Genomic DNA, 57,671 nt, shown 5'->3' with positions numbered 1-57,671 from the left:
TTCGCAAGCTACGCTCGCGGCCGTCCTTTAACCGAATGGTAGGCACTGACTGCTTATGGCCGTTTTCTGACCTTCGCTTAGTGGGTGAGCTGCCAGGATTTTCCTAGACGATGAGTGAGTAATTGTATGGTCAACAAATAGTAATAGCGCGTCGATTCAGTGCGCTGGTTTAGATGGTGATTCAAAAACCATGCAAGGTGTTTTCTCTGCCAAGTCCATGGATTGTCGCATTGCCAGCGCTCAGCGATCGCTGTTTGGATAGTCTTCGCCTGACGCAGGTGGCGTTGGCGTGTGGTGTGTGATCCGGTCAAGACGCCCGCCAGGAACAGCTCCATATCGAATGCCGTGTTCATGCTCGACCACCAATGTAAGTCGATACCACGCCGATACGGCCGTGCCCCAGCTCATAGCTGATTTGTACTCGGGCCTCCTGATCGAGGTGTCGGTTGAGCTGATAGCAATGGCCACCGTTGATAGGCGCGGGATGATGGGTGATTTGCTCGTAACGTTCGCATGCATAGGCTGCCCGCAATTCATGGAAGCCTTTGAGGTTGTTCTTATGGAGGATGTCCCGTGCGGGGCCGACGATTCCCTGCAAGAAATCGAGGTAGCGTTCGTTCGGTGCAAGCAGGTTGCGGCTATCGTCGGGCGAGACCTTTTCGGCAAACTTCAGTGCGTCCCGAATATGATCATCCTCCCTGATCCAGCGAGGTGCTGACGCGCCTGAACGGCCACCTTTGGTACCGTCCTGGATGTTGATCTTGCCGTATTGTTCGGCCTCATGCTTCAAGCGCGGAAGGTCGGCCAAAATCGCCTCGCGTAAGCGCATGCCTGTGGCTCGTGCCAGCTGCACGATGGCAGCCGCGCGCGGTAGTTGGTATTCGCAGAGCGCCTCGACGATCCGCTTCACCTGTTCACGATCCTGGCCTTGCGGGGCTGCTGTGCGGACGGTTTTGCGCTGCAGTCCTAAAGCCTTGCTCGGACTCGACACCTTCACATACTGATCACCTCGCAGCGCGGCCATGGTCCGATTCGCACTGGATAATCGGTTTTGTGCAGTCGCGATAGCGAGCTCACCTTGTTCAACTTGCTGGCGCAGATACCCGGCGTAGTCCAGCAAGGTCTGCCGATCAATTTGTCGCGCATCGTTAAACCCTGGTCCATCCTCCGACCGACACCAGCGTACAAACGCCTGCCAGCGATCACTGTGCGCCTTTACCGTGCCGTAATGCCCACCGCCGAACATGTCTTTCAACGCCTGCGGCCCGGCGTAGCTCAATTGCCGGCCATAGCCAAAATTGCGCTCGTCCCGTTTACCGACCAACGCCATGATCAAACTCCTCTCGAAGTCAAAACGTTGAAGCTTTTCCCCACGTCATCCCGCCAAGAATGTTGAGTGTTATCAGGGATCAAGGCCCCTGCGACCTGTGAGGGTTGTCCACTAACGCGGGACTGGCGGCTCTTTACGACCGGGAGCTTGGGCATCTCATGATCTGGCCTCCTGAACACCGTTACCGGTGGGCGGGTGGAGGCTGCACTGGCTGACGAGACCAGTGCCGCGAGATCCTGAGTCAGGTGAAGGCAGTGAAGCGATGACCGGGGCATGCCTGACTGTCAGTCAGGTGCAGTCAATCCCGTGGGCTGCAGCACCATCATCTGCATCGCTGTTGCTGGTGACTTCGGTGTTTGTCATGCCGATTGTCACGTGGGGAAATGCCGCAATGCCTTGTACGAGTTGGGTTGCAGTAGCGGTAGGAGCGCCCGTCTCTTTCCGGGAGAAAGAGACGGGCGCAGGTTGGCGCAATGAAATGGCCAAGCGGATAGGTTGCTGCAGGGCAGCTATGAAAGGGAATGAGTTGCCGCAGTGGGCACGCTGGTAAAAGTAGGCATCCATCACATCCCTGTGACCGTGCGAACCGCCGGACGCTAATCGCACTTTGGGAGAACCACCACGGTGTGGCGTAGCCTTAAAGGTTCTGGCTACCTGGGTTGCTGTCAACGACAGCGCTCTGCCCGATCTTTTCTACGCCTGTCGATAATTCAGGTCAAGGCTCGAATTTTTCGGAGTTCTGCGGCGGTGGATGAAATTATCCACCGGTGGAAATCAGTGGTTTTCCACAGATAGCTGTATGGGCTTTAGGTTTTTTAAGTGAGGTCCATCCAAGCAGGGCGGCTTTGCAGCCCTGCTTGGATGGACCCGCGTGGAAGGCTGGGCTGTGATATCTCACCGACTTACCAGTGTTGGAATGCGCCTCGGTAGTTTTGCAAGGCGATGATGTTGTCGTCGACCGGGTCGAATTGGTTAGGCGTCACGTGATCACTGAGTCGCCGTTGAGTCTGTCTCGATAGGCAACTTTTGGAGGTGATCATCTTTGTGTGCATGGGATGCTGTTAGAGGCGGTGCAGGAGGGCGTGCGAGGAACTGATTAACGCGAGTATCAAATTGATCGCGAAGGTTGGCTGTAATGCCTTCTTTGAGGGCGTCGAGATAGTCTGCATACCACTGCATCATGATCCGACGTTGCGGCAGGTATAGGGCTTGATTGTACTCGCCAGAGATGCCGCCCTCGACGTGAGCCAGCTGGCTTTCGACATGGTCCTTCAGCCAGCCATGTTCGCGCAGCAGCGTGCTTGCGGTATGACGAGTGCCATGGCTGACGAGTCGTCCTTTATAGCCGATCTTGGCGAACACCAGGTTGATCGTGTTTTCACTGATGACTGGCTGCTTTTCACCATTGCCTGGGAATAGATACCGACTGCGGCCAGTGCTTTGGTTCAGTTTGGTAAGCATGGCGATCAATTGATGAGGTAGAGGGCTGACGTAGTCTCTGCGCATCTTCATGCGGGCGGCCGGGATGGTCCATATCCCTTCCTCAAAATCGATTTCCTCCCATTTTGCGTAGCGAACCATGCCAGGGCGGCTCGCCGTCAGAATTGTCATCCATGATGCAATCCTCGCTGGTAGCCGGCTGGTGGTCTTGCTTAAGGCCCGGAGAAACTCAGGTAGTTCGTGTTCGTGCAGATGTGGGTAGTGTTGAGTGGGCGGTGGGGCTATCGCAATGGCATGGAGTTCGGAGGCTGGATTGTGTTCGCACAGGCCGCGTGCAATCGCTTGACTGAAAATCTGTTTCAGCCAGGTCCGGGTCTTGTCCGCAACATTGAAGGCGCCTCGTTTTTCGATGCAGGCCTGCAGTTTTGCGCAGTCGCTTCGCGTGATGAGCTCCAGTTGCTTCTCGCCGAGAGCGGGCAGTAGGTCCTTATCGAGATAGTCGCGGATCTTCTTCAGCGTCGCGCTGCTGCGGCCGGAGTCCGATTTGAATTGGTACCAGTACTCCGCGGCTCGCCTGAAGGTGTTGAGCCCGGCCTCCTGCTGTCGCAGTTTGTCATCGCGGCGTTTGGCGCCGGGGTTGGTGCCTTGCTTGAGTAGGTTGCGGCATTCTGCAGCTCGTTCACGGGCTTCCTGTAAGGAGATATGCGGATACACGCCCAGTGACATGCGCGCCGCCCGCCCCTGATAGGTGTACCGGAAGTGCCAATACTTGCTGCCGTTGGGTTTCACCAGCAAGGCAAGACCCGAACTATCACTCAACGTGAACGGTCTGTCGGCAGGCTTGGACGCTTTGATTTGCAAGACGGTCAATGGCATCGCTGTACACCTCCGGTTCTCGAACTGGAATATGTACAGAAAATGTACCAAAAAGAGGCTGGCTTGCAAGAGAAGGGGGTGGAACCCCAGAGACCAAAAAGCCCGCAGTTAGCGGGCTCTAGGGGTGTTACGTAGACGGTGGTAGTCGTCTATGTACTGCAAATGGTGCCCCGAGGGAGACTCGAACTCCCACTCCTTTCGAAAACGGATTTTGAATCCGCCGCGTCTACCAATTCCGCCATCAGGGCTCAATGGCGGCGAAGTATAGAGATGAGATTACCGTTGGTCAATCACGTTTCATGGTCTATTTTCACTATTTCCGCTAGACTTCCCGGCCCTGCTAGACGAACCCCATCATGCGCGTTGCTGACTTTACTTTTGAACTCCCTGATTCGCTGATCGCTCGCCACCCGTTGGCCGAGCGTCGCGCCAGTCGACTGCTGACCCTGGACGGGGTCAGCGGCGCCCTCGCACACCTTCAATTCACTGATTTGCTTGAGCATTTGCGCCCAGGCGATTTGATGGTGTTCAACAATACCCGTGTGATTCCTGCACGGCTGTTTGGCCAGAAAGCATCCGGCGGCAAGCTGGAAATTCTGGTGGAACGGGTTCTGGACACCCATCGCGTGCTTGCCCATGTGCGCTCCAGTAAGTCACCGAAGCCGGGTTCGAACATCGTCATTAATGGCGGTGGTGAAGCCGAGATGGTGGCGCGTCATGACGCGTTGTTCGAGCTCAAGTTCGCCGAGGAAGTATTGCCGTTGCTGGAGCGCGTAGGCCATATGCCATTGCCTCCTTATATCGACCGTCCTGACGAAGACTCGGACCGTGAGCGCTATCAGACGGTTTACTCCCGCCACCTCGGGGCGGTTGCCGCTCCGACTGCCGGCCTGCATTTCGACCAGCCGCTGCTGGATGCGATTGCCGCCAAGGGCGTCGAGACCGCCTATGTGACCCTGCACGTGGGGGCCGGCACGTTTCAGCCGGTGCGTGTGGAGAACATCGAAGATCACCACATGCACAGCGAATGGCTCGAGGTCAGCCAGGCGGTTGTGGATGCGGTCGCTGCCTGCAAGGCACGTAATGGACGGGTGGTAGCCGTTGGCACCACCAGCGTGCGCTCCCTGGAAAGTGCTGCGCGCGATGGCGTGCTAAAACCGTTCAGTGGCGACACCGATATCTTTATTTTCCCCGGCCGGCCATTCCATGTGGTCGATTGCCTTGTGACCAACTTCCATCTGCCGGAATCCACGCTATTGATGCTGGTGTCGGCATTTGCCGGTTATCCGCAAACCATGGCCGCCTACCAGGCCGCCATCGATAACGGGTACCGTTTTTTTAGCTACGGTGATGCGATGTTTATCACCCGTAACCCGGCGCCACGCGGCCCAGAGGAACAACTATGAGTCGTATGTCGTTTGAATTGCTCGCAACTGATGGCAAAGCCCGTCGAGGTCGCCTGACCTTCCCGCGCGGCACTGTAGAGACCCCGGCGTTCATGCCGGTCGGTACCTACGGCACCGTAAAAGGCATGCTGCCGCGCGACATCGTCGCCACCGGCGCCGAAATTATCCTCGGCAATACCTTCCACCTGTGGCTGCGCCCGGGCACGGAAGTGATCAAGAAGCACGGCGACTTGCACGACTTCATGAAATGGCAGGGCCCGATCCTCACCGATTCCGGCGGCTTCCAGGTGTTCAGCCTGGGCGCCATGCGCAAGATCAAGGAGGAGGGCGTGACCTTCGCCTCGCCGGTAGATGGCGCCAAAGTATTCATGGGGCCGGAAGAGTCGATGCAAGTGCAACGGGACCTGGGTTCCGACATTGTGATGATCTTTGACGAATGCACGCCGTACCCGGCTGACGAGGACGTGGCGCGGATTTCCATGGAGTTGTCGCTGCGTTGGGCCCAGCGTTCGAAGAATGCACACGGCGACAACACTGCTGCATTGTTCGGTATCGTCCAGGGCGGTATGCACGAAAGCCTGCGCAAGCGCTCGCTCGAAGGCCTCGACAAGATAGGCTTTGATGGCTTGGCCATCGGCGGCTTGTCGGTCGGTGAGCCCAAGCACGAAATGATCAAGGTGTTGGATTACCTGCCGGGCCTGATGCCGGCTGACAAACCTCGTTACCTTATGGGCGTTGGCAAACCTGAAGATCTCGTAGAGGGTGTGCGCCGCGGTGTGGACATGTTCGATTGCGTGATGCCAACCCGTAATGCCCGCAATGGGCATCTGTTCATCGATACAGGCGTGCTGAAGATCCGTAACGCGTTCCATCGCCATGATGACTCGCCGCTGGATCCGACCTGTGATTGCTATACCTGCCAGAACTTCTCACGTGCTTATCTGCACCATCTGGACAAGTGCGGAGAAATGCTGGGTAGCATGTTGAATACCATCCACAATTTGCGTCACTACCAAGTCCTGATGGCTGGTTTGCGCGAGGCTATTCAACAGGGTACATTGGCCGCCTTCGTCGATGCCTTCTATGCCAAGCGCGGGCTTCCTGTGCCGCCCTTGGACTGAGTTTTCCGACCCTAAGATTCACTATTTGCAACTGGAGTGCTAAATGAGCTTTTTTATCTCTAACGCCATGGCCGACGCCGCTGCGCCTGCTGCTGCCGGCCCTATGGGCGGTGGTTTCGAGTGGATTTTCCTGGTCGGCTTCCTGGTCATCTTCTACCTGATGATCTGGCGCCCACAGGCCAAGCGTGCCAAAGAGCAGAAGAACCTGCTGGGCAGCCTGCAGAAAGGTGACGAAGTTGTGACCACTGGCGGCATCGCCGGCAAGATCACCAAGGTTTCCGACGCTTTCGTTGTACTGGAAGTCTCCGACACCGTAGAAATGAAGTTCCAGAAGGGCGCCATCGCCGCCACGCTGCCAAAAGGCACGCTCAAAGCGATCTAAGTAACAACCTTTACCAATCGACGGGGCGCGCAAGGCGCCCCGCGTTATAAGCGGGCGGCGTGATGCTGAACAAATACCCTCTGTGGAAATACGTACTGATCCTGGCGGTGCTGGCGATCGGTTTTATTTATTCCGCTCCCAATCTTTATCCTGATGACCCGGCTATCCAGATCACTGGAGCCAGCACTTCCCTGCAGGTCACTCAGGCTGACTTGGAACGCGCGAGCAAGGCTCTGACCGACGCGGGTATCCAGGTTAAAGCGGCAACATTGGCAGCTGGTGCGAAGGGCGGCTTGCTGCGCTTGACCAAGCAAGAAGACCAATTGCCGGCAAAAGATGTCGTGCGCAAGGCCATGGGCGACGACTACGTCGTAGCGCTGAACCTTGCACAGACCACGCCACAATGGCTGCGCAGCATTGGCGCGCACCCGATGAAGCTGGGCCTGGACTTGTCCGGTGGTGTGCACTTCCTGCTGGAAGTCGACATGGACAAAGCGCTCGACGCACGTCTGAAGGTCTATGAAGGCGATGTGAAGAGCCTGCTGCGCAAAGAGAAGTTGCGCTATCGCAGCCTGCCGCAGCTCAACGGCGCCATCCAGTTGGGCTTCTCCGACGAAGCTTCCCGCGAACAGGCCCGTACGCTGATCCGCAAGAACTTCAATGATTTCGATATCGTACCGGCTGACCTCAATGGTCAGCCTGTACTGCGCCTGGCAATGAGCCCGGTCAAGATCGCGGAAATCCGCGAATACTCCATCAAGCAGAACTTGACCACGGTGCGTAACCGCGTCAACGAGCTGGGTGTAGCCGAGCCTATCGTGCAGCGCCAGGGCGCCAACCGCATTGTGGTTGAGCTGCCGGGTGTGCAGGACACTGCTGAAGCCAAGCGTATCCTGGGTAAGACCGCCAACCTGGAGTTCCGCCTCGCGGCCGAGCCGGGTGCTTCCCGCGCGACGTCCGAGGAGTTCGAATTCCGTGAAGGCAACCGTCCTCCAGCGCTGATCGAGCGCGGTTTGATCATCACGGGCGACCAGGTCACCGACGCCAAAGCTGGTTTCGGCGAGCACGGTACCCCTGAAGTGAACATCCGCCTGGATGGTCATGGCGGCGAACTGATGAGCCGCGCCACGCGCAGCAATGTCGGTCGCAGCATGGCGGTGATCTTCATCGAGCAACGCCCGGTGACCACCTACACCAAGCAGGTCGTCAACGGCGTCGAGAAAGACGTTCCGGTGCAGACTTTCAAGGAAGAGAAGAAGATCATCAGCCTGGCGACCATCCAGTCGCCACTGGGGGCCCAATTCCGTATCACTGGCCTGAACGGTCAGGGTGAATCCTCGGAGCTGGCCCTGCTGCTGCGTGCCGGTGGCCTGGCTGCTCCGATGTACTTCGCTGAAGAGCGCACCATTGGCCCGAGCCTGGGTGCGGACAACATCACCAAGGGCGTGGACGCTGCGCTGTGGGGCATGCTGTTCGTGTCGCTGTTTATCATCGCCATCTACCGTTTCTTCGGCGTCATCGCCACCGTGGCCCTGGCGGGCAACATGGTGATGCTGCTGGCGCTGATGTCGTTGCTGGGCGCTACGCTGACCTTGCCAGGTATCGCCGGTATCGTACTCACCATGGGTATGGCGGTAGACGCCAACGTCCTGATCTTCTCGCGGATTCGTGAAGAGATCGCCGCCGGCATGACCGTGCAGCGTGCAATCAACGAAGGCTTCGGCCGGGCATTTACCGCGATTCTCGACTCCAACCTGACCACTCTGTTGGTCGGCGGGATTCTCTTTGCCATGGGCACCGGCCCGGTCAAAGGTTTTGCGGTGACCATGTCCCTCGGTATCTTTACCTCGATGTTCACGGCCATCATGGTGACCCGCGCAATGGTCAACCTGATCTTTGGCGGGCGTGACTTCAAGAAGTTGTGGATTTAAGGGGCTGCCATGTTACGTACAATCAACTTCATGGGCGTTCGCAACATTGCGTTCGGCGCCACAGTGCTCCTTACCGTTCTGGCGTTGTTCAGCTGGTTCCATAAGGGCCTGAACTACGGTCTGGACTTCACCGGCGGTACGCTCATCGAGCTGACCTACGAGAAGCCGGCCGACGTTACCCTGGTGCGCAACGAACTGGTCAAGGCTGGTTACCACGAAGCTGTGGTGCAGAGCTTCGGCGCGACCACCGACTTGTTGGTGCGTATGCCTGGCGAAGACCCGCAGCTGGGTCACCAGGTGGCCGAGGCCTTGCAGAAGGTCGGCGGTGAAAACCCGGCGTCGGTCAAGCGCGTCGAGTTCGTCGGCCCGCAAGTCGGTGAAGAGCTGCGCGACCAGGGCGGCCTCGGCATGCTGATGGCGCTGGTCGGCATCATGATCTACCTGGCATTCCGGTTTCAGTGGAAGTTCGGTGTCGGCGCCATTGTGTCGCTGATCCATGACGTGATCGTGACCGTGGGCATCCTGGCCTACTTTCAGATCACCTTCGACCTGACCGTACTGGCGGCCGTACTGGCCATCATTGGTTACTCCCTCAACGACACCATCGTGGTGTTCGACCGGGTTCGCGAAAACTTCCGTGTACTGCGCAAGGCGACGTTGATCGAGAACATCAACATCTCCACCACCCAGACCCTGTTGCGGACCATGGCGACGTCGATCTCCACCCTGCTGGCGATTGCCGCACTGATGATCTTCGGCGGCGACAACCTGTGGGGCTTCTCCTTGGCGCTGTTCATCGGCGTACTGGCGGGTACCTACTCGTCGATCTACATCGCGAACGTGGTGCTGATCTGGTTGAACCTCAACAGCGAAGACTTGATCCCTCCGGCCGCTACTGACAAGGAGGTCGACGACCGCCCTTGATGGGCGCTTGTTGATACGCTGTTACAAAGAAGGCGCGAGTATTGAACTCGCGCCTTTTTTTTTGCTCCAAGGCTGGGTATAGCGCGGATCTTTCGATCCGTTTGTGATGGTCAGGAGGTTCAACGTGAACAAGTCGTTACTGGTTGGTGCGGTATTGGGTGCTGTCGGTGTGACTGCCGGGGGTGCTGTTGCCACCTACAGCCTGGTAAAAAGCGGCCCTGAGTATGCGCAAGTGCTGGCAGTGCAGCCGGTAAAAACCCAGATCAAAACCCCTCGCGAGGTCTGTAAGGATGTCACGGTAACCCGGCAGCGTCCGGTGCAGGACCAGCATCAAATCGCCGGTACCGTCGTCGGCGCGCTGGCCGGTGGCCTACTGGGTAACCAGATTGGTGGCGGTAACGGTAAGAAGCTGGCGACCGTGGCCGGTGCAGTCGGTGGTGGTTACGCCGGTAACAAGGTTCAGGAAGGCATGCAGAACCGCGATACCTACACCACCACGCAAACTCGCTGTAATACCGTGAACGACATCAGTGACAAGGTTGTTGGCTACGACGTGCGTTACACCCTGGATGGCAAGGAAGGTTCGGTGCGTATGGATCGTGATCCGGGCGGCCAGATTCCGGTCGACAAGGAAGGGCGTCTGATCCTGGGTCAGAACCAACAGTAATCCTGGGCCTGGCGCGGATTCAAAGGTCTGTGCGGTCCAGAATGTGGGAGGGGGCTTGCTCCCGATAGCAGGGTGTCAGTCACCGGATTTTTGGCTGATTCACCGCTATCGGGAGTAAGCCTCCTCACACATTTGATTTTGGAAGCAGCCGGTATTTAGTTTCTTGCTAAACCCCAGGCATAAAAAAAGCACCCCGAGGGGTGCTTTTTTGTGCGCGTTCGCTTAGCGCTTCAGCGAAGCCGGCAGGTGCGGCTGAATCGCTGTCAGCACTGCCTTGAAGCATTTGGTGTTGCCGGCAACCACGTGGCCTTTTTCCAGGAAGTCGTGGCCGCCTGTGAAGTCGCTCACCAGGCCGCCAGCTTCTTGGATCAGTAGGGCGCCTGCAGCCATGTCCCATTCGGACAGGCCTGACTCCCAGAACGCATCAAAACGACCGGCAGCAACATAAGCCAGGTCCAGGCTGGCAGCGCCGGCGCGACGGATGCCGGCGGTCTGGCCAACCAGGGCGCGGAACATGCCCAGGTAGTTCTCCAGGTTATCCATCTGGTCGTCACGGAACGGGAAGCCGGTACCCAGCAGCGCGCCGTCCAGGCTGGTACGACCGCTGACGCGCAGGCGGCGACCATTCAGTTGGGCGCCACGGCCACGGCTGGCGGTGAATTCTTCCTGGCGAACCGGGTCGAGGACAACGGCGTGCTCCAGGCGGCCACGGTATTTGCAGGCAATGCTCACCGCAAAGTGTGGAATGCCGCGCAGGAAGTTGGTGGTGCCGTCCAGTGGGTCGATGATCCACAGGTAGTCTTCGCCTTCGCCGCTGCCTTTGTGCAGGCCGGTTTCTTCACCGAGTATGCCGTGGGTAGGGTAGGCCTTGCGCAGCGCATCGATGATTTTCTGCTCGGCGGCGCGATCCACCTCGGACACATAATCCTTGGCGTCTTTTTCGTCGACCTTGATGGTATCCAGGCGCTCGATGGAGCGGAAGATCAATTCACTGGCGCTGCGGGCGGCGCGCAGCGCGATATTCAGCATGGGCTGCATGGATGTGTCACCTAAGGTTGTTAAAGAAAGCCGAGCATTCTAGCAGAAACTTTCTTCAGGTGAAGGACGACGTTAGCTTTCATGGCATAACCTCAGGCTGTTCTGTAAGATTTGCTCCCCTTTCCCGTGTCCGAGAGCGCCTCCCTTGCTGCAAAACATTCGTGTCGTCTTGGTCAATACCAGTCATCCCGGCAATATCGGTGGGGTGGCGCGAGCCATGAAAAACATGGGCCTGACGCGCCTGGTGTTGGTCGAGCCGCGTGTGTTCCCGCACCATGAAGCTGATGCTCGTGCTTCCGGCGCCAATGACCTGCTTGAAAAAGCCCAGGTCGTCGCCACCTTGGAGGATGCCTTGGTCGGTTGCAACCTGGTGCTTGGTACCAGTGCGCGTGATCGGCGCATCCCCTGGCCGCTCTTGGATCCGCGTGAGTGCGGAACCAAAGTGGTGGAAGAAGCGGCCGGTGGTGCGCAAATCGCCTTGGTTTTCGGTCGTGAAGATTCCGGCCTCACCAACGAAGAGCTGCAGCGATGTCATTACCACGTGCACATTCCATCCGACCCCGAGTTCAGTTCGCTTAACCTCGGGGCTGCGGTACAGGTGTTGACCTACGAAGTGCGCATGGCTTGGCTGGCTGCCGAGGGGCAGCCGAGCAAAGTGGAAAAGGACGAGGTGGCGTCGACCAAAAGTGGCGAGCTGGCCACCATGGACGAACTGGAGCGGTTCTACGAGCACCTGGAGCAAACCCTGGTGGCCATCGAATTCCTCGACCCGGAAAAGCCACGGCATTTGATGGCGCGCCTGCGTCGCCTTTACGGGCGCAGCTCGGTGAGCCGAGCGGAAATGAATATATTGCGTGGCATCCTCACGGAAACCCAGAAAGCGGCCCGTGGCGAGCTTCTTAAGCGGAAGGATTAAAAATGTTCGAGCGTTTGCGAGAAGATATCCAAAGTGTTTTCCACCGTGATCCTGCGGCGCGCAACGCTTTTGAAGTGCTCACCTGCTACCCAGGCATGCATGCCATCTGGATTCATCGCCTGTCCGGTGCCTTGTGGGGGATGGGCTGGAAATGGCTGGCACGTCTGGTGTCGAATTTTGGTCGTTGGATGACTGGGATCGAGATTCATCCGGGAGCCAAGGTTGGGCGCCGCTTCTTCATTGATCATGGCATGGGGATCGTGATTGGCGAGACGGCGGAAATCGGCGATGACGTGACGTTGTACCAGGGCGTGACCCTGGGCGGCACCACTTGGAACAAAGGCAAGCGCCACCCGACTTTGGAAAACGGCGTGGTGGTGGGAGCGGGCGCCAAGGTGCTGGGCCCGTTTACCGTGGGGGCCGGTGCCAAGGTCGGTTCCAATGCTGTCGTCACCAAGGCTGTGCCGCCAGGCGCAACCGTGGTGGGGATTCCGGGTCGCATCATCGTCAAGCCGCAGGTAGGCGATGAGCAAGAAGCCAAGCGCAAGGCGATGGCCGAGAAAATCGGCTTCGACGCCTACGGTGTCAGCGAAGACATGCCCGACCCCGTGGCGCGCGCCATTGGCCAGTTGCTTGACCACCTGCAAGCGGTGGACGGCAAACTGGAGGGTATGTGCGGTGCACTGAAGGAGTTGGGCAGCACTTACTGCGCCAAAGAGTTGCCCGAGCTGCGCGAAGAAGACTTTGCCGAGATCAAGGACGAAGCCGCCACCAAGGCAAGCTGAGGTCTGCGGTGGGAGGGGCTTGCTCCCACCTGTTGATCTCCATGGGGCGCGGAGTTTTTGCTCGGCCCCGTTCTTGCTGTTCGTTCCCACCCCATCCTGCTATGATTCGCGCGCCCTTTTTACGGGTAATCCTGACTAAAGTACTAGGTCTTATAGTTGACTTAAATACTCGGGAATCGCATACTTGCTCCCATTCCGAAACACCTTGGTACTTGTCCATGAGACTGACTACAAAAGGCCGATACGCGGTAACCGCCATGCTTGACCTGGCCTTGCACGCGCAAACTGGGCCGGTGTCCCTGGCCGATATCTCCGAGCGCCAAGGCATTTCCCTGTCCTACCTCGAGCAACTGTTCGCCAAATTGCGCCGTAGCAATCTGGTCTCCAGCGTACGTGGGCCGGGCGGCGGTTATCAGTTGTCCCGTGACATGCAAGGCATCCAGGTAGCCCAGGTGATCGACGCCGTCAACGAATCCGTCGACGCGACCAAATGCCAGGGCCTGGGTGATTGCCACGCTGGCGACACCTGCCTGACGCACCATTTGTGGTGCGACCTGAGCCTGCAGATCCATGAGTTTTTGAGTGGTATCAGCTTGGCTGATCTTGTGACTCGCCGTGAGGTGCAAGAAGTAGCCCAGCGTCAGGACCAGCGCCGTTGCAACACCAAGGCGCCGCGTCTGGACAAGATTGAAGCGTCCGCCGTCGAGTAACAGCCGAAGAGCTAACGGCGCGCCAGCCAGCCTGATTTAGGAGAAAGTCCATGAAATTGCCGATTTACCTTGATTACTCTGCGACTACCCCGGTTGATCCGCGTGTCGCGCAAAAAATGAGCGAGTGCCTGCTGGTTGACGGAAACTTCGGCAACCCAGCCTCCCGTTCCCACGTATTCGGCTGGAAAGCCGAGGAAGCGGTCGAGAACGCTCGTCGCCAGGTCGCTGACCTGGTTGGCGCAGACCCGCGTGAAATCGTCTGGACCTCCGGTGCCACCGAGTCCGACAACCTGGCAATCAAGGGAGCTGCGCATTTCTACGCGACCAAGGGCAAACACCTGATCACCACCAAGATTGAGCACAAGGCTGTCCTCGACACCATGCGCCAACTGGAGCGTGAAGGTTTCGAGGTGACTTACCTTGAGCCAACCACCGACGGTATCGTCACCCCGGCCATGATCGAAGCCGCGCTGCGTGAAGACACCATCCTGGTTTCCGTGATCCACGTTAACAACGAAATCGGCACCATCAACGACATCGCAGCCATCGGCGAACTGACCCGTTCCAAGGGCATTTTGCTGCATGTCGATGCGGCCCAGTCTACCGGCAAGGTCGACATCGACCTGTCCAAGCTGAAAGTCGACCTGATGTCGTTCTCCGCCCACAAGACCTATGGTCCTAAAGGCATCGGCGCCCTCTACGTAAGCCGCAAGCCGCGTGTGCGCATCGAAGCCACCATGCACGGCGGCGGTCACGAGCGCGGCATGCGTTCGGGTACCCTGGCGACCCACCAGATCGTCGGCATGGGCGAAGCCTTCCGTGTAGCCAAGGAAGACATGGCTGCCGAAAACGTGCGCATCAAGGCTTTGAGCGATCGCTTCTACAAGCAGGTCGAAAACCTTGAAGAGCTGTACATCAACGGCAGCATGACCGCCCGTGTGCCGCACAACCTGAATTTGAGCTTCAACTACGTCGAAGGCGAGTCGCTGATCATGGCGCTCAAGGACCTGGCGGTTTCGTCCGGTTCGGCCTGCACTTCGGCGTCCCTCGAGCCTTCGTACGTACTGCGCGCCCTGGGCCGCAACGACGAACTGGCACACAGCTCGATCCGCTTTACGTTCGGCCGCTTCACCACCGAAGAGCAAGTCGACTACGCCGCGCAGAAAGTCTGCGAAGCCGTCAACAAGCTGCGCGTTCTGTCGCCGCTGTGGGACATGTACAAAGACGGTGTCGATATTTCCAAGATCGAGTGGGCGGCACACTAACTATAGAAGCCGCCACCCAAGCTCTGTAGGAACGTGGCGGAAAACGCAGGCGTTTCTATAGGGTTCCAGAGCGGCCCTGATGAGTGAGGATTCAATACCATGGCTTACAGCGAAAAGGTCATCGACCACTACGAAAACCCGCGCAACGTCGGCAAGATGGATGCGCAAGACCCTGATGTCGGCACCGGCATGGTCGGCGCTCCTGCATGCGGCGACGTAATGCGCCTGCAGATCAAGGTCAACGAAGCTGGCGTTATCGAAGACGCCAAGTTCAAGACTTACGGCTGCGGTTCGGCCATCGCCTCCAGCTCGCTGGCCACCGAATGGATGAAAGGCAAGACTCTGGATGAGGCTGTGACGATCAGCAACACCCAACTGGCCGAAGAGCTGGCGTTGCCGCCAGTGAAAATCCACTGCTCCGTACTCGCAGAAGACGCCATCAAGGCGGCCGTTCGCGACTACAAGCAGAAGAAAGGCTTGATCTAAGTATTTGGCGACGAGTAAGGAGTCAACGATGGCTATCAGCATGACAGAAGCGGCTGCGCAGCACATTCGCCGCTCCCTGAATGGGCGCGGTAAAGGTGAGGGGATTCGTCTGGGTGTACGCACCACGGGCTGTTCCGGCCTTGCCTACGTGCTGGAGTTTGTCGACGAGGTGGTTGAGGAAGACCAGGTGTTCGAAAGTCACGGCGAGAAAGTGATCATCGACCCTAAAAGCCTGACCTACCTGGACGGCACCGAACTCGATTTCGTCAAGGAAGGGTTGAACGAAGGCTTCAAGTTCAACAACCCCAACGTGCGCGGTGAATGTGGCTGCGGCGAAAGCTTCAACATCTGAGGCTACTCGTGGGTACTCCTTGTCATTTCGCTTTATTCGAGCTGCAGCCGAGCTTTCGGCTGGACCTTGAGCAGCTTGCCGCGCGCTACCGTGAATTGGCGCGTGGCGTGCATCCGGACCGCTTCGCTGACGCCTCCGAGCGTGAGCAACGCTTGGCGCTGGAGCAATCGGCCAGCCTCAACGAAGCCTATCAGACGCTAAAAAGCCCGCCCAAGCGCGCGCGATATCTGCTTGCGATGAACGGCGGTGAGCTGCCACTCGAAGTCACGGTGCACGACCCGGACTTCCTGATGCAGCAGATGCAGTGGCGCGAAGAACTCGAAGACTTGCAGGACGAGGCTGATATAGCCGGTGTCGCGGTCTTCAAGCGTCGTCTGAAAACGGCCCAGGATGAGCTCAACGAAAGCTTCGCAGCCTGTTGGAATGATGCGGCGCAACGCGAACAGGCCGAACGCCTGATGCGGCGCATGCAATTCCTCGACAAGCTCTCCTACGAAGTGCGCCAGCTAGAAGAGCGCCTCGACGATTAACCCAGTGTGCTGCCCGTGATGCACGCCTGATAGACAGATAAGACCTGATTACCATGGCTCTACTGCAAATCGCCGAACCCGGCCAAAGCCCTCAACCGCACCAGCGTCGTCTGGCGGTGGGGATTGATCTGGGCACCACTAACTCCCTGGTCGCTGCCTTGCGCAGCGGCCTGTCCGAACCACTGCCCGACGCTGATGGCCAGGTGATCCTGCCCTCTGCCGTGCGTTATCACGCCGATCGCACCGAAGTAGGCGAATCGGCCAGGCTGGCGGCGTCCAGTGACCCGTTGAATACCGTGCTGTCGGTTAAACGCTTGATGGGCCGCGGTCTGTCCGACGTCAAGCAGTTGGGCGACCAGCTGCCGTACCGCTTCGTTGGCGGCGAATCCCATATGCCGTTCATCGACACCGTGCAGGGCCCTAAAAGCCCGGTGGAAGTGTCGGCCGATATCCTCAAAGTGTTGCGCCAGCGTGCCGAAACCACTTTGGGCGGCGAACTGGTCGGTGCGGTGATCACGGTTCCGGCCTATTTCGATGACGCACAACGCCAGGCGACCAAGGATGCGGCGAAGCTCGCCGGCCTGAACGTGCTGCGTTTGCTCAACGAGCCGACGGCCGCCGCTGTGGCCTATGGCCTGGACCAGCACGCCGAAGGCCTCGTCGCGATTTACGACCTGGGCGGCGGCACTTTTGATATTTCGATCCTGCGCCTGACCGGCGGTGTGTTTGAAGTGCTGGCTACCGGTGGCGACAGCGCCCTGGGTGGCGATGACTTTGACCATGCCATTGCCGGCTGGATCATCACCAGCGCCGGCTTGTCGGCTGACCTGGACCCTGGCGCGCAGCGTAATCTGCTGCAAACCGCCTGCGCGGCCAAGGAAGCACTGACTGACGCTGATTCTGTTGAAGTTTCCTACGGCAGCTGGTCCGCTCAACTGACTCGCGAAGCTTTTGATGCGTTGATCGAACCGATGGTCGCTCGCAGCCTCAAGGCGTGCCGTCGGGCTGTACGTGATTCCGGTATCGAGCTGGAGGACGTGGCCGCTGTGGTCATGGTCGGCGGTTCGACGCGCGTCCCACGCGTTCGCGAAGCGGTTGCCGAAGCGTTTGGCCGCCAGCCATTGACGGAAATCGACCCGGATCAAGTAGTCGCCATCGGCGCCGCTATCCAGGCCGACACCCTGGCCGGTAATAAACGCGATGGTGGCGAACTGCTGCTGCTCGACGTGATCCCGCTGTCCCTGGGGCTGGAAACCATGGGCGGCCTGATGGAGAAGGTGATTCCACGCAACACCACCATCCCCGTCGCACGCGCCCAGGATTTCACCACGTACAAAGATGGCCAGACGGCCATGATGATTCATGTGCTGCAAGGCGAGCGCGAACTGATCAGCGACTGCCGCTCCCTGGCGCGCTTTGAACTGCGCGGCATCCCGGCGATGGTGGCCGGTGCGGCGAAAATTCGCGTGACCTTCCAGGTCGACGCCGATGGCCTGCTCAGCGTGGCAGCACGTGAATTGGCCTCGGGCGTTGAAGCCAGCATTCAGGTCAAGCCGTCCTACGGCCTCACCGACGGCGAAATCGCCAAGATGCTCAAGGATTCGTTCCAATATGCCGGTGACGACAAGGTCGCCCGCGTGCTGCGCGAGCAGCAAGTCGATGCCCAGCGCCTGCTCGAAGCCGTGCAGGGCGCCCTGGAAGCCGACGGCGAGCGTCTGCTGGATGCTGAAGAGCGCATGGTCATCGACCTGCAGATGCAGGAACTGGCCGAACTGATGAAAGGCAACGATGGTTACGCCATCGAGCAACAGACCAAGCGCCTGTCGCAGGTGACTGATGCCTTTGCCGCCCGCCGCATGGATCAGACGGTGAAAGCCGCACTGGCCGGGCGCAACCTGAATGAAATCGAGGAATAATTAATGCCGCAGGTCATTTTTCTGCCACACGCCGAGCATTGCCCGGACGGTATGGTTGTGGAGGCTGAGACCGGCAAGTCCATCCTCGAAGTTGCCCATGACAACCATATCGAGATCGAAAGCGCCTGCGGCGGTGTCTGCGCCTGCACGACCTGCCACTGCGTAATTCGCGAGGGTTTCAACTCTCTCGAAGAAGCGGACGAGCTGGAAGAGGACTTTCTGGATCGCGCCTGGGGCCTGGAGGCGACTTCTCGCCTAAGCTGTCAGGCAAAGGTCGGCACGGAAGACATCACTGTCGAAATTCCGAAATATTCCCTCAACCATGCGGCCGAAGCGCCGCATTGATTCAAGGAAATGTCATGAGCCTGAAATGGGTTGATGTACAAGAAATCGCTATACAACTTGCGGAAGCTCATCCTGAGGTCAATCCTCTTACCGTGAACTTCGTCAAGTTGCGCGACCTCGTAATGGCACTGCCGGAATTCGACGACATCCCTGACCGGGGTGGCGAAAAGGTCCTGGAGGCGATTCAGGGTCTGTGGATCGAAGAAGCAGACGACTGAGCCGACTTTTTACGCAGTTAGGCAATACCCAATAACCCGCGTATAATTCGCGGGTTTAATTTTTCGTAAATTACCGTTTCTGGAGTTACACCATGGCTGTTCAACGTACTTTCTCCATCATCAAGCCTGACGCTGTTGCAAAAAACGTCATCGGCGAGATCACCACTCGTTTCGAAAAAGCCGGCCTGAAGGTTGTAGCTTCGAAACTCAAGCAACTGTCCAAGGCTGAAGCTGAAGGCTTCTACGCTGAGCACAGCGCTCGTGGCTTCTTCGGCGACCTGGTTGCCTTCATGATCTCTGGCCCTGTTGTTGTTCAGGTTCTGGAAGGCGAAAACGCTATCGCTCTGAACCGTGAGCTGATGGGCGCTACCAACCCTAAAGAAGCGGCTGCCGGCACCATCCGCGCTGACTTCGCTGAGTCCATCGACGCCAACGCTGTTCACGGTTCGGACTCCGAAGCCGCTGCTGCTCGCGAAATCTCGTACTTTTTCGCCGCTACTGAAGTAACCGCTCGCTAAGCATCGGCTTAAAGAGTGAGGGTGAATCCATGACTATATCGACTGTTAAAACCAACCTGCTGGGGCTGACTCAGCCGGAAATGGAGAAATTCTTCGACTCAATCGGGGAGAAGCGTTTCCGTGCCGGTCAGGTAATGAAATGGATTCACCACTTTGGCGTCGACGATTTCGACGCCATGACGAACGTCAGCAAGGCCCTGCGCGACAAGCTCAAGGCCATTGCCGAGGTCCGTGGTCCCGAGGTTGTCAGCGAGGACATCTCCAGCGACGGCACCCGTAAGTGGGTGGTGCGCGTGGCGTCCGGCAGCTGCGTCGAGACCGTGTATATCCCCCAAGGCAAACGCGGTACTTTGTGCGTTTCGTCCCAGGCTGGCTGTGCCCTGGACTGCAGTTTCTGCTCCACCGGCAAGCAAGGCTTCAATAGCAACCTCACCGCCGCCGAAGTCATCGGCCAGGTGTGGATTGCCAACAAATCCTTTGGCAGCGTCCCGGCAACCGTCGACCGTGCCATCACCAACGTGGTGATGATGGGCATGGGTGAGCCGCTGCTGAACTTCGACAACGTAGTTGCGGCCATGCACCTGATGATGGACGACCTGGGTTACGGCATCTCCAAGCGCCGTGTCACCCTGTCGACCTCCGGCGTGGTACCGATGATCGATGAGCTGGCCAAGCACATTGACGTCTCCCTGGCGTTGTCGCTGCACGCACCCAATGACGCATTGCGTAATCAATTGGTGCCGATCAACAAAAAATATCCGCTTAAGATGTTGCTCGAATCTTGCCAGCGCTACATGGCGACCTTGGGTGAAAAGCGCGTGCTGACCATTGAGTACACCATGCTCAAGGACATCAACGACAAGGTCGAGCACGCGGTCGAGATGATCGAGCTGCTCAAGAACACCCCGTGCAAGATCAACCTGATTCCGTTTAACCCGTTTCCCCATTCCGGCTACGAGCGGCCGAGCAACAACGCCATCCGCCGTTTCCAGGACCAATTGCACCAGGCAGGTTACAACGTGACGGTACGCACCACCCGTGGTGAAGACATCGACGCGGCCTGTGGCCAGTTGGTTGGGCAGGTGATGGACCGTACCCGACGCAGTGAACGTTATATCGCCGTGCGTGAACTGAACGCCGCCGACGATCTACCGCAAATTGCTGTGAATCGAATCTGAGAGAGGATCTCTATGCCCTTGCGCCTCGCGCTGCTTCTGCTTGTTACCGGCCTGGCGGCTGGTTGTGTTTCATCGGGCCATGACAGCCCTTTGCAAACCGGTAAGGGGCGTGACGAAGCGCGAGTTGCTTATGTGCGATTGGGCTTGGGTTATTTGCAGCAGGGCATGAGCGAGCAAGCGAAGGTGCCGTTGAAAAAGGCCCTTGAGCTGGATGGCGACGATGCCGATGCCAATGCCGCATTGGCTTTGGTGTTCCAGGCTCAGGCCGAGCCTGAACTGGCCGAACGCTACTTCAATAAAGCCTTGGCCTCTCGTCCTTCGGACCCGCGACTGCTGAACAATTACGGCAGCTTCCTGTTCGAGCAGAAACGTTATGACCAGGCCTCCCGTTATTTCCAGCAAGCATCCGCCGATACCCTCTACCCGGAACGCTCGCGGGTGTTCGAAAACCTCGGGGTGACCTCTATGCGGCTGGGCCAGCGCGACAGCGCTCGCCAGCAGTTGGAAAAAGCCCTGCACCTGAACAGCCGTCAGCCACGGGCATTGCTCGAAATGGCTGAGTTGTCTTACGAAGACAGGCATTATGTGCCGGCACGTGACTATTACGAACGTTTTAGCCTGCTCAGCGGGCAGAATGCACGTAGTCTATTGCTCGGTGTACGCCTGGCGACGGTTCACGAAGAACGCGACACGGCCGCACATTTTGGCCAGCAACTCGAACGACTCTATCCCGGTACGCCGGAATATCAGCAATACCTGTCGGAGCAATGATGAAAGCGGCGCACCCGGAAGTTGTAGCAGCTAATCGCGTAAACCCAGGCGACACCTTGCGTCAGGCCCGCGAAAGCAATGGTTGGTCGCTGTCGGAAGTGGCCCTCAAGCTCAATTTGACCACTACGTCCCTGGCCAACCTCGAAGCCGGTGCGTTCGATAAGCTGCCTGGGCACACGTTTGCCCGCGGCTATATCCGCGCCTACGCCAAGTTGCTGGGTATCGACCAGGCCGTCCTGGTTCAGCAATTCGACCAGTTCACCGGTACCGACTCCCAGGGCAGCAATGTCCATGGCTTGGGTCGCATCGAAGAACCGGTGCGGGTTTCCCACACTATTTTGCGAATTGTCAGCCTGCTGCTGCTGATCGCCGTGATCGGCGGCGGGTTTTTGTGGTGGCAAGACCAGACGTCCCTGCGCACCAAGGACCTGACCAGTAACGCCATGGAGCATGTCGAAGTCGAAAGCGCCGATGGTACCACCCAGATTCACCCGCTCGATGAGCCCGAAGACCAGGCCGTTGCCGAAGGCCAGGCCACGCCTGAAGCCCCGCTCGCAACCGAACAGCCCGTGCCGGAAACGGCGCCTGCCGCCACCGCTGCCATACCTGCTCCGGTAGCACCTGCCACGCCGGCGGCTTCCGTTGCTGCCCAGCCCCATGCACCTGCGGCACCTACTTCGACGCCCGCCCCGGCAGCGCCCGCCATTTCGCCGCCCACCACCCCTGCGTTGATCGCCGGTGACGGCCGGGTACAGGTTACGTTCATCGCTGACTGCTGGACGCAAGTCACCGATGGCAATGGCAAAGTGCTGTTTAGTGGGCTGAAGCGTAAGGGCGATACGCTCGACCAGGGCGGCAAGCCTCCTTTGACGCTGCGTCTGGGCTTTGCCCGTGGCGCGCAAGTGGCCTACAACGGCCAGCCTGTGGACGTGGCGCCGTTCACCAGTGGCGAGACTGCTCGCATCAAGTTGGGACAATAGTCATGCACGGCGAATCTCCAATCAAACGTCGCGTATCGCGCAAGATCTGGGTCGGCTCGGTGCCGGTGGGCGGCGATGCCCCCATCGCAGTGCAGAGCATGACCAACAGCGACACCAACGACGTGGCCGCCACCGTTGCCCAGATCAACCGCCTGGAAGCTGCCGGCGTCGATATCGTGCGGGTTTCAGTGCCGGACATGGACGCTGCCGAAGCCTTTGGCCGCATCAAGCAATTGGTCAAGGTGCCGTTGGTTGCCGACATCCATTTCGACTACAAGATCGCGCTGCGCGTTGCCGAGCTGGGCGTGGACTGCCTGCGCATCAACCCAGGCAACATCGGTCGTGAAGACCGTGTGCGCGCGGTGGTGGATGCAGCCCGTGACCGCGGGATTCCGATCCGCATCGGCGTCAACGCCGGTTCCCTGGAAAAAGACCTGCAAAAAAAATACGGCGAGCCTACTCCGGCGGCGCTGGTTGAGTCGGCGCTGCGCCACGTCGAGCACCTTGAACGCCTGAATTTCCAGGACTTCAAGGTCAGCGTAAAGGCCTCCGACGTGTTCATGGCGGTTGAAGCCTACCGCTTGCTGGCCAAGGAAATCGTGCAACCGTTGCACCTGGGTATCACTGAAGCGGGCGGTTTGCGCTCAGGCACAGTGAAATCTGCGGTGGGTCTCGGTATGCTGCTCGCCGAAGGGATTGGCGATACTATCCGCATCTCGTTGGCGGCAGACCCCGTAGAGGAAGTGAAAGTCGGCTACGACATTCTCAAATCCCTGCGTTTGCGTTCCCGTGGCATCAACTTCATCGCCTGCCCGAGCTGCTCGCGGCAGAACTTCGACGTGGTGAAAACCATGAACGACCTGGAGTTGCGCCTCGAGGACCTGCTGGTGCCGCTGGATGTCGCCGTGATCGGATGTGTGGTCAACGGGCCGGGTGAAGCCAAGGAAGCCCATGTGGGCTTGACCGGCGGAACTCCGAACCTGATCTACATCGATGGCAAACCGTCGCAGAAGTTAACGAATGACAATCTTGTGGATGAGCTGGAAAAGCTGATCCGCGAGAAAGCGGCCGAGAAGGTCGCCGCTGACGCAGCGCTTATCGCACGCGGCTAAGAACGAATTTAAGGATTTGATGTGAGCAAGTCTCTGCAAGCCATTCGTGGCATGAACGACATCCTGCCGGAGCAGACGCCCCTGTGGCGCTACTTCGAGAACACGGTCGCGCGTCTGCTGGATAACTACGGTTACAAGCAGATCCGCATGCCGATCGTTGAGTTCACCGAGCTGTTCAAACGCTCCATCGGTGAAGTGACCGACATCGTCGAAAAAGAGATGTACACCTTTGAAGACCGCAACGGCGACTCCCTGACCTTGCGTCCGGAAGGGACCGCAGCGTGCGTGCGCGCCGTGCTTGAGCATGGTCTCACCGGCGGCGGTCAACCGCAGAAACTGTGGTACATCGGCCCGATGTTCCGTCACGAACGCCCGCAAAAAGGCCGTTATCGCCAGTTCCACCAGATCGGCCTCGAAGTGTTCAACCTCGACGGCCCGGACATTGACGCAGAGCTGATCGTGCTGACCTGGCGCCTGTGGGGTATGCTGGGCATCCGCGATGCGGTCAAGCTTGAGCTCAACAGCCTGGGCACCAGCGAGTCCCGCGGTCGCTATCGCGAAGCCCTGGTGGAGTTCCTCTCCGCTCGCCTGGACAAGCTGGACGAAGACAGCCAGCGTCGCCTGAAGACCAACCCGTTGCGCGTATTGGATACCAAGAACGCCGACACCCAGGCCGTACTGATCGACGCGCCGAAAATGGCCGACTACCTGGACGATGAATCCCGCACGCACTTCGAGGGCCTCAAGGCTCGTCTGGACGCGGCCGGTATTCCCTACGTGATCAACCCGAAACTGGTGCGCGGCCTCGACTACTACAGTAAAACCGTGTTCGAGTGGGTCACCGACAAGCTCGGCGCCCAGGGCACCGTGTGCGCGGGCGGCCGTTACGACGGCCTGGTCGAGCAGATGGGCGGCAAGCCGACCACGGGCGTAGGCTTTGCCATGGGTATCGAGCGGCTGATCCTGCTGCTGGAAACCCTGGAGCAGGTCCCGGAAGAAATCTCCCGTCAGGTGGACGTGTACCTCTGTGCGTTTGGCGAAGCCGCCGAACTGGCTGCCCTGGCCTTGAGCGAGAAGGTGCGTGACCAACTGCCGAACCTGCGCCTGCAGATCAACGCCGGTGCCGGCAGCTTCAAGAGCCAGTTCAAGAAGGCCGACAAGAGCGGTGCGCTGTATGCGCTGATCCTCGGCGATGACGAACTGGCCCAGCAAGTGATAGGTTTCAAGCCCCTGCGTGGCCAGGGTGAGCAACAGAACATTGCCTTCGATGCGCTCGCTGCGCACTTGGCCACCTGCGTCGTGCAGGGTTGAAGCTGTCGAACAGCCGAATTTAGCGATTAAGGAGTGTTGGGGTGTCGAGTACTGATGATGAGCAACTGGCCGAGTTCAAGGACTGGTGGCAGCGTAACGGCAAGCCTCTGGTTACCGGCGGTCTGCTGGCTTTAGTGGTGGTGTTCGGCTGGCAAGCCTGGCACAAGTATCAGGCCAACCAGTCCCAGGGCGCCTCGATCCTCTATCAGCAACTGCTGGAAACCACGCTGACGCCTAGCGGCAAGCCCGATCCGGCGCAAGTTGCGGACCTGGCCGGCAAGCTGAAAAACGAATTCGGCGGTAGCACCTACGCCCAATACGGTAGCCTGTTCGTCGCGAAAGTTGCGGTCGACACCGGTAAGCTGGATGACGCTGGCGCAGAACTCAAGGCAATCGCTGACAAGCCAGCCAACCCGACCCTGGGCGAAATCGCACGTCAGCGTCTGGCCCAGGTACTGGCGGCACAAAATAAGGCTGACGAAGCACTCAAACTGCTCGACGGCGATGCGGACAAGGCATTTGTAGCCACTCGCGAAGAGCTCAAGGGCGACCTGTTGGTCCAATTGGGTCGTACCGACGAAGCCAATGCTGCGTATAAAAAAGCCAAGGCGGCGCTGTCTGATGAAGCGGCGGTCGGTGGCTTACAAATCAAGCTGGACGACTTGGCCAAAGGGGATGCGTGACGTGATCCGTTGGAAACATGCAGCATTGCTGGCTCTGGCCGTTCTGGCCGCGGGTTGCAGCAGCAACAGTAAAAAAGAACTGCCACCGGCGGAGCTGACCAGTTTCAAGGAAGAAGTGGTCCTGCAAAAGCAGTGGAGCCGCTCCATCGGTGACGGTCAGGGCGAAACCTACAACATGTTGGTACCGGCAATCGACGGTGACAACATTGTGGCCGCTGACGTGACCGGCGTGGTGATCTCCATGGATCGCATGAACGGCGACGTCAAGTGGAAGAAAGACCTCGAGTTGCCAGTGTCCGGCGCCGTAGGCGTGGGTTATGGCCTGGTGATGGTCGGCACGCTGAAAGGTGAGGTCGTAGCCCTGGATTCCAGCACCGGTGAAGAGAAATGGCGCGCTCGCGTGACCAGTGAAGTCCTCGCGCCGCCTGCCACCAACGGCGATATCGTCGTGGTACAAACTCAGGACGACCGTGTCATCGGCCTGGATGCCAGCACCGGCGAACAGCGTTGGTTGTACGACAGCACCCCTGCGGTGTTGACCCTGCGCGGTACCAGTGGTCCGGTTGTGACCAACAATCTGGCCGTTGCAGGCCTGTCGACCGGTAAAGTGGTCGCCCTGGACACCCAGAACGGCGTGCCGGCCTGGGAAACCCGTGTGGCCATCCCGCAAGGTCGTTCGGAACTGGATCGCGTCGTGGACATCGATGGTGGCTTGCTGCTGTCGGGTGAAACCCTTTATGTCGCCACCTACCAGGGCCGCGTTGCCGCGCTGGACCTGCAAAGCGGCCGCGTCAATTGGCAGCGTGATGCTTCCAGCTACGCCGGTGTCGCCCAAGGGTTTGGCAGCGTCTACGTCAGCCTGGCGTCCGGCACCGTTGAAAGTGTCGACGAGCGTTCCACCACTGCATTGTGGAGCAACGACTCCCTGGCTCGCCGTCAGCTGTCGGCACCGGAAGTATTCTCCAGCTACGTGGCGGTCGGCGACTTCGAAGGCTACCTGCACCTGCTGAGCCAGGTGGACGGTCGCTTTGTAGGTCGTGAGCGTATCGACAGCGACGGCCTGCGTGCGCGTCCGCTGGTGGTGGGTAACATGCTTTATGTGTATGGCAACAGCGGCAAGCTGGAAGCCCTGACCATCAAGTAAGAACGATGCTTGGGGTAACACCCAGGCGGCCCTGCTTCGGCGGGGCATGCGGCATCTGACGATGCTGCCCCGAGCACCAGCCGCTGCCTTGCAGCGGCTTTTGTATTTTCTGAAATAACGAAGTGGAGAGCCGCATGGTTCCCGTAATCGCCCTGGTGGGCCGACCTAACGTCGGCAAGTCCACCTTGTTCAACCGCCTGACCAGGACTCGCGACGCCATCGTCGGCGACTTGTCCGGTCTGACCCGTGATCGCCAATACGGTGAGGCAAAGTGGCAAGGGCGCTCCTATATTATTGTCGACACTGGGGGTATCTCCGGTGACGAGCATGGCATGGACGAAAAAATGGCCGAGCAGTCGCTGCTGGCCATTGAAGAAGCCGATGTCGTGTTGTTCCTTGTGGACGCCCGTGCGGGCTACACCGCTGCCGACCAGATGATTGGCGAGCACCTGCGCAAGCGCAACAAGCGTTCCTACTTGATCGCCAACAAGATCGATAACATCGATCCTGAGCAGGCCCGTGCCGAATTCAGCCCGATGGGCCTGGGCGACGCAATCCCTATCGCTGGCGCCCACGGTCGCGGCATCACCCAAATGCTGGAAATTGCCCTGCGCGATTTCCCCAAGGATGACGCTGAGGAAGAGGAAGGCGAGGAAGAGATCGTTGCCGAAGGTGAGGAAGCCAAGCGCATTCCTGGCCCAAGTGAAAAAGACGGCATCAAGATCGCCATCATCGGCCGCCCGAACGTCGGCAAGTCGACCCTGGTCAACCGCATGCTCGGTGAAGACCGCGTCATCGTCTATGACCAGCCCGGCACCACTCGCGACAGCATCTACATCCCGTTTGAGCGTAACGACGAGAAGTACACGCTGATCGACACCGCCGGTGTGCGCAAACGCGGCAAGATCCACGAGGAAGTTGAAAAGTTCTCCGTGGTCAAAACCCTGCAAGCGATCAAAGACGCCAACGTGGTGATCTTCGTGATGGATGCCCGCGAAGGCGTGGTGGACCACGACCTCAACCTGCTGGGGTTTGCCCTGGAAGCCGGTAGGGCGTTGGTAATCGCGATCAACAAGTGGGACGGCATGACGCCGAGCGAGCGCGATTTCGTCAAGATCGAGCTGCAGCGTCGCCTGTTCTTCGTTGAGTTTGCCGATATCCACTTTATCTCGGCCCTGCACGGTACCGGCGTGGGCAACCTCTACGCGTCCGTGCAGAACTCGTTCAAGTCCGCGGTGACCCGCTGGCCGACCAACCGCCTCACCCAGATCCTGGAAGATGCGGTCGGCGAGCACGCGCCGCCGATGGTCAACAACCGCCGGATCAAACTGCGTTACGCCCACCTGGGCGGTGCCAACCCGCCGATTATCGTGATCCACGGTAACCAGATCGAGAAGGTGCCCAAGTCCTACGTGCGTTATTTGGAAAACACCTACCGCCGTGTCTTGAAACTGGTCGGTACGCCGATCCGTATCGAGTTCAAGGGTGGCGAGAACCCATACGAAGGCAACAAGAACACACTGACCGACCGTCAGGTGAACAAGAAGCGTCGTTTGATGACTCACCACAAGAAGGCCGACAAGAAGCGCCGCGATAAGAAATAGCAGCCGCTTCACGTTAAGCGACACGCTGCAAGAGAGGGCTCCCTTGGAGCCCTTTTTTGTGTCCGGTGGTTTGTCGCTTGACCCGCTTGCAGCTTGCAGCTTAAAACTTGCAGCTCACCCGAAGGGGGCTCCCATGATCACCAGCAAGCTGCCGAATGTCGGCACGACTATTTTCACCACCATGTCACAACTCGCCGCCGAAACCGGCGCGCTCAACCTGTCCCAGGGGTTCCCCGACTTCAATGGCCCCCAGGGTTTGCTCGACGCCGTGGGCAAACACGTTGCCAGCGGCCATAACCAATATTCCCCGATGACCGGCCTGCCGGCGTTGCGCCAGCAGGTAGCGGCCAAGATCGCGCGCAGCTACGGCGCCACGGTCAATGCCGACACCGAAGTGACCATCACCCCCGGCGCCACCGCCGCGATTTTCTGTGCGATCCAGGCCGTGATTCGAAGCGGCGACGAAGTCATCGTGTTCGACCCCAGCTACGACAGCTACGAGCCTTCGGTGGAACTGGCCGGGGGCCGGTGCGTGCATGTGCAACTGAGCCTGCCGGGCTTTGCGCTGGACTTCGAGCAGATCCAGGCCGCGCTGTCGCCCCACACGCGCATGATCATCCTCAACACGCCGCACAACCCCACAGGCGCGCTGATCAGCCGTGCCGAGCTGGACCAACTGGCCGACCTGATCCGTCACCGTGACATCTACCTGGTCAGCGACGAGGTCTACGAACACCTGGTATTCGATGGCGTGCCTCATGTCAGCGTGCTGGCTCACGAAGAGCTGTATCAGCGTGCTTTCGTGGTCAGTTCGTTTGGCAAGACCTACCACGTCACCGGTTGGAAAACCGGCTACGTCGTCGCGCCGCCCGCGCTCACCGCGGAACTGCGCAAGGTGCACCAGTACGTCAATTTCTGCGGCGTGACGCCATTGCAGTTCGCGCTGGCCGACTTCATGGCCGACCACCCGGAACATGTCGACGAACTACCGGCGTTCTACCAGGCCAAGCGCGACCTGTTTTGTGACCTGCTGGCGCCGTCGCGTTTCAGCTTTGTGCGGGTTACCGGTACCTACTTCCAACTGGTGGATTACTCCCGGATTCGCCCGGACCTGGACGACGTGGCCATGTCGCTGTGGATGACCCGTGAGCACGGCGTGGCCACTATCCCAGTCTCGGTGTTCTACCAGAACCCACCCCAGGGCCAGCGCCTGGTGCGTCTGTGCTTCGCCAAACGCGAGGAGACGCTGCGACAAGCAGCTGAAAAACTATGCGTGATCTGAGTGCACTGCCGAATCTGAATATTGCTTTGATCCAGACCACATTGGCCTGGCACGACCGCCAAGCCAATCTTGATCACTTCGAGTTGCTGCTGGCACAGGCCAAAGGCGCCGATTTGATCGTGCTGCCGGAGATGTTCACGACCGGGTTTTCCATGGCGTCGGCCGCCCTGGCCGAGCCTGAAAACGGTCCGACCCATGTTTGGCTCCAAGCCCAGGCGGCAACGTACAACGCGGTGATCACTGGCAGCGTGATCATCCAGGCTGCCGACGGCAGTCACCGCAACCGCCTGCTGTGGGCACGGCCGGATGGCGAGGTGTTGCACTATGACAAGCGCCATCTGTTCCGTATGGCGGGTGAACACGATCACTACACCCCCGGCGAGCGCCAGGTGCAGGTCGAGTTGAAGGGCTGGCGCATTCGGCCGCTGATTTGCTATGACCTGCGCTTCCCGGTGTGGAGCCGCGATGCCCAGGATACGGACCTGCTGTTGTACACCGCCAACTGGCCGGGCGCGCGGCGTCAGCACTGGAACCGTCTACTGCCGGCGCGGGCGATTGAAAACCTGTGCTATGTGGCGGCGGTGAATCGGGTGGGCACGGACGGCAAAGGCTTTGCCTATACCGGCGACAGCCAGGTGCTGGATTTCCAGGGCGAAACCTTGCTGAGTGCGGGGGAGGCGGATGGGGTGTTCCAGGTGATGCTGGATGCGGCCGAGTTGTCTGCTTATCGCAGCCGATTCCCGGCGAACCTGGATGCCGATAGCTTTCAGTTTGTCTGACAGACCGCTATCGGGGGCAAGCCCCTCCCACACCTTGATTTGTGAATATATTCAAAATGTGGGAGGGGGCTTGAACCCGATGAGGCGCTATCAGGCAACCCAAATCTGAAACTCAATAAAAAGGCCCCTGGATTCTCAGCCAGGGGCCTTTTGCATTGCGACGATAGCTTACGCCGCCTTCGTCGCTTCTTGCTGGCTCAACGAACGATTCAGTGCGCTGAACAGCGCCTTGAAGCTGGCGGTGGTGATGTTTTCGTCAATGCCCACACCGTGCACCGGGCGTTCGCCATTCACGCGCAGCTCGATATAGGCCGCCGCCTTGGCGTTGGTGCCCGCGCCGATCGCATGTTCGTTGTAGTCCATGATCTCCACGCCAATCGGCAAACCGGCCACCAGCGCTTCCAGGGCGCCGTTGCCTTTGCCTTTCCAATGCAGGTTGGTCTCGCCCTGGCCCTTGCCGGAAACTTCCACCTCGACAAAACTGTTGCCGTTCTCTTCCTGCAAGCGATGGCTGACCAGCGCGTACGGGGTGTTGGCTTGCAGGTACTCGCGTTGCAGCAAGGCGTAGATCTGCGGTGCAGTCATTTCCAGGCCCACGCGGTCGGTTTCGGCCTGTACCACCTGGCTGAACTCAATCTGCATGCGACGCGGCAAGCTGATGTCGTATTCCTGCTCCAGCAGGTAGGCGATACCGCCTTTACCCGACTGGCTGTTCACACGAATCACTGCTTCGTAGCTGCGACCGATGTCGGCCGGGTCGATCGGCAAGTACGGCACTTCCCACAGGGCATCGTCTTTCTGCTGGCTGAAACCTTTGCGGATGGCGTCCTGGTGGGAGCCGGAGAACGCGGTGTGCACCAGGTCGCCGACGTACGGGTGACGCGGGTGCACCTGGATCTGGTTGCACTCTTCAACCACTTTGCGCACGCCATCGATGTCGGAGAAATCCAGCTGCGGGTCGAGGCCCTGGGTGTACATGTTCAGTGCCACGGTCACCAGATCGACGTTGCCGGTGCGCTCGCCATTGCCGAACAGGCAGCCTTCGACACGGTCGGCGCCGGCCATCAGGCCCAGCTCGGTGGCGGCTACGCCGGTGCCACGGTCGTTGTGGGTGTGCAAGCTGATGATCACGCTGTCACGACGGTTGATATGGCGACCGAACCACTCGATCTGGTCGGCATAGATATTCGGCGTTGCGCATTCGACAGTGGCCGGCAGGTTGAGGATCATCTTGTGCTCAGGCGTCGGGTTCCACACCTCGATCACTGCATCACAGACTTCCTTGGCGAATTCCAGCTCAGTGGCGCTGAACGTTTCCGGGGAATACTCGAACGTCCACTGGGTTTCCGGCTGCTGGGCGGCGTATTTGACGAACAGCTTGGCGGCGTTGACCGCGATGGCCTTGATGCCATCCTTGTCCTGGTTGAACACAATACGGCGGAACGACGGCGACGTGGCGTTGTACAAGTGCACGATGGCTTTTTTGGCGCCGCGCAGGGATTCGAACGTACGCGCGATCAAGTCTTCACGGCCCTGGGTCAGCACCTGGATGGTGGTGTCCTCGGGGATGTGGTTGTCTTCGATCAGGGTACGCACGAAGTCAAAGTCGGTTTGCGACGCAGCGGGGAACGAGGCTTCGATTTCCTTCACGCCGACGGCAACCAGGGTCTTCCAGAAGCGCAGCTTTTTCACCGCGTCCATCGGCTCGATCAGCGACTGGTTGCCATCACGCAGGTCGGAACTGCACCAGATCGGCGCGGTGGTGATGGTTTTGGATGGCCAGGTGCGGTCCGGGATGTCGATAGTCGGGAACGCACGGTACTTCGAAGACGGGTCTTTGAGCATGCTCATCGGGAAATCCTTTGTTGTAGGGCCGAGAAAAGGCGGCCTGCCGTAGAACTGTTGTTTGGGGATAAAGCTTGGGGACGAGGCAGATCGATTCAGCCTGGCAGTCGTGCGCTGACGAGGCACAGGCTGCGGTGCTGGCGAAGCTGAATGAGGGTGTGAGAGGTTTTCATAAGCTCAACCCTAACCGTCGGGGTGAAAGATGGCAAGCAGTCGCTAAAAATTGAGAGAAGTTCTTTTATATTCGTGAGAAACGGGATTTTATGGTTTGGAATTGCTTGGAGGCTAGATTAAATTGCGCGTCGGTTATCCAGCGCGCAATCGCTTCATTCAAGGTTGGAACGCCCCGATGAAAATCGCCGGGTCGACCCGCGCATCGTTCAGGCTCACATTCCAGTGCATATGGGGGCCGGTGGCGCGGCCAGTCGCGCCGACCTTGCCCACCACCGTACCGCGTACCAGTTGCTGGCCCACCTTCACGTCGATCTTGGACATATGGCAGAACATGCTGATAAAGCCCTGGCCGTGGTCGACGAATACGGTATTGCCGTTAAAGAAGTAGTTACCCACCAGGATCACCTTGCCGTTCGCCGGGGTCTTGATCGGTGTTCCCGCCGGCACCGCAAAATCCAGTCCCGAATGCGGGTTGCGTTCTTCGCCATTGAAGAACCGGCGCACACCGAACTTGCTCGACAGCGGCCCGTTCACCGGCTTATCCAGCACCAGATTGCTCGGCAGGTTGGGGCTGAAGCTGCGATAGGCCTTGATCTGCACCGCCAGTTCCGCCTCGATGCGCTTGAGTTGCGCGGGGGCCGGGTTGACCTGGCTTTTGTTCTTCAAGGTGATGCGCTGTTCCGGGTATTTCTTGTAGCCGACGATAAACGGCAGGCTGCGCCCGCCACTGCTGATGCGCTCGTTACCCGGCTTGACGCTCAACGGGATGCCGACAATCGCCAGCCAATTGTCCTGCTCCTTGACCACCAGCACCGGTTTGCCCTGATAGCTGGCCTTGGGCGCGCCGGCCGAAGGCCCGAGGTCGACCACTGCAACGCCCCCCGGCACCGGTTTGTTCAAGGTGCGACTGATGTAGCTATCGGCATGCGCGTTAAAGGCCAGGCACAGCAGCAGCAACAAACTTAAGAAACGTGGCATCAATCAATCCAATAACGAAAGGGTGACGGGTGTGAGGTGGTTGTCTTCCACCCGCACTTGCAATTGGCCTTCGCCGAGACGCGCGGTGAGGCGCTGGCCGGTGTGGGTTTGCGCCGCGTTGCGGATGGCCTGGCCCCGTTCATCCAGCAGGATGCTGTAGCCACGGCCCAGGGTTGCCAGCGGGCTGACCACCTGTAGCGTCTGCACCTGGCTTTGCAGTTGCAGGCGCCGTGCCTTGAGGCCTTCGCGCATGGCGCGGGGCAGGCGTTCGGCAAGGCTGTCCAGGCGCTGGCGCAGCAGGGCCAACTGGCGGCCAGGGTGCTGACCGGCAAGGCGGGTTTCCAGGCGGATCAAGCGTTCGCGGCGGGTATTGAGGCTGCGCTCGAATGCTCGGCGCAGGCGCATGTCCAGATCGTCCAAGCGCTGAGCCTGCTGGCGCAGGCGCTCGCCGGGGTGGCGCAGGCGACGCGCCATGCCTTCCAGGCGCAAGCGGTTGTGGGCCAGGCGATTGCGCATCAGCATCACCAGGCGGCGATGCAGGTTTTCCACCTGGCGCACGAGGTGACTGGCGTCCGGCGCCAGCAGTTCAGCGGCGGCAGACGGGGTGGGCGCGCGCACATCCGCCACGAAGTCGCTGATGGACACATCGGTTTCATGGCCCACGGCGCTGACGATCGGGGTGACGCAAGCATCCACCGCGCGCGCCACGGCCTCTTCGTTGAAGCACCAGAGGTCTTCCAGCGAGCCGCCGCCACGCGCCAGGATCAGCGCGTCAAAGCCACGCGCATCGGCGAGTTTCAGCGCACGCACAATCTGCGCGATTGCTTCGCGGCCTTGCACGGCCGTCGGGATCAGAGTCAGTTCAATGTTCGGCGCGCGGCGGCGGAACACACTGATGATGTCGCGTATCACCGCACCGGTAGGCGAGCTGATAATGCCGATGCGCCGAGGGTGGGCCGGCAGCGGCACCTTGCGCTCGGCACTGAACAGGCCTTCGGCGCTGAGCTTTTCCTTCAACGCATCGAAGGCCAGGCGCAGTGCGCCGTCACCGGCCGGCTCCACGGTGTCGAGGATCAGTTGGTAATCGCCACGGCCTTCGAACAGCGAGACCTTGCCGCGCACTTTCACCGCCAGGCCATCCTTCAGCGCCTGGCGCACCCGGGCGGCGTTATTGCGAAACAGGGCGCAACGCACCTGCGCACCGCTGTCCTTGAGGGTGAAGTACACGTGGCCGGAGGCCGGGCGGGCGAGGTTGGAGATCTCGCCTTCGACCCAGATATTGGTGAATACGTCTTCCAGCAACACCCGCGCACGGCCGTTGAGTTGGCTGACAGTCAGGACTTCGCGGTCCAGGCCCAGGCGGGCAAAGGGGTCTTTAATCATGGGCGGCAGTTTATAGGCATTCGCGCAAGGTTTGGCAGAATTGCTCCACCAGCGGGCCCGGTGCCTGCTGGCAGGCCAGCGCCACGGTGCTCAGGCAGTCCGGGTCGGCCAGGGGTAAAAAACGCACATTGGCGGGGGCGATGTCCTGCATGGATTCTGGTAACAAGGCTATGCCGAAACCGGCCTGGATCAGTTGCAACTGGGTGGTCTTGCGCGACATGACGCGCGCCGCCTTGGGGAAAAATCCGGCACGCATGCACAGTTCAGCCGACAGATAGCTCAGGCCACCGCGCTGGGGGTGAGGGATCGAGATAAACGCCTCATCCTTGAGTTGCCCCAGTTCGATGGGCTTGTCGGTGTGTGATAACGGGTGATTCGACGGCACCGCCAGCAACACCTGTTCGCTATATAAAGGCAATACGCTCACCCCCTCGCGCTGGCGCAACACCGGCAAGCGCAGCAGGCCGATTTCCAGGCGGCCCTCGGCGATCTCTTCCAACTGGGCTTCGGAGGACAATTTGACGATATTCATCGACACCTCGGGGCAGCGTGCCAGCCAGGTACTGATGCCCTGCAACAAACGACCACTCATCGGCACGGTGCTCGAATGGCTGAGGCGCAGGGTGCCGAGCTGGCCATTGCCGACTTGGGTAGCCAGTTCGCTGGCCTTGAGCAACTCACTCAGCAGGTTGCGCGCCCGTGGGTAAAAGGCTTCGCCGGCGGCGGTCAGGCGCGGTTGGCGCGCGGTGCGCTCGAACAGCGGTGTTTGCAGCTGGGTTTCGAGGGCCTTGATTTGCCGGCTCAGGGCCGATTGCGCCACGAACAGGCGTTCGGCGGCCGTGCTGAAGCTGCCACTGTCGGCGATTTCGACGAAGTAGCGCAGTTGGCGGGTGGAGATCACGCGTCATGCCTTTTCGAGATGGGTAGATGGCTTTAAAGATATTAGTCGCATCGCTCGTTGATGGCTAAAGTAAAGGCCGTCTCTTTCAAGGAATGACCCATGAGCCCGGTTGAACTGATGAGTCAGTGGTCGTTTGGTGGTACGGATTGGCTGGTAATCGGCCTGGGTGTGGTGGTGGCGTACATCGTGTTCGGTATCGCCGGCTTCGGTACGGCGCTGGTGGCCGGGCCTGTCTTGATTCTGTTCATGCCGCTGTCGAAGATCATCCCGTTGCTGGTATTGCTCGATTTTGTCGCAGCCTTTGGCGGCCTGCTGCAAACACGACGGGATGTGAACAAAGCGGAGCTGCTGCGCCTGTTGCCGTGCATGGCCATCGGTTGCACATTGGGCGTGGTGTTTTTGCTCAACCTGCATTCAGACCTGTTGCTGCTGTTGATGGGGCTGTTTATCACCGCCTATGCCCTTTACACCCTGGCGGTGAAAGCGCGGCCGACGCAATTGGCGGCGGCTTGGTCGATCCCCATGGGCACTGTCGGCGGGTTGTTTGGTGCGCTGTTCGGCAGTGGTGGCTTTTTATATGCGATCTACCTGAACAGCCGCCTGCCCAAGGATGCGGCGCGGGCGACGCAAAGCGCGCTGATCAGTTGCAGCACAGTGGTGCGCCTGAGCTTGTTCCTGATTGCCGGGGTGTACGCTGATTTGCCGCTATTGATGTTGGCGCTGTGCCTGCTGCCGGCGATGGCCGTGGGGTTGTGGTGCGGGCGCAGGTTGACGATGCGCATGTCCCGTGAAGCGTTTGTACGGTTGGTGACATGGCTGGTGCTGGCCAGCGGCATTGCGTTGATCGGGCGGTATTTGAGTACTTGACCTGTGTGGGGCAGGGATTAAGCTGCCTACCCCCGATGGCGTCAGCAGCCACACCGCAGGACTCCCATGAACTCCCAAAGTATCCTTGTTCCGAAAATCTCCACCTTGCCCGTCCATGAACCCCGCGCCCGGGCGATCGTGCGCTGGCTGGTGCGCAAGAACATCATCAAGGAAGAACTGACCACCTGCGGGCGCACCGGCAACCGCATGGCCTACGCCTTGGCTGACGGTGCCCGCGCCGTGGTGCTGTACCCCGAGGCGCTGCCGTTCAATGAACCGGTCAACGGCCTGGAGATCATCTATAAGCGTTGCATCTATACGCCGGCCAAGGGCTTTCTCGAAGAGGCCGGCTGCCCGGAGTGCCGCAAGGAAGTGGGTGAAGCGCTGTTCGAAAGCCTGGAAGACTGGATGCCCGGCCACACCGATAACTTCACCTGCCCGCTGTGTGGGCATGAAGATGACATCAACGGCTTCCTGTTCCTGCAGGAGTGCGGGTTTTCCAACCTGGGATTTATCTTCAACAACTGGGCGGAGGCCGGTTTCAAGCAGAGCTTTATCGACGAATTTGCCGATTGGCTGGACCAGAAGATCAGCTGGGTCAAAGTCGAGCTTTAATCCATCTATCAGTATTACCAAGTTTGTCAGAGTTTTACATTGAGCCCGACAGGGTGCATGTATATAATGGCGCGCTTCCATTTTCCCGCTCGGGAGCCCCCGCGATGCTGCGTATCAGCCAAGAAGCTCTGACATTCGACGACATTCTCCTAGTGCCCGGTTATTCCGAGGTGCTTCCTAACGAAGTCAGTCTCAAGACCCGCCTAACCCGTGGCATCGAGCTGAATATTCCCCTGGTTTCCGCTGCGATGGACACCGTTACCGAAGCCCGCCTGGCCATTGCCATGGCGCAGGAAGGCGGTATCGGGATCATCCACAAGAACATGACCATCGAGCAGCAAGCTGCCGAAGTGCGCAAGGTCAAGCGTTACGAAGCCGGTGTGGTGAAAGATCCGATCACCATCGAGGCCGACGCCACTGTGCGTGACCTGTTCGACCTGACCCGCCTGCACAACATCTCCGGTGTTCCCGTGCTGCACGATGGCGACCTGGTCGGCATCGTCACTTCCCGTGACGTGCGTTTCGAAAACCGTCTTGAAGTCACCGTCCGCGAAGTGATGACGCCCAAAGAGCGTCTGGTCACTGTCAAGGAAGGCGCCGACAAGAACGATGTGCGTGAACTGCTGCACAAGCACCGCATCGAGCGCGTGCTGATCGTCGACGACAAATTCGCCCTCAAAGGCATGATGACTGTCAACGACATCGAAAAAGCCAAGGCTTACCCGCTGGCCAGCAAGGATGACCAAGGTCGCCTGCGCGTGGGTGCTGCCGTCGGTACCGGTAAAGACACCGGTGACCGCGTTGCCGCGCTGGTTGCCGCCGGTGTGGACGTGGTAGTGGTCGACACTGCCCACGGCCATTCCAAAGGCGTGATCGACCGCGTGCGCTGGGTCAAGCAGAACTTCCCAGAGGTGCAGGTGATCGGCGGTAACATCGCCACCGGCGCTGCCGCCAAGGCCCTGGCCGAAGCCGGCGCCGATGCAGTCAAGGTCGGTATCGGCCCAGGCTCGATCTGCACCACGCGTATCGTCGCCGGTGTAGGCGTGCCGCAAATCAGCGCCATCGCCAACGTCGCCGCAGCCCTTGAGGGCACTGGCGTGCCATTGATCGCCGACGGCGGCATCCGTTTCTCCGGTGACCTGTCCAAGGCCATCGTGGCCGGTGCTTCCTGCGTGATGATGGGCTCGATGTTCGCCGGTACCGAAGAGGCGCCGGGCGAGATCGAACTGTTCCAGGGCCGTTCGTACAAGGCTTACCGTGGCATGGGTTCGCTGGGCGCCATGTCCCAGGCCCAGGGCTCGTCCGACCGTTACTTCCAGGACTCCTCGGCAGGCGCCGAGAAGCTCGTACCGGAAGGCATCGAGGGCCGTGTGCCGTACAAGGGCACCCTGAGCGCCATCATCCATCAACTGATGGGCGGCCTGCGTTCTTCGATGGGTTACACCGGCAGCGCCAACATCGAAGAAATGCGCACCAAGCCAGAGTTCGTACGGATCACCGGCGCCGGCATGGCTGAATCCCATGTCCACGACGTGCAGATCACCAAGGAAGCGCCAAACTACCGCGTAGGTTGAGGCTTCCAGCAAAATGTTAAGTAACCGGGGCTGTTCTTCAGCCCCGAGTTGTTTCTGATTCATTAGACGAGACTGACTTCATGGCCCTCGACATTCACGCCCACCGCATCCTGATCCTCGACTTCGGTTCCCAGTACACCCAGCTGATCGCTCGCCGCGTGCGTGAAATCGGTGTGTACTGCGAACTGCATCCGTTCGACATGGATGACGAAGCGATCCGCGAATTCGCACCTAAAGGCGTCATCCTCGCCGGTGGCCCCGAGTCCGTGCACGAAGCCAACAGCCCGCGTTGCCCGCAAGCCGTATTCGACCTGGGCGTACCGGTGTTCGGCATCTGCTACGGCATGCAGACCATGGCCGAGCAACTGGGCGGCAAGGTCGAAGGCTCCGAACTGCGTGAATTCGGTTATGCCCGTGTCGACGTGGTCGGCAAGAGCCGCCTGCTGGACGGCATCGAAGACCACATCGACGCCGACGGCCTGTTCGGCCTCGACGTGTGGATGAGCCACGGTGACAAGGTCACCAAAATGCCGGAAGACTTCCACATCCTGGCCAGCACCCCGAGCTGCCCGATCGCCGGCATGTTCAGCGACGAGCGTCGTTACTACGGCGTGCAGTTCCACCCGGAAGTGACCCATACCAAGCAAGGCGGCCGCATCCTGTCGCGTTTCATTCTCGACATTTGCGAGTGTGAAGCCCTGTGGACCCCGTCGAAGATCGCTGAAGACGCCATCGCCCAAGTACGCGCCCAGGTCGGCACCGACAACGTATTGCTCGGCCTGTCCGGCGGCGTTGACTCCTCCGTGGTTGCCGCGCTGCTGCACAAAGCCATCGGCGACCAACTGACCTGCGTATTCGTCGACAACGGCCTGTTGCGCCTGCACGAAGGTGAGCAAGTGATGGCCATGTTCGCCGAGAACATGGGCGTCAAGGTGATTCGCGCCAACGCCGAGGACCAGTTCCTCAACAACCTGGCTGGCGAGTCCGACCCGGAGAAGAAGCGCAAAATCATCGGCCGCACCTTCATCGACGTATTCGATGCCCAGTCCAACAAACTGGACAACATCAAATACCTCGCCCAGGGCACCATCTACCCTGACGTGATCGAGTCGGCCGGCGCCAAGAGCGGCAAGGCCCACGTGATCAAGTCCCACCACAACGTGGGCGGCCTGCCTGAGGAAATGAACCTCAAGCTGGTAGAACCGTTGCGCGAACTGTTCAAGGACGAAGTCCGCCGCCTTGGCCTGGAACTGGGCCTGCCGTATGACATGGTCTACCGCCACCCATTCCCGGGCCCTGGCCTGGGCGTGCGCATCCTGGGTGAAGTGAAGAAGGAATACGCCGACCTGCTGCGTCGCGCCGACCACATCTTCATCGAAGAACTGCGCAAGGCCGACTGGTACCACAAAGTCAGCCAGGCGTTCGTGGTGTTCCAGCCAGTGAAGTCCGTTGGCGTTGTAGGCGATGGTCGTCGTTACGCGTGGGTCGTGGCCCTGCGTGCGGTGGAAACCATCGACTTCATGACCGCGCGCTGGGCGCACCTGCCGTATGAACTGCTGGAGACGGTCAGCGGCCGGATCATCAATGAGATCGAAGGTATTTCGCGCGTGACGTATGACGTGTCGAGCAAGCCGCCGGCGACGATTGAGTGGGAATGATTCTGTCTCGACCCTGCCAACGGGTGCAGCGCTAGGTTCTCAATAGCGCTGTAAGGGGGTTATCCAATGCCAGTCAGTCACGCTGACTGGCATTTTTGTTTCTGGGTAAAAACCCTTGAGCGGTAAAGGCTGGCGTAGGTATTAGAGAAACTTTTGCGGAGCAGGGTTTCCCGCCGCCGGAATGGCAAAGATTGTCACCGTCGCGCCACATCCGAAAAATAAAACTTATCCAACGTATGCCGCGACTCGGTGTACTCGAATTGCCGTCCATCCTGCAAAAACGTCTGGTTACTCACCACGATCACATGACTTTGCCCTTCAAGGTCCAGGTGCGCCTGGTCGTCCTTGCTGCGGGGCAGGGCTTCGATGGTGCGTTGGGCGTAGCTGATTTGCAGTTGCAAGGTTTGCTCGATAAACGCGTAGATCGACTGTTCGGCAATCGTCTGGTCCAGCCCTGGGATCAGGTCGGCGACGAAGTGGTTGATGTCAAGGATCACCCGTTTGCCGCCGATGCGTCGTACGCGTTTGATGCGCGTGATGAGGGTGCCGGGTTCGGCCTCGATGTGTTGCAGCAGCGAACCTTCCAGTGGGAGTTGGGTGAACTCCACCACTTCGGTGTGTACGTCATCGCCCAGGTCGGCGTGGGTTTCGTGGAAGCTGACGATGCCGCCCAGTTGAAATTCGATCGGGTTGGGGGACAGCACGAAGGTGCCTTTGCCGTGGATCTTTTGCGCAAAACCACGCTCCTGCAACTGCTCGATGGCCCGGCGTACGGTGCCTCGGCTCGCCTGGTAGGTGTCCATCAGTTCGGTTTCGGAGGGAAGGCGCGTGCCACGCTGCAGGCGTTCAGTGGTGATGCTGGCAAGCAGATCCGTATAGATCTGGTTGTATTTGCTCATGGGGATGGCTCTGTGCCCGACTTTGGTGAAGGTGGTTGCGCGTTCAGGCAGGAACCTTAGTGGTGCCGCTCGCGTTTGTCCATTAGACCCACGCATATCGATCAGCCTGCGAAACGCAGAATTTCAAACTCGTACAGACGAGTTGTTGCTTTAACTCGTACAGACGAGTACTTTTGCTCTCGGCGTGCTGCCAATGACTGCCCTCAAATAAAAAAATCAAAGTGGAAACCAAGCATGAGCCACGACTATTCGAACATTGCCCGCGAGATCCTCGGAAACCTCGGGGGCCGCGACAACCTTGAGCAAGCCGCCCACTGCGTGACCCGCCTGCGCCTGGCGCTCAAGGACCCGGGCCTGGTCAATAACAGCGCGTTGAACCAGGTTGATCTGGTCAAAGGTTCGTTCTTCACCGGCGGCCTGTTCCAAGTGGTGATCGGCCCTGGCGAGGTGGAAAAGGTCTACGCCGCCCTGCGCGAACAGACCGGCCTGGCGGCGTCCACCATTGCCGACGTCAAGAAAGCCGGTGGCGACAAGACCAACCCCATGCAGCGTCTGGTGCGGGTGTTTTCCGACGTGTTCATGCCGATCCTGCCCGCGCTGATCATTGCCGGCCTGCTGATGGGCATCAACAACCTGATGGGTGCCAAGGGCATGTTCATCGAAGGCAAGACGTTGCTTGAGGCCTACCCGAACCTGGATGGCCTGTGGAGCCTGATCAACCTGATGGCCAACACCTCGTTCGTGTTCCTCCCGGCGCTGGTGGGCTGGTCGGCGGCCAAGCGCTTTGGCGGCAGTGAAATCCTCGGCATCGTGCTCGGCCTGATGCTGGTACACCCCGACCTGCTCAACGCCTGGAACTACGGCAAGGCAGTGGCTGGGCTCGACGGCCAGAGCCTGCCGTACTTCGATATTTTCGGCTGGTTCAAGATCGAAAAAGTCGGCTACCAAGGCCAGATTCTGCCGATCCTGATGGCCGCCTATGTGATGAGCGTGATCGAGAAATGGCTGCGCGCCCGGGTGCCGAATGCCATTCAACTGCTCGTCGTGCCGATCACGACCATCGTCGTCACCGGCGTGCTGGCGCTGGCGATCATCGGCCCGGTGACCCGCCATCTCGGCATCCTGATCACCGAAGGCGTGGTCACCTTGTTCGATTTGGCGCCGATGGTGGGCGGGGCGATTTTCGGCCTGCTGTACGCGCCGCTGGTGATCACCGGCATGCACCACATGTTCCTGGCCGTGGACCTGCAATTGATCTCCACCCAGGGCGGCACTTTTATCTGGCCGATGATCGTGATGTCCAACCTGGCCCAAGGCAGCGCCGCGCTTGCGGTGTTCTACATGACCCGCAACGCGCGGGACAAAAGCATGGCCTCCACGTCAGCAATCTCCGCTTATTTCGGCATCACTGAGCCGGCGATGTTCGGGGTAAACCTGCGCTTCAAGTTCCCGTTTTATGCGGCCCTGGTGGGCTCGGCACTGGGCAGCATTTTCCTGTCGCTGAACAAGGTGCAGGCCTCGGCCATCGGCGTGGGTGGCTTGCCAGGGTTTATCTCGATCGTGCCGGGTGCCATCCCGATGTTCGTGATCGGCATGGTGGTGGCGATGGTCGTGCCGTTTGCGCTGACGTGCATGTTGAGCATGAAGATCGTGCGGCCTGGGTATCGGGTTGCCTGATCTACCGCCATTGGGGCGAGCCCCCTCTCACAGGTTGGAATGCATTTCAAAACGGTGGGAGGGGGCTTGCCCCCGATGAGGCCCTCAAAGCCAACACACCACCCACTCAAGGAACCCACCATGCAAAACTGGCAACACTCGGTGATCTACCAGATCTACCCCAAAAGCTTCCACAGCCACGCGGGTAACGCCACCGGTGACCTGCTGGGCATCGTGGACAAACTCGACTACCTCCAATGGCTGGGCGTGGATTGCCTGTGGATCACCCCGTTCCTGCGCTCGCCGCAGCGCGACAATGGCTACGACATCAGTGACTACTACGCCATCGACCCCAGCTACGGGACCATGGCCGACTGCGAGTTGCTGATCCGCGAAGCGGCCAAGCGCGGCATCAAGCTGATGCTCGATATCGTGGTCAACCACACCTCCGTCGAACATGTGTGGTTCCAGCAAGCGCGCAGCAGCCTCGACAACCCGTACCGCGACTTTTACATCTGGCGCGACCAACCGAACAACTGGGAATCCAAGTTCGGCGGCTCGGCCTGGGAGTACGAGGCGCAAACCGGGCAGTACTTTCTGCACCTGTTCGATCACACCCAGGCAGACCTCAACTGGGACAACCCGAAGGTGCGCGCCGAGGTGTTCAAGCTGATGCGTTTCTGGCGCGATAAAGGCGTGGGCGGTTTCCGCCTGGACGTGATCAACCTGATCTCCAAGCCTGCCGACTTTCCAGAAGACAGCAGCGACGGCCGCCGCTTCTACACCGATGGCCCCAACGTGCATGAATACCTGCAAGAGATGCACCGCGAAGTCTTCGAAGGTCATGAGTTGATCAACGTCGGCGAGATGTCCTCTACCAGCCTGGAACACTGCATTCGCTATTCGAACCCAGCGTCGAAAGAGCTGTCGATGACCTTCAACTTTCATCACCTGAAAGTGGATTACCCCAACCTGCAAAAGTGGGTGAAGGCCGACTTCGACTTCCTCCAACTCAAACGGATTTTCTCGGACTGGCAACAGGGCATGCAGGCCGGCGGCGGTTGGAACGCGTTGTTCTGGTGTAACCACGACCAGCCGCGAGTGGTCTCGCGCTTTGGCGATGACGGCGAATACCGCGTGGTCTCGGCCAAGATGCTCGCCACGGCGCTGCACTTCCTCCAGGGCACACCGTTTGTGTACCAGGGCGAAGAGCTGGGCATGACCAATCCGGGGTTTAACAGCATCGAGCAATACCGCGATGTGGAAACTCTGAACATCTTTCGTCTCAAGCGTGATGCCGGTGAGTCCGAGGCGTCGAGCATGGCGGCGATCATGCAGAAGTCCCGCGACAACGGGCGCACGCCGATGCAGTGGAGTGCGCAGCCCAATGCCGGTTTCAGCAGCGGTGAACCGTGGATCGGCATTCCGGCCAACGCGGCGCGGATCAACGTCGACAGCCAGCGGGATGATCCGGACTCGGTGCTGCATCACTACCGTGCGCTGATCGCCCTGCGGCGCCACGAACCGCTGATCCAGGCAGGCATTTACCGCGAACTGCTGCAAGACCACCCCCAGGTCTGGGCGTACCTGCGCGAAGGCGCCGCCGAGCGCCTGCTGGTGCTGAACAACTTTTATGGCCGGCCCTGCGAAATCCAACTGCCCGATGGTGTGATCGGCGCGGCGAGCGAGCAGCGCCTGTTGATCAGCAACTACCCCGATTGCCCGTTGCGCACGCGCACTGTGGTGTTGCGTCCGTATGAGTCCTTTGTGCTTCACCTCAAGCACTGACACCCGTTGTAAACCCCGTATGGGAGTGCGGGGCGCTTGACCCAAAACATAATAAAAATATCGGAGTGCTTCATGAAAACAACAATAAAGCTGGGCCTCGTTGCATCCTGCCTGAGCCTGCCGTTCGGCGCTCAGGCCCTGGAATTTGCCGGTTACTTGCGTAGCGGTGCAGGCACTTCGACAGGCAGCGGCCCGCAGCAGTGTTTCCAACTGCCGGGGGCGCAATCCAAATACCGTCTGGGCAACGAATGCGAGCAATACGGCGAACTGGAGTTGCGCCAGGACCTGCTCACGCTCGACGACGGCTCGGTGCTCAGCGTCGACGCCATGGCCTCGCTCTACAACAAGTACGACCGGGAGCTGAAGTTCCAGGGCGAGGACAACGGCTCGGCGCGCATGCCGCAGATGTACGCGCAATGGTCGAACCTGCCCGCCCTCAACGGCGGTTCGCTGTGGGCCGGTCGGCGTTACTACAAGCGTAATGACATCCATATCTCCGATTTCTACTACTGGAACCAGAGCGCCACGGGCGGCGGTATCGAGGACGTGCTGATCGGCGATCTCAAATACAGCTACGCGATTTCGCGCAAGGACAACCTGTACCAGAAGGAATACGCCACCCGTCATGACTTCAACGTCGCGGGTTTCAAGACCAACCCCGGCGGCGAGTTGGAGCTGGGCGCCAGCTACATCGAAAGGGCCGGTGGGCGCGACACCCACAGCGGCTGGGCCCTGACCGCGCAGCATGTGCAAAAGCCGTTTCTGGGCGGCAAGAACAAGTTCGCCCTGCAGTACGGCGAAGGCCCCGGTACCGGCCTTGGGTACACCGGCAATACCTTCTTGGACAAGAGCAGCAAAAGCTACCGCGCCGTGGAGTTTTTTGACTGGCAGGTAACCCCACGTTTCGGTGGCCAGATCGAGGCCGTATACCAGAAGGACATTCGTCCCGGCAGCCAGGACCAGACCTGGATGTCGCTCGGCGTGCGCCCGGCGTATGCGGTCAGTGAACAATTCAAACTGGTTGCCGAGTTGGGCCATGATCAAGTCGACGCCAGCGGCGGTACACGCAAGCTGAGCAAATTTACCTTCGCCCCCACCTGGTCGCCCAAAGGCCCGGATTTCTGGGCCCGGCCGGAGGTGCGCGTGTACTACACCTATGCGACCTGGAACGAAGCGGCCAAACGAGCGGCGAATGAACTGGCGGCGGGTTCGGCGTTGTCCGACACCGGTTCCTACGGCACCGCGCGGCATGGCTCGAACTTCGGTGTGCAAGTCGAATACTGGTGGAAATAAAGGCGGGCGGGGTAAGCCCCTCCCACAGCCGCTCCCTGTATTCACGGGATGTGAATCCGCCCAATGATTTTTACGGAACAAAACAGCAGGTGACCTCCATGACCCCATCTAAACCCTTGGAATTGCTGGCGCCCTTGTCGGGTGTGCTGCTGGAGCTGGGTCAGGTGCCCGACCCGGTATTCGCCAGCCGCATGATCGGCGACGGCCTGTGCATCGACCCCACCTCGCAGACACTCTGTGCGCCGTTGGCTGGCGTGATCAGCAACATCCAGGACACGGGGCATGCGGTGAGTATCACCGACGACAACGGTGTGCAGGTGCTGCTGCATATCGGCCTGGACACGGTGAACCTGGCGGGCAAGGGCTTCACCCGATTGGTCGAAGAGGGCCAGAGCGTGGAAGCCGGGCAGGCGTTGATCGAATTCGAGGCCGACTATGTGGCGCTAAATGCCCGCAGCCTGCTGACGTTGATGCTGGTGGTCAGCGGCGAACCGTTTACGCTATTGGCCGACGATGTGGTGGAGACCGGCCAGCCGCTGCTGCGGTTATCCCCCATTGAAGCCCTTGACGCGGTGGACGAGGAGGAGGGCGACGCACTGTTCTCCAAGCCGCTGACCTTGCCCAACGCCAACGGCTTGCACGCGCGCCCTGCGGCGGTGTTCGCCCAGGCGGCGAAGGGCTTCAACGCGAGCATCTACCTGCACAAGCAAACCCAGAGCGCCAACGCCAAGTCGCTGGTGGCGATCATGGCGCTGCAAACCGTGCAGGGTGATACGTTGCAAGTCAGCGCGGCGGGGCAAGATGCCGACGCGGCAATCACGGCATTGGTCGCGTTGTTGCTGCAAGGGTGCGGCGAGCCCGTCGTCGCACCCGCTGCGGTGGTTGCACCGCTGTTGTCGTCGACCTTGCTGACGGGCGTGTGTGCTTCGCCGGGTTCGGCGTTTGGCCAAGTGGTTCAAGTGCGTGAGCCCGAGCTGAACATTATCGAAGAGGGCACCGGTGAAGCCGCCGAACGCGCTGCGCTGGAACGCGGCCTGCGCGCCGCAACCGAGGCATTGCAAGCCTTGCAAAACCAAGCTGCCGGCAGTGCCCAGGCAGAGATTTTCCGCGCTCATCAGGAACTGCTCGAAGACCCGACGTTGCTGGAGCAAGCCCATGCGCTGTTGGCCGCTGGCAAGAGTGCCGCATTTGCCTGGCGCAGCGCCACGCAGGCCACCGTCAAACTGTTCCAGGGCTTGGGCAATACGCTGATCGCCGAGCGCGCTGCAGACCTGGCCGATGTCGGCCAGCGCGTACTCAAGCTGATCCTCGGTATTCAAGACAGCGCCTGGGATGTGCCCGAATGCGCGATCCTGGTGGCCGAACAGCTCACCCCCTCGCAAACCGCCAGCCTGGATACCCGCAAGGTGCTGGGCTTTGTCACCGTCGGCGGCGGCGCGACCAGCCACGTGGCGATCCTCGCCCGCGCCCTCGGCTTGCCGGCCATTTGTGGTGTGCCGGTTCACGTCTTGGCCCTGGCCAATGGCAAGCAGGTGCTGCTCGATGCCGACAAAGGCGAACTGCACCTGGACCCGGACCTGGCTGAGATCGAACACTTGGAAGCCGCGCGCCAACAGCAGGTTGTACGACACCAGCGTGATCTGGCGCAGGCGGCATTGCCGGCCACCACCCGCGACGGCCATCACGTGGAAATCACCGCCAACGTCGCTTCGTTGCAGGAAGTGCAGCAATCCCTGACTCTCGGCGGTGAGGGCGTGGGCCTGTTGCGTTCGGAATTCCTCTACCTGGACCGCAACCGCGCGCCGAGCCCCGACGAGCAGGCCGGCACTTACACCGCGATCGCCCAAGCCCTGGGCGCCGGGCGTAACCTGGTGGTACGCACCCTGGACGTCGGTGGCGACAAACCGTTGGCCTACGTGCCCATGGCGGCCGAGACCAACCCGTTTCTTGGCCTGCGCGGCATTCGCTTGTGCCTGGAGCGACCGGAACTGCTGCGCGAACAGTTTCGCGCGATCCTGGCCAGCGCCGGTTTTGCGCGGTTGCACATCATGTTGCCGATGGTCAGCCTGCTGTCGGAGCTGCAGCTGGCGCGCGAGATCCTTGAAGAGGAAGCGCTGGCGCTGGGGCTCAGTGAGTTACCGAAGCTGGGCATCATGATCGAAGTACCGTCTGCCGCGCTGATGGCGGATGTCTTCGCGCCCCATGTGGATTTTTTCTCCATCGGCACCAATGACCTGACGCAATACACCCTGGCCATGGACCGTGACCACCCACGCCTGGCCAGCCAGGCCGACAGCTTTCACCCGGCCGTGCTGCGCCTGATCGCCACCACCGTCACGGCGGCCCGCGCCCATGGCAAGTGGGTCGGCGTCTGTGGAGCACTGGCCTCCGAAGCCCTGGCCGTGCCGGTATTGATTGGGCTGGGGGTGGATGAGCTGTCGGTCAGCGTGCCGTTGATCCCCACTATCAAGGCCGCCGTGCGGGAGTTGGCGCTGGCCGACTGTCAGGTCATCGCCCAGCAGGTGCTGGGCCTTGCGGAGGCGGCGCAGGTGCGTGAGGCGTTGCGCGTCTATCACGCGGCCACCGTCGAACCATCACCTGTGCTGGAGAACTGAGCATGTTGGATAAATTGAAGCAGGCGTTCTGGAAAGCCCTGACCCCGGATTTGATTGCGGAGACGGTAGCGGCGCCCGCGCCAGGCCTGGTGTCGGCGCAGGTGCTGGCGGCGCTGGGGGGTGTGGATAACCTTAAGTCGCAACAGCGTGTGGCGCTGACGCGGGTGCGCGTGCACCTGCAGGACCCGAACAAGCTTGATGCCGTGGCGTTAAAAGCGGCGGGGGTAGCGGGGGTGATGGTGCTAGCGGGCGGGGTGGTCCATCTGCTGACCGGCCTCCAGGCCGAATAGCGATCAGGACGTGGGAGGGGGGAGGAGCCCTTCCTCCAGTGAGCGTTCTTACAGTTGCGGGTTATCTTCCGGCGGCTTGGTCTTGTCTACGCCCGGAACATGCAAGTTGCCTTCGACCACCTGGTTGCCTTCGAGCTGCGGCTGGGTTACCCAGGTGAGGATGTCGTAGTAGCGCCGGATGTTCGCCACGAAGTGCACCGGCTCGCCGCCCCGGGCGTAGCCATAGCGGGTTTTGCTGTACCACTGCTTCTGCGACAGGCGCGGCAGCATCTTCTTTACGTCCAGCCACTTGTTCGGGTTCAGGCCTTCTTTTTTCGCCAGCAGACGCGCGTCGTCCAAGTGGCCGGTGCCTACGTTGTAGGCGGCGAGGGCAAACCAGGTACGGTCCGGCTCGGCGATGCTGTCGTCCAACTCATCCTTGATCTTGGCCAGGTACTTGGCGCCGCCCATGATGCTCTGCCTGGCGTCCAGGCGGTTGGATACGCCCATCGCCTGGGCGGTGTTCTGGGTCAGCATCATCAGGCCGCGCACGCCGGTCTTGGAGGTGACCGCCGGTTGCCACAGCGATTCCTGATAACCGATGGCGGCCAGTAAGCGCCAATCGACCTTTTCTTCCTTGGCGTAGGCGCGAAAGTGTTTCTCGTACTTGGGCAGGCGTTGCTGCAGATGCTGGGCGAAGGTGTAGGCGCCGACATAACCGAGTACATCGACATGTCCGTAGTAGCGATCCTTGAGACGCTGCAGGGTGCCGTTTTTTTCAACCTTGTCCAGGTAGCTGTTGATCTCGTTGAGCAGGCTGTTGTCTTCGCCGGGGGCTACGGCCCAGCTCTGGTTGCTGGCGTTGCCGAGGTCGAACGCCACGCGCACGTTGGGGAAGTACACCTGGTTCATCGCCACTTCGTTGGAGTCCACCAGGGTCAGGTCGATTTGCCCCTCGTCCACCATGCGCAGCAAGTCGACGACTTCAACGGCGTCGGACTCTTCGTATTCGATTGCAGGATTCTGCTTTTTAAGCTCAGCCAATTGTTCGGCGTGGGTGCTGCCCTTGAGCACCATGATCTTCTTGCCCGCCAGGTCCGCCGCGTTGGTCGGGCGCGACTGGCCGTTGCGGTAGATAATCTGCGGGGTGACTTCAAGGTAAGGGTGGGAGAACCGCACCTGCTGCTGGCGCTGCTCGCTGCTCACCAGGCCGGCGGCGGCGAGCACCGGGCCGTTGGGTTTGCTCAACTGGCCGAACAGGTCGTCGAGGTTGTCGGCGGTCTCTATCTCCAGTTTCACGCCCAGGTCGTCGGCAAAGCGTTTGACCAGTTCGTATTCGAAGCCGGTTTCGCCGTTACGGTCCTGGAAATACGTGGCCGGGCTGTTTCGGGTTATCACCCGCAATACGCCATCCTCCTTGATTCGCTCGAGCGTGCTGGGTTTATCAACACAGGCGCTGAGCAGCAAAAAGAGTCCGGTGGCGAAGAGCCATTTGGCGCATCGCGGGCGCAAAGCAGTTGGTGAGAACATCTGCGCAGTATACGCAAACGGCCCACGGCGCCATATCTCGACAGCGAGGGTCTTGTCTGCTAGCACGGGGAAAACTGTGCTGCAGCCCGCAGAAACGTGGCTTGGCGCCCAATTGTGACGGTTAAAATAACTGCTCGGAATGCCTGGTATCGCGCCCCGATACGGGGCAATCCGTGCCAACTGACGTTCGGCAGCGGCCAGCCATGCCGTTTCGAGTGCCGTTGGCGCAGGTTTACGCTAGAATGCACGGCCTCAAAGCACACCCCTTCCCGAGGCTGTCCCGAAGATGTTGATCCTGCGCGGCGCTCCTGCCCTTTCTGCCTTTCGCCACAGCAAACTCCTTGAACAACTGAGCCAGAAGGTTCCAGCGGTTACAGGCCTGTATGCTGAATTTGCTCACTTCGCCGACGTTACCGGCGTATTGACCGCCGACGAACAGCAAGTGCTGGCACGCCTTCTGAAGTACGGCCCAAGCGTTCCCGTTCAAGAGCCGACCGGCCGCTTGTTCCTGGTTCTGCCACGGTTCGGCACCATCTCGCCCTGGTCGAGCAAGGCCAGCGACATCGCCCGCAACTGCGGCCTGGACAAGATCCAGCGCCTGGAACGTGGGATCGCCTTCTACGTGGCTGGCCAGTTCAGCGATGCCGAGGCCGAGCTGATCGCCAGCAGCCTGCACGACCGCATGACCCAGATCATCGTCAGCCAGCTGGAACAGGCCGCCGGCCTGTTCAGCCACGCCGAACCCAAGCCGCTCACCGCGATTGACGTACTCGGCGGCGGCCGCGCCGCTCTCGAAAAGGCCAACACCGAACTGGGCCTGGCCCTGGCCGAAGACGAGATCGACTACCTGGTCAACGCCTTCAACGGCTTGAAGCGCAACCCGCACGACATCGAACTGATGATGTTCGCCCAGGCCAACTCCGAGCACTGCCGGCACAAGATCTTCAACGCCAGTTGGGATATCGACGGCCAAAGCCAGGAAAAAAGCCTGTTCGGCATGATCAAGAACACCTACGTGATGCACAGCGAAGGCGTTCTGTCGGCTTATAAGGACAACGCCTCGGTCATCGTCGGCAGCGTCGCCGGCCGTTTCTTCCCGGACCCGCAAACCCGCCAGTACGGCGCGGTGCAGGAGCCGGTGCACATTCTGATGAAGGTTGAAACCCACAACCACCCGACCGCGATTGCCCCGTTCCCGGGCGCAGCCACCGGTTCCGGCGGCGAGATTCGCGACGAAGGCGCTACCGGGCGTGGCGCCAAGCCAAAGGCGGGCCTCACCGGTTTCACCGTGTCCAACTTGCAAATCCCAGGCTTCGAACAGCCATGGGAAGTGCCGTACGGCAAGCCTGAGCGCATCGTCACCGCGCTGGACATCATGATCGAAGGCCCGCTCGGCGGCGCCGCGTTCAACAACGAGTTCGGGCGCCCGGCACTTACCGGTTACTTCCGTACGTTCGAGCAGTCCATCACCACCCCGCGTGGCGATGAAGTGCGCGGTTACCACAAGCCGATCATGTTGGCCGGCGGCATGGGCAACATCCGTGAAGAGCACGTCAAGAAAGGCGAGATCCTGGTCGGCTCCAAGCTGATCGTGCTCGGCGGCCCGGCCATGCTCATCGGCCTGGGCGGCGGCGCGGCTTCCTCCATGGCCACCGGCACCAGCTCGGCCGACCTGGACTTCGCCTCCGTACAGCGCGAAAACCCTGAGATGGAACGTCGCTGCCAGGAAGTCATCGACCGTTGCTGGCAGTTGGGTGACAAGAACCCGATCAGCTTCATCCATGACGTCGGCGCCGGTGGTTTGTCCAACGCCTTCCCGGAACTGGTCAACGATGGCGAGCGGGGTGGCCGTTTCGAACTGCGCAATATTCCAAACGACGAGCCGGGCATGGCCCCGCACGAAATCTGGAGCAACGAATCCCAGGAACGCTACGTACTGGCCGTCGGCCCTGACGATTTCGCGCGCTTCCAGGCCATCTGCGAACGCGAGCGTTGCCCGTTCGCCGTGGTCGGCGAAGCCACTGCCGAACCGCAGCTTACTGTTACCGACAGCCACTTCGGCAACAGCCCGGTGGACATGCCACTCGAAGTGCTGCTGGGCAAAGCCCCGCGCATGCACCGTTCGGCCGTACGCGAAACCGAGCTGGGCGATGATTTCGACCCAAGCCACCTCGACCTGGCCAACAGTATCGAGCGCGTGCTGCACCACCCGGCCGTGGCCAGCAAAAGCTTCCTGATCACCATCGGCGACCGCACCATCACCGGCCTCGTTGCCCGTGACCAAATGGTCGGCCCATGGCAAGTGCCGGTGGCTGACGTTGCCGTCACGGCCACCAGCTTCGACGTGTACACCGGTGAAGCCATGGCCATGGGCGAGCGCACGCCGCTGGCCCTGCTGGACGCTCCGGCGTCGGGCCGCATGGCCATCGGTGAAACCCTCACCAACATCGCCGCTTCCCGCATCGGCAAGCTGTCCGACATCAAATTGTCGGCCAACTGGATGTCCGCTGCCGGCCACCCCGGCGAAGATGCGCGCCTGTACGACACCGTCAAGGCTGTCGGCATGGAGCTGTGCCCGGAACTGGGCATCACCATTCCGGTGGGCAAGGACTCCATGTCCATGGCCACCCGCTGGAACGATGAAGGCACCGACAAGAGCGTGACCTCGCCGCTGTCGCTGATCGTTACCGGTTTTGCGCCGGTTACCGATATCCGCCAGACCCTCACCCCGCAACTGCGCATGGACAAGGGCACCACCGACCTGATCCTGATCGACCTGGGCCGTGGCCAGAACCGCATGGGCGCTTCGATCCTGGCGCAGACCCACGGCAAGCTCGGCAAGCAGGCCCCGGACGTCGACGACGCCGAAGACCTCAAGGCCTTCTTCGCCGTGATCCAGGGCCTCAACGCCGACGGTCACCTGCTGGCCTACCACGACCGTTCCGACGGTGGTTTGCTGACAAGCGTGGTCGAGATGGCCTTCGCCGGTCACTGCGGCTTGAACATCGTGCTCGACAGCGTTGCCGAGGATGCTGCCGAAATCAACGGCATCCTGTTCAACGAAGAGTTGGGTGCGGTGATCCAGGTGCGCCAGGACGCTACCCCGGACGTGCTCGCCCAATTCAGTGCCGCTGGCCTGGACGACTGCGTGGCCGTGATCGGCCAGCCGATCAACAACGGCGAAATCAATATCTCGTTCAACGGCGACACGGTCTTTACCGGTCAGCGCCGCTTGCTGCAACGCCAGTGGGCCGAGACCAGCTACCAGATCCAGCGCCTGCGTGATAACGCCGACTGCGCCGAGCAGGAATTCGACGTGATCCTGGAAGAAGACAACCCGGGCTTGAGCACCATGCTCAGCTTCGACGTCAACCAGGACATCGCCGCGCCTTACATCAAGAAAGGCATCCGCCCACAAGTTGCCGTACTGCGTGAGCAGGGCGTCAACGGCCAGGTGGAAATGGCGGCTGCGTTCGACCGTGCCGGCTTCAACGCAATCGACGTGCACATGAGCGACATCCTCGCCGGTCGCGTTGACCTCAATGAGTTCAAAGGCCTGGTGGCCTGCGGTGGTTTCTCCTACGGCGACGTGCTGGGTGCCGGTGAAGGCTGGGCCAAGTCGGCGCTGTTCAACAGCCGTGCCCGCGATGCGTTCCAGGGTTTCTTCGAACGTAACGACAGCTTCACCCTGGGTGTGTGCAACGGTTGCCAGATGATGTCCAACCTCAGCGAACTGATCCCGGGCAGCGAGTTCTGGCCGCACTTTGTGCGTAACCGTTCCGAGCAGTTTGAAGCGCGCGTGGCCATGGTGCAGGTGCAGGAGTCCAACTCGATCTTCCTGCAAGGCATGGCCGGTTCGCGCATGCCCATCGCCATCGCCCACGGCGAAGGCCATGCCGAATTCAGCAGCGAAGAAGCGTTGCTCGAAGCCGACCTGTCCGGCACCGTGGCCCTGCGCTTTGTGGATAACCACGGCAAGGTCACCGAGACCTACCCGGCCAACCCGAACGGCTCGCCGCGCGGAATCACCGGCCTCACCAGCCGCGACGGCCGTGTGACCATCATGATGCCGCACCCGGAGCGCGTATTCCGCGCGGTGCAGAACTCGTGGCGCCCCGAAGAGTGGAACGAAGACGGCGCCTGGATGCGCATGTTCCGCAACGCGCGCGTGTGGGTGAACTAAGACGGTGTACAAGCTCGCCTTCTTCGTGCCCGACAGCCATGTGGAGACGGTGAAAACCGCCATCTTCGCAGCCGGCGGCGGGCGCATCGGCGACTACGACAGCTGCGCCTGGCAAGTGCTGGGCCAGGGCCAGTTTCGCGCGTTGGACGGCAGTCAGCCGTTTATCGGGCAGGTGGGCCAGGTTGAAGTGGTTGATGAGTGGAAGGTTGAGTTGGTGGTGGCGGATGAGTTAATCGTGGCTGTCGTGGCTGCGTTGAAGCTCAGCCATCCGTATGAGACACCGGCGTATGAGGTGTGGCAGTTGGCGGATTTTTGATTCGTTAATTGCATAAAAAAGAAACCCGCTGGACCAGTTTGGTCAGCGGGTTTTTTGTTGGCAGCAGGGCCTCAGGCCTTAGAGCGGATCAGGCATTGATCGGGCGAGTAACCAACCGCTCCAACGCTTCACCCAACCCCGAAGCGTCATCGCCCACCAACAGGTGCCAGACCCCACTATCCAGTCGGCTCACACCTTGGCATCCGAGCGCCGTCAGCTCGGCTTCGGACACCCTCGAATCATCCCCCAACTCCACTCGCAGCCGGGTCATCGCCACCGCCTCCAACTGGCGCACATTGGCCCGGCCACCCAGGGCGCTCAGCCATTTCTCGGCTTCCTGCACATTCACCGCAGCCGGGTTATCCACAGGGGCCGCCGCGACCGCAGGCGTGGCAACAAAACCCGGCATCGCCAGGCGAATTTCGTCGGCGATGCTATCGGCCATCGGGCCGACCACCACCTGCAAACTGCCGCCGTTACCCGGCCGCACCACGGCCATCGCACCCAGTGCTTTCAACTCGGCATCCACCGCCTTGTTGCGATCGACCATGTCCAAGCGCAGGCGCGTGGTGCAAGCACCGACGCTGAGCAAGTTATCGGCACCGCCCAGGGCTCGGATATACGCCGTTGCGCGCTGGTTATCATTCATTACATGCGCCTGCGTCACCTGGACATCTTCCCGCCCCGGTGTCTTGAGGTTGAAGCGGCGAATGCAGTATCTGAACACCGTGTAGTAGATGACCGAGTAGGCCAGGCCTACCGGTATCACCCGCCAGCCATTGGTCGATTTGCCCCAGCCCAGCACCATGTCGATAAACCCACCGGAGAAGGTAAAACCGAGGTGGATATTCAGCATATTCGTCACGGCCATCGACAGGCCGGTGAGCAGCGCATGCAACAAATAGAGGAACGGCGCGAGGAACATGAAGGCGAACTCAATCGGCTCGGTCACCCCGGTGAGGAACGAGGTCAGCGCCATTGACAGGAAGATCCCGCCCATGACTTTGCGGCGCTCCGGCAGTGCATTGCGGTACATCGCCAGGCACGCCGCCGGTAGCCCGAACAGCATCACCGGGAACATGCCGGTCATGAATTGGCCGCCTTTGGGGTCGCCGGCAAAGTAGCGGGTCAGGTCGCCTGTCACGACTGCGCCGGTCGCCGGATCGGTAAACGTGCCGAACACAAACCACGCCATATTGTTGAGGATATGGTGCAGCCCGGTGACGATCAGCAGGCGGTTGAACACGCCAAACACGAACGCGCCGAGGCTGCCGCTTTCCATCAGCAGTACACCGAAGCTGTTGATGCCGTGCTGGATCGGCGGCCAGATAAGACCAAAGATCACGCCCAAGCCTACCGCCGAGAACCCGGTGACAATCGGCACAAACCGCCGCCCACCAAAGAATGCGAGGTACTCCGGCAGCTTAATGTCCTTGAAGCGGTTATACAGCGCGCCGGCCATCAGGCCGCTGGCGATCCCGGCGAGCATGCCCATGTTGATGGTCGAGTCCATGACCTTGAGCGTGGAGATCATCACCAGATAACCAATCGCACCGGCCAGGCCCGCCGTGCCGTTGTTGTCGCGGGCAAAGCCCACGGCGATGCCGATGGCGAAGATCAAGGCGAGGTTGGCGAAAATCGCCTGCCCCGCATCGTGCATCACCGCGATGCTAAGCAAGTCGGTGTCGCCCAGGCGCAGCAGGAGGCCGGCGATCGGTAAAATCGCGATCGGCAGCATCAGCGCACGGCCCAGGCGTTGCAGCCCTTCAATAAAGTGTTGATACATGGCGAGTCTCCTTTTTCTTGTTGTTGTCAGCTCAGCGGCCAGTGCAGTTCACAGGCTTGGCGAACGGCCTTGGCGCTGTTCAGGTCGAGCAGGTCTTGGCTCAGTCGGCGGCATTGCGCCGCGTCCAGGTGGCGAACGCGGTCCTTGATTTCACCGATCTGCGGCGCGCTGACCGACAGCTCGCGCACGCCCAGGCCCACCAGCACGGGGGCTGCCAGCGGGTCGGACGCCAACGCACCGCACACGCCGACCCAACGCCCATGTTTGGCGGCGCCGGTGCAGGTCTGGGCGATCAGCCGCAATAGCGCCGGGTGCAAGGCGTCGACGCGCGCGGCCAGGCCCGCGTGGTCACGGTCCATGGCCAGGGTGTACTGGGACAGGTCATTGGTGCCGATGGACAGAAAGTCCGCATGTTCGGCCAGTTGCTCGGCCATCAACGCGGCGGCGGGCACTTCGATCATCACGCCGAGTTCGGGGCGCTGGGTCAGGCCCAGCTCGACGCACAACTCATCCAGACGCCGGCGTATCTGCAGCAGTTCGTCGACCTCGCTCACCATCGGCAACAGGATGCGGCAGCGCCCCAACGGGCTCACTTGCAGCAGTGCGCGCAATTGCTGGTCGAGCAATTCCGGGCGCACCTGGGCCAGACGAATACCGCGCAGGCCCAGCACCGGGTTCGCCTCGACGGGTAGCGGCAGGTAGTCGAGTTGCTTGTCACCGCCCACGTCAATGGTGCGGATGATCACCGACTTGTCGCCCATGGCATCCAGCACGGCTTGATAGGCTTGGCGCTGCTCCTGTTCATCCGGCGCCGTGTGGCGGTCGACGAACAGGAATTCGGTGCGCAGCAGGCCAACGCCATCGGCGCCGTTTTCAAAGGCCACTTGGGCCTCGCTGCTGGAGGCTACATTGGCGGCCACTTCAATGCTGACCCCGTCAGTGGTGCGCGCGGGCAGTTGGGCCTGGGCCTGCTGCTGTTGGCGGCGCAGTTTTTGCGCGTCGCGAATCTGGTGCACCTCGGCGTGACGGGCTTCGCTGGGCGCCAGCTCCAGGCGGCCGTTGGCGGCGTCGAGTACCACGCGCTGGCCCTGGGGCACGTCGAGCACTTCAGCGCCCAACGCGACCACACAGGGCAGGCCTTTGCCGCGCGCCAGGATCGCCACATGTGAAGTGGCGCCGCCTTCGGCCATGCAGATGCCCGCCGCACGCTGCGCGCTCAGTTGCAAAAGGTCCGACGGGGTCAACTCGTGAGCGCTGACGATCGAGCCCGTCGGCACCTCGAAGTGCCAGGCCTCGCCCAGCAATGCGCGCAGTACGCGTTGTTGCAGGTCACGCAGGTCA

Annotated in this window: 50 protein-coding genes and 1 tRNA gene (1 of these 51 only partly in view); 38 read left to right on the top strand and 13 right to left on the bottom strand. The window is 60.3% G+C overall.

The window, feature by feature from the left end; genetic code table 11:
• Positions 1 to 77: 77 nt before the first annotated feature.
• From KSS96_RS23620 to KSS96_RS23605, 4 genes are all read right to left on the bottom strand, one after another.
• On the bottom strand, positions 78 to 353 hold the full coding sequence (locus tag KSS96_RS23620; protein WP_068937301.1) for a hypothetical protein: 276 nt from the start codon (positions 351 to 353) through the stop codon (positions 78 to 80).
• Positions 350 to 1,330 carry an integrase domain-containing protein gene (locus tag KSS96_RS23615; RefSeq protein ID WP_217855352.1) on the bottom strand — a complete coding sequence of 327 codons (981 nt, stop codon included), beginning with the start codon at positions 1,328 to 1,330 and terminating at the stop codon, positions 350 to 352. Before KSS96_RS23615 ends, KSS96_RS23620 begins: the two co-directional genes overlap by 4 nt.
• A 987-nt stretch (positions 1,331 to 2,317) precedes the next feature.
• Positions 2,318 to 3,646 carry a tyrosine-type recombinase/integrase gene (locus KSS96_RS23610; RefSeq protein ID WP_068937302.1) on the bottom strand — a complete coding sequence of 443 codons (1,329 nt, stop codon included), beginning with the start codon at positions 3,644 to 3,646 and terminating at the stop codon, positions 2,318 to 2,320.
• A 163-nt stretch (positions 3,647 to 3,809) separates the two neighbouring features.
• Positions 3,810 to 3,894: transfer RNA gene (locus KSS96_RS23605), tRNA-Leu, on the bottom strand.
• 108 nt (positions 3,895 to 4,002) lie between these two features.
• On the opposite strand from KSS96_RS23605, the gene queA reads away from it, so the two are divergent.
• The 6 genes from queA (at position 4,003) to KSS96_RS23575 (ending at position 10,077) form a co-directional block, all read left to right on the top strand.
• Complete coding sequence (gene queA, locus KSS96_RS23600) at positions 4,003 to 5,052, top strand: tRNA preQ1(34) S-adenosylmethionine ribosyltransferase-isomerase QueA (RefSeq protein ID WP_017530028.1); 1,050 nt, start codon at positions 4,003 to 4,005, stop codon at positions 5,050 to 5,052.
• 5 nt (positions 5,053 to 5,057) lie between these two features.
• Positions 5,058 to 6,173, top strand: a complete 1,116-nt coding sequence (gene tgt / locus KSS96_RS23595) for a tRNA guanosine(34) transglycosylase Tgt (protein WP_032803964.1) — start codon at positions 5,058 to 5,060, stop codon at positions 6,171 to 6,173.
• Between the two features lie 43 nt (positions 6,174 to 6,216).
• Positions 6,217 to 6,555 (top strand): preprotein translocase subunit YajC, encoded by a 339-nt coding sequence (gene yajC / locus KSS96_RS23590; RefSeq protein WP_003175975.1) that lies wholly within the window; start codon positions 6,217 to 6,219, stop codon positions 6,553 to 6,555.
• Positions 6,556 to 6,617: 62 nt separating this feature from the next.
• Positions 6,618 to 8,486 (top strand): protein translocase subunit SecD, encoded by a 1,869-nt coding sequence (secD, locus tag KSS96_RS23585; RefSeq protein WP_017530027.1) that lies wholly within the window; start codon positions 6,618 to 6,620, stop codon positions 8,484 to 8,486.
• A gap of 9 nt (positions 8,487 to 8,495) precedes the next feature.
• Positions 8,496 to 9,410, top strand: a complete 915-nt coding sequence (secF, locus tag KSS96_RS23580) for a protein translocase subunit SecF (protein ID WP_017530026.1) — start codon at positions 8,496 to 8,498, stop codon at positions 9,408 to 9,410.
• 124 nt (positions 9,411 to 9,534) lie between these two features.
• Entirely contained in the window at positions 9,535 to 10,077 is a 543-nt protein-coding gene (locus tag KSS96_RS23575) for a glycine zipper 2TM domain-containing protein (RefSeq protein WP_017530025.1), read from the top strand.
• A gap of 222 nt (positions 10,078 to 10,299) precedes the next feature.
• On the opposite strand, the gene suhB is transcribed toward KSS96_RS23575, so the two are convergent.
• Positions 10,300 to 11,115: a type III secretion system regulator SuhB gene (gene suhB, locus KSS96_RS23570; RefSeq protein ID WP_003175971.1), complete on the bottom strand. Its 816-nt coding sequence runs from the start codon at positions 11,113 to 11,115 to the stop codon at positions 10,300 to 10,302.
• A gap of 145 nt (positions 11,116 to 11,260) precedes the next feature.
• Between suhB and trmJ the strand changes: the two genes are divergently transcribed.
• The 21 genes from trmJ (at position 11,261) to KSS96_RS23465 (ending at position 30,000) form a co-directional block, all read left to right on the top strand.
• On the top strand, positions 11,261 to 12,031 hold the full coding sequence (gene trmJ, locus KSS96_RS23565) for a tRNA (cytosine(32)/uridine(32)-2'-O)-methyltransferase TrmJ (RefSeq protein ID WP_017530024.1): 771 nt from the start codon (positions 11,261 to 11,263) through the stop codon (positions 12,029 to 12,031).
• Positions 12,032 to 12,033: 2 nt separating this feature from the next.
• Positions 12,034 to 12,816, top strand: coding sequence for a serine O-acetyltransferase (cysE, locus tag KSS96_RS23560; protein ID WP_017530023.1), 783 nt, complete (start codon positions 12,034 to 12,036; stop codon positions 12,814 to 12,816).
• Positions 12,817 to 13,034: 218 nt separating this feature from the next.
• Positions 13,035 to 13,526 carry a Fe-S cluster assembly transcriptional regulator IscR gene (gene iscR / locus KSS96_RS23555; protein WP_003194020.1) on the top strand — a complete coding sequence of 164 codons (492 nt, stop codon included), beginning with the start codon at positions 13,035 to 13,037 and terminating at the stop codon, positions 13,524 to 13,526.
• A 50-nt stretch (positions 13,527 to 13,576) separates the two neighbouring features.
• A complete protein-coding gene (locus tag KSS96_RS23550) occupies positions 13,577 to 14,791 on the top strand; it encodes an IscS subfamily cysteine desulfurase (protein ID WP_017530022.1) in 1,215 nt (404 codons plus the stop codon).
• A gap of 99 nt (positions 14,792 to 14,890) precedes the next feature.
• Positions 14,891 to 15,277, top strand: a complete 387-nt coding sequence (gene iscU / locus KSS96_RS23545; RefSeq protein WP_017530021.1) for a Fe-S cluster assembly scaffold IscU — start codon at positions 14,891 to 14,893, stop codon at positions 15,275 to 15,277.
• Between the two features lie 28 nt (positions 15,278 to 15,305).
• Positions 15,306 to 15,629: an iron-sulfur cluster assembly protein IscA gene (gene iscA, locus KSS96_RS23540; RefSeq protein ID WP_003209680.1), complete on the top strand. Its 324-nt coding sequence runs from the start codon at positions 15,306 to 15,308 to the stop codon at positions 15,627 to 15,629.
• Between the two features lie 8 nt (positions 15,630 to 15,637).
• A complete protein-coding gene (gene hscB / locus KSS96_RS23535) occupies positions 15,638 to 16,159 on the top strand; it encodes a co-chaperone HscB (RefSeq protein WP_017530020.1) in 522 nt (173 codons plus the stop codon).
• A gap of 53 nt (positions 16,160 to 16,212) precedes the next feature.
• Complete coding sequence (hscA, locus tag KSS96_RS23530) at positions 16,213 to 18,075, top strand: Fe-S protein assembly chaperone HscA (protein WP_065876686.1); 1,863 nt, start codon at positions 16,213 to 16,215, stop codon at positions 18,073 to 18,075.
• Positions 18,076 to 18,078: 3 nt separating this feature from the next.
• Complete coding sequence (fdx, locus tag KSS96_RS23525; RefSeq protein ID WP_015885743.1) at positions 18,079 to 18,420, top strand: ISC system 2Fe-2S type ferredoxin; 342 nt, start codon at positions 18,079 to 18,081, stop codon at positions 18,418 to 18,420.
• 14 nt (positions 18,421 to 18,434) lie between these two features.
• On the top strand, positions 18,435 to 18,638 hold the full coding sequence (iscX, locus tag KSS96_RS23520) for a Fe-S cluster assembly protein IscX (RefSeq protein WP_017135947.1): 204 nt from the start codon (positions 18,435 to 18,437) through the stop codon (positions 18,636 to 18,638).
• 92 nt (positions 18,639 to 18,730) lie between these two features.
• Complete coding sequence (gene ndk / locus KSS96_RS23515) at positions 18,731 to 19,156, top strand: nucleoside-diphosphate kinase (RefSeq protein ID WP_003175956.1); 426 nt, start codon at positions 18,731 to 18,733, stop codon at positions 19,154 to 19,156.
• Between the two features lie 29 nt (positions 19,157 to 19,185).
• Positions 19,186 to 20,334 carry a dual-specificity RNA methyltransferase RlmN gene (gene rlmN / locus KSS96_RS23510; protein WP_017530016.1) on the top strand — a complete coding sequence of 383 codons (1,149 nt, stop codon included), beginning with the start codon at positions 19,186 to 19,188 and terminating at the stop codon, positions 20,332 to 20,334.
• 12 nt (positions 20,335 to 20,346) lie between these two features.
• A complete protein-coding gene (gene pilW / locus KSS96_RS23505; RefSeq protein WP_068936948.1) occupies positions 20,347 to 21,105 on the top strand; it encodes a type IV pilus biogenesis/stability protein PilW in 759 nt (252 codons plus the stop codon).
• Positions 21,105 to 22,085 carry a RodZ domain-containing protein gene (locus KSS96_RS23500; RefSeq protein ID WP_116079271.1) on the top strand — a complete coding sequence of 327 codons (981 nt, stop codon included), beginning with the start codon at positions 21,105 to 21,107 and terminating at the stop codon, positions 22,083 to 22,085. The genes pilW and KSS96_RS23500 overlap by 1 nt, the downstream gene beginning before the upstream one ends.
• Positions 22,086 to 22,087: 2 nt before the next feature.
• The gene (ispG, locus tag KSS96_RS23495) at positions 22,088 to 23,197 is read left to right on the top strand and encodes a flavodoxin-dependent (E)-4-hydroxy-3-methylbut-2-enyl-diphosphate synthase (protein WP_003175952.1); all 1,110 of its coding nucleotides are present in this window, start codon (positions 22,088 to 22,090) and stop codon (positions 23,195 to 23,197) included.
• Positions 23,198 to 23,218: 21 nt separating this feature from the next.
• Positions 23,219 to 24,508: a histidine--tRNA ligase gene (hisS, locus tag KSS96_RS23490; protein ID WP_017530013.1), complete on the top strand. Its 1,290-nt coding sequence runs from the start codon at positions 23,219 to 23,221 to the stop codon at positions 24,506 to 24,508.
• 41 nt (positions 24,509 to 24,549) lie between these two features.
• Entirely contained in the window at positions 24,550 to 25,191 is a 642-nt protein-coding gene (locus KSS96_RS23485; RefSeq protein WP_017530012.1) for a YfgM family protein, read from the top strand.
• Positions 25,184 to 26,335: an outer membrane protein assembly factor BamB gene (gene bamB, locus KSS96_RS23480; protein WP_017530011.1), complete on the top strand. Its 1,152-nt coding sequence runs from the start codon at positions 25,184 to 25,186 to the stop codon at positions 26,333 to 26,335. Before KSS96_RS23485 ends, bamB begins: the two co-directional genes overlap by 8 nt.
• 134 nt (positions 26,336 to 26,469) lie before the next feature.
• On the top strand, positions 26,470 to 27,939 hold the full coding sequence (gene der / locus KSS96_RS23475; protein WP_017530010.1) for a ribosome biogenesis GTPase Der: 1,470 nt from the start codon (positions 26,470 to 26,472) through the stop codon (positions 27,937 to 27,939).
• A 133-nt stretch (positions 27,940 to 28,072) separates the two neighbouring features.
• A complete protein-coding gene (locus KSS96_RS23470; RefSeq protein ID WP_065876685.1) occupies positions 28,073 to 29,221 on the top strand; it encodes a pyridoxal phosphate-dependent aminotransferase in 1,149 nt (382 codons plus the stop codon).
• Entirely contained in the window at positions 29,209 to 30,000 is a 792-nt protein-coding gene (locus tag KSS96_RS23465; RefSeq protein ID WP_068936957.1) for an amidohydrolase, read from the top strand. The genes KSS96_RS23470 and KSS96_RS23465 overlap by 13 nt, the downstream gene beginning before the upstream one ends.
• 168 nt (positions 30,001 to 30,168) lie before the next feature.
• Here the strand turns inward: KSS96_RS23465 and leuA are convergent, their stop codons facing one another.
• From leuA to KSS96_RS23445, 4 genes are all read right to left on the bottom strand, one after another.
• Positions 30,169 to 31,851: a 2-isopropylmalate synthase gene (leuA, locus tag KSS96_RS23460; protein WP_217855351.1), complete on the bottom strand. Its 1,683-nt coding sequence runs from the start codon at positions 31,849 to 31,851 to the stop codon at positions 30,169 to 30,171.
• Between the two features lie 324 nt (positions 31,852 to 32,175).
• A complete protein-coding gene (locus KSS96_RS23455) occupies positions 32,176 to 32,997 on the bottom strand; it encodes a M23 family metallopeptidase (protein WP_017530006.1) in 822 nt (273 codons plus the stop codon).
• A gap of 3 nt (positions 32,998 to 33,000) precedes the next feature.
• Positions 33,001 to 34,380 (bottom strand): exodeoxyribonuclease VII large subunit, encoded by a 1,380-nt coding sequence (gene xseA, locus KSS96_RS23450; protein ID WP_017530005.1) that lies wholly within the window; start codon positions 34,378 to 34,380, stop codon positions 33,001 to 33,003.
• Positions 34,381 to 34,390: 10 nt separating this feature from the next.
• Positions 34,391 to 35,281 carry a LysR family transcriptional regulator gene (locus KSS96_RS23445; RefSeq protein WP_065876682.1) on the bottom strand — a complete coding sequence of 297 codons (891 nt, stop codon included), beginning with the start codon at positions 35,279 to 35,281 and terminating at the stop codon, positions 34,391 to 34,393.
• A 99-nt stretch (positions 35,282 to 35,380) separates the two neighbouring features.
• Here KSS96_RS23445 and KSS96_RS23440 point away from each other — a divergent pair, with 99 nt between their 5' ends.
• The 4 genes from KSS96_RS23440 (at position 35,381) to guaA (ending at position 39,995) form a co-directional block, all read left to right on the top strand.
• On the top strand, positions 35,381 to 36,148 hold the full coding sequence (locus KSS96_RS23440; protein WP_017530003.1) for a sulfite exporter TauE/SafE family protein: 768 nt from the start codon (positions 35,381 to 35,383) through the stop codon (positions 36,146 to 36,148).
• A gap of 66 nt (positions 36,149 to 36,214) precedes the next feature.
• A complete protein-coding gene (locus tag KSS96_RS23435; RefSeq protein ID WP_017530002.1) occupies positions 36,215 to 36,763 on the top strand; it encodes a hypothetical protein in 549 nt (182 codons plus the stop codon).
• Between the two features lie 104 nt (positions 36,764 to 36,867).
• Positions 36,868 to 38,337, top strand: a complete 1,470-nt coding sequence (guaB, locus tag KSS96_RS23430; protein WP_017530001.1) for an IMP dehydrogenase — start codon at positions 36,868 to 36,870, stop codon at positions 38,335 to 38,337.
• Positions 38,338 to 38,417: 80 nt separating this feature from the next.
• Entirely contained in the window at positions 38,418 to 39,995 is a 1,578-nt protein-coding gene (guaA, locus tag KSS96_RS23425; protein ID WP_015885725.1) for a glutamine-hydrolyzing GMP synthase, read from the top strand.
• 194 nt (positions 39,996 to 40,189) lie between these two features.
• Here guaA and treR read toward each other — a convergent pair whose 3' ends face one another.
• Positions 40,190 to 40,894 (bottom strand): trehalose operon repressor, encoded by a 705-nt coding sequence (treR, locus tag KSS96_RS23420; protein WP_017529999.1) that lies wholly within the window; start codon positions 40,892 to 40,894, stop codon positions 40,190 to 40,192.
• Between the two features lie 234 nt (positions 40,895 to 41,128).
• On the opposite strand from treR, the gene treP reads away from it, so the two are divergent.
• The 5 genes from treP (at position 41,129) to KSS96_RS23395 (ending at position 48,536) form a co-directional block, all read left to right on the top strand.
• Positions 41,129 to 42,571, top strand: coding sequence for a PTS system trehalose-specific EIIBC component (treP, locus tag KSS96_RS23415; RefSeq protein ID WP_017529998.1), 1,443 nt, complete (start codon positions 41,129 to 41,131; stop codon positions 42,569 to 42,571).
• A 120-nt stretch (positions 42,572 to 42,691) separates the two neighbouring features.
• Entirely contained in the window at positions 42,692 to 44,338 is a 1,647-nt protein-coding gene (treC, locus tag KSS96_RS23410) for an alpha,alpha-phosphotrehalase (protein WP_065876678.1), read from the top strand.
• A 72-nt stretch (positions 44,339 to 44,410) separates the two neighbouring features.
• On the top strand, positions 44,411 to 45,631 hold the full coding sequence (locus tag KSS96_RS23405; RefSeq protein ID WP_017529996.1) for a maltoporin: 1,221 nt from the start codon (positions 44,411 to 44,413) through the stop codon (positions 45,629 to 45,631).
• Positions 45,632 to 45,729: 98 nt separating this feature from the next.
• On the top strand, positions 45,730 to 48,246 hold the full coding sequence (gene ptsP / locus KSS96_RS23400) for a phosphoenolpyruvate--protein phosphotransferase (protein WP_217855350.1): 2,517 nt from the start codon (positions 45,730 to 45,732) through the stop codon (positions 48,244 to 48,246).
• A 2-nt stretch (positions 48,247 to 48,248) separates the two neighbouring features.
• A complete protein-coding gene (locus tag KSS96_RS23395) occupies positions 48,249 to 48,536 on the top strand; it encodes a PTS sugar transporter subunit IIB (protein WP_065876676.1) in 288 nt (95 codons plus the stop codon).
• A 48-nt stretch (positions 48,537 to 48,584) separates the two neighbouring features.
• Here the strand turns inward: KSS96_RS23395 and mltF are convergent, their stop codons facing one another.
• A complete protein-coding gene (mltF, locus tag KSS96_RS23390) occupies positions 48,585 to 50,045 on the bottom strand; it encodes a membrane-bound lytic murein transglycosylase MltF (RefSeq protein ID WP_017529993.1) in 1,461 nt (486 codons plus the stop codon).
• Positions 50,046 to 50,331: 286 nt separating this feature from the next.
• Between mltF and purL the strand changes: the two genes are divergently transcribed.
• Positions 50,332 to 54,228: a phosphoribosylformylglycinamidine synthase gene (gene purL / locus KSS96_RS23385; RefSeq protein WP_017529992.1), complete on the top strand. Its 3,897-nt coding sequence runs from the start codon at positions 50,332 to 50,334 to the stop codon at positions 54,226 to 54,228.
• A 4-nt stretch (positions 54,229 to 54,232) separates the two neighbouring features.
• A complete protein-coding gene (locus tag KSS96_RS23380) occupies positions 54,233 to 54,544 on the top strand; it encodes a YqfO family protein (protein ID WP_017529991.1) in 312 nt (103 codons plus the stop codon).
• An 88-nt stretch (positions 54,545 to 54,632) separates the two neighbouring features.
• Here KSS96_RS23380 and nagE read toward each other — a convergent pair whose 3' ends face one another.
• Together nagE and ptsP (KSS96_RS23370) are read right to left on the bottom strand one after the other, a co-directional pair.
• Positions 54,633 to 56,330, bottom strand: coding sequence for an N-acetylglucosamine-specific PTS transporter subunit IIBC (nagE, locus tag KSS96_RS23375; RefSeq protein WP_217855349.1), 1,698 nt, complete (start codon positions 56,328 to 56,330; stop codon positions 54,633 to 54,635).
• Between the two features lie 26 nt (positions 56,331 to 56,356).
• Positions 56,357 to 57,671 carry the 3' portion of a phosphoenolpyruvate--protein phosphotransferase gene (ptsP, locus tag KSS96_RS23370; RefSeq protein ID WP_217855348.1) on the bottom strand. 1,196 nt of this gene lie beyond the right edge of the window, so the window shows 1,315 of its 2,511 coding nt (coding positions 1,197-2,511); its start codon lies off the right edge, out of view — the gene reads right to left on this strand; its stop codon occupies positions 56,357 to 56,359.

Origin of the sequence: Pseudomonas asgharzadehiana (assembly GCF_019139815.1) — a bacterium.
GTDB lineage: Bacteria > Pseudomonadota > Gammaproteobacteria > Pseudomonadales > Pseudomonadaceae > Aquipseudomonas > Aquipseudomonas asgharzadehiana.
This window is presented reverse-complemented; position numbering and strand designations above follow the sequence as displayed.

Excerpts from the sequence above, each read along its gene's own strand:
- secF (WP_017530026.1), top strand. The coding sequence starts at position 8,496 with ATGTTACGTACAATCAACTTCATGGGCGTTCGCAACATTGCGTTCGGC.
- KSS96_RS23500 (WP_116079271.1), top strand. The coding sequence starts at position 21,105 with ATGAAAGCGGCGCACCCGGAAGTTGTAGCAGCTAATCGCGTAAACCCA.
- xseA (WP_017530005.1), bottom strand. The coding sequence starts at position 34,380 with ATGATTAAAGACCCCTTTGCCCGCCTGGGCCTGGACCGCGAAGTCCTG.
- treR (WP_017529999.1), bottom strand. The coding sequence starts at position 40,894 with ATGAGCAAATACAACCAGATCTATACGGATCTGCTTGCCAGCATCACC.
- hscA (WP_065876686.1), top strand. The coding sequence starts at position 16,213 with ATGGCTCTACTGCAAATCGCCGAACCCGGCCAAAGCCCTCAACCGCAC.
- KSS96_RS23470 (WP_065876685.1), top strand. The coding sequence starts at position 28,073 with ATGATCACCAGCAAGCTGCCGAATGTCGGCACGACTATTTTCACCACC.
- KSS96_RS23610 (WP_068937302.1), bottom strand. The coding sequence starts at position 3,646 with ATGCCATTGACCGTCTTGCAAATCAAAGCGTCCAAGCCTGCCGACAGA.
- iscU (WP_017530021.1), top strand. The coding sequence starts at position 14,891 with ATGGCTTACAGCGAAAAGGTCATCGACCACTACGAAAACCCGCGCAAC.
- nagE (WP_217855349.1), bottom strand. The coding sequence starts at position 56,330 with ATGTATCAACACTTTATTGAAGGGCTGCAACGCCTGGGCCGTGCGCTG.
- purL (WP_017529992.1), top strand. The coding sequence starts at position 50,332 with ATGTTGATCCTGCGCGGCGCTCCTGCCCTTTCTGCCTTTCGCCACAGC.
- iscX (WP_017135947.1), top strand. The coding sequence starts at position 18,435 with ATGAGCCTGAAATGGGTTGATGTACAAGAAATCGCTATACAACTTGCG.
- guaB (WP_017530001.1), top strand. The coding sequence starts at position 36,868 with ATGCTGCGTATCAGCCAAGAAGCTCTGACATTCGACGACATTCTCCTA.
- ispG (WP_003175952.1), top strand. The coding sequence starts at position 22,088 with ATGCACGGCGAATCTCCAATCAAACGTCGCGTATCGCGCAAGATCTGG.
- KSS96_RS23615 (WP_217855352.1), bottom strand. The coding sequence starts at position 1,330 with ATGGCGTTGGTCGGTAAACGGGACGAGCGCAATTTTGGCTATGGCCGG.
- tgt (WP_032803964.1), top strand. The coding sequence starts at position 5,058 with ATGTCGTTTGAATTGCTCGCAACTGATGGCAAAGCCCGTCGAGGTCGC.
- treP (WP_017529998.1), top strand. The coding sequence starts at position 41,129 with ATGAGCCACGACTATTCGAACATTGCCCGCGAGATCCTCGGAAACCTC.
- cysE (WP_017530023.1), top strand. The coding sequence starts at position 12,034 with ATGTTCGAGCGTTTGCGAGAAGATATCCAAAGTGTTTTCCACCGTGAT.
- guaA (WP_015885725.1), top strand. The coding sequence starts at position 38,418 with ATGGCCCTCGACATTCACGCCCACCGCATCCTGATCCTCGACTTCGGT.
- iscR (WP_003194020.1), top strand. The coding sequence starts at position 13,035 with ATGAGACTGACTACAAAAGGCCGATACGCGGTAACCGCCATGCTTGAC.
- yajC (WP_003175975.1), top strand. The coding sequence starts at position 6,217 with ATGAGCTTTTTTATCTCTAACGCCATGGCCGACGCCGCTGCGCCTGCT.
- fdx (WP_015885743.1), top strand. The coding sequence starts at position 18,079 with ATGCCGCAGGTCATTTTTCTGCCACACGCCGAGCATTGCCCGGACGGT.
- der (WP_017530010.1), top strand. The coding sequence starts at position 26,470 with ATGGTTCCCGTAATCGCCCTGGTGGGCCGACCTAACGTCGGCAAGTCC.
- KSS96_RS23550 (WP_017530022.1), top strand. The coding sequence starts at position 13,577 with ATGAAATTGCCGATTTACCTTGATTACTCTGCGACTACCCCGGTTGAT.
- KSS96_RS23395 (WP_065876676.1), top strand. The coding sequence starts at position 48,249 with ATGTTGGATAAATTGAAGCAGGCGTTCTGGAAAGCCCTGACCCCGGAT.
- bamB (WP_017530011.1), top strand. The coding sequence starts at position 25,184 with ATGCGTGACGTGATCCGTTGGAAACATGCAGCATTGCTGGCTCTGGCC.
- KSS96_RS23455 (WP_017530006.1), bottom strand. The coding sequence starts at position 32,997 with ATGCCACGTTTCTTAAGTTTGTTGCTGCTGCTGTGCCTGGCCTTTAAC.
- mltF (WP_017529993.1), bottom strand. The coding sequence starts at position 50,045 with ATGTTCTCACCAACTGCTTTGCGCCCGCGATGCGCCAAATGGCTCTTC.
- suhB (WP_003175971.1), bottom strand. The coding sequence starts at position 11,115 with ATGCAGCCCATGCTGAATATCGCGCTGCGCGCCGCCCGCAGCGCCAGT.
- queA (WP_017530028.1), top strand. The coding sequence starts at position 4,003 with ATGCGCGTTGCTGACTTTACTTTTGAACTCCCTGATTCGCTGATCGCT.
- iscA (WP_003209680.1), top strand. The coding sequence starts at position 15,306 with ATGGCTATCAGCATGACAGAAGCGGCTGCGCAGCACATTCGCCGCTCC.
- KSS96_RS23465 (WP_068936957.1), top strand. The coding sequence starts at position 29,209 with ATGCGTGATCTGAGTGCACTGCCGAATCTGAATATTGCTTTGATCCAG.
- ndk (WP_003175956.1), top strand. The coding sequence starts at position 18,731 with ATGGCTGTTCAACGTACTTTCTCCATCATCAAGCCTGACGCTGTTGCA.
- KSS96_RS23620 (WP_068937301.1), bottom strand. The coding sequence starts at position 353 with ATGAACACGGCATTCGATATGGAGCTGTTCCTGGCGGGCGTCTTGACC.
- secD (WP_017530027.1), top strand. The coding sequence starts at position 6,618 with ATGCTGAACAAATACCCTCTGTGGAAATACGTACTGATCCTGGCGGTG.
- KSS96_RS23440 (WP_017530003.1), top strand. The coding sequence starts at position 35,381 with ATGAGCCCGGTTGAACTGATGAGTCAGTGGTCGTTTGGTGGTACGGAT.
- KSS96_RS23405 (WP_017529996.1), top strand. The coding sequence starts at position 44,411 with ATGAAAACAACAATAAAGCTGGGCCTCGTTGCATCCTGCCTGAGCCTG.
- treC (WP_065876678.1), top strand. The coding sequence starts at position 42,692 with ATGCAAAACTGGCAACACTCGGTGATCTACCAGATCTACCCCAAAAGC.
- leuA (WP_217855351.1), bottom strand. The coding sequence starts at position 31,851 with ATGAGCATGCTCAAAGACCCGTCTTCGAAGTACCGTGCGTTCCCGACT.
- KSS96_RS23435 (WP_017530002.1), top strand. The coding sequence starts at position 36,215 with ATGAACTCCCAAAGTATCCTTGTTCCGAAAATCTCCACCTTGCCCGTC.
- rlmN (WP_017530016.1), top strand. The coding sequence starts at position 19,186 with ATGACTATATCGACTGTTAAAACCAACCTGCTGGGGCTGACTCAGCCG.
- ptsP (WP_217855350.1), top strand. The coding sequence starts at position 45,730 with ATGACCCCATCTAAACCCTTGGAATTGCTGGCGCCCTTGTCGGGTGTG.
- pilW (WP_068936948.1), top strand. The coding sequence starts at position 20,347 with ATGCCCTTGCGCCTCGCGCTGCTTCTGCTTGTTACCGGCCTGGCGGCT.